This window comes from Streptomyces spongiae (assembly GCF_009377185.1).
GTDB lineage: Bacteria > Actinomycetota > Actinomycetes > Streptomycetales > Streptomycetaceae > Streptomyces > Streptomyces spongiae.
Genome location: NZ_VJZC01000016.1, coordinates 1 through 50,200 on the forward strand (window position 1 = coordinate 1; position 50,200 = coordinate 50,200).

Below are 50,200 nucleotides of genomic sequence, written 5' to 3' on the forward strand. Positions count from 1 at the left end.
CCCGTCCTCCACCCCCGACGGCGACCGTCCGCCGTTCCGTCGAGCCGCTCCGCCCTCCGCCCGGGGAGCTCGACCGCTGCCGCCGACCACAGGAGTCTCTGTCGGCACGGGCAGTCCGGCCCCGGCTCGGCTCGGCAGGGGCAGAGGTCCGGTACCCGCCGCGGCGGGCAGGAGCAGCGCCGCGCGCTCGCTCCTCAAGGCGAGTAGCCCGACGAGCCCGTCGGCAGGTCCGTCGGCAGCCTCGCGCGCTCCCGTGGGACTGCCACCCGCCCACGCCACGCTGATCTGCGTCGCTCTGCCAGGCATGGCGATCTCCACGGAGCAGGGGCAGCTGACCGGCCAAGGACTGGAGGGCTTCTACCGGTCCGGTCGACGCATGCTCTCCCGGTGCCAGGTGCGGGTGGCCGGACGGGAACCGCTCGCCGTGCAGGCGCGGATGGTCGCTGCCGACGAAGCCCGGTTCATGGCGACGCTGTGCGTGTCCGCGGACGCCGGACCGGACCCGGACGTCGTGGTCGAACGCACCCGGTACGCGGACGGCAAGGAGCGGATCACCCTGCACAACGTGGTCTCGCGCCCGCTGCGCCTGCTCGTGGAGGTGGCCCTGGCCACCGACCTGGCGGAACTGGGCGCGGTGGCCTCCGGCAGGGCGGGACCCGAACTGCCCGCCAGCGTTCATGACTCCGGTCTGCGCTGGTCCTGTGCCGATGGGCAGTCGACCGTCACCGCGCAGCCTCCGCCCGCGGACGCGCTGGCCTCCGCCGGACTGTTGCGCTGGGAGATAGAGCTCCCGCCCGGCGGTACCCGCAGTGTGGAGCTGCGCGTACGTCCTGACGGTGCCGGACCCGTCAGAGCGGTGGGGCGCGGTGCGACGAGCCCCATCGCGCAGGCCACGGCCGCGGGTGACGACCCGCGGGTCCAGTCACTCCTGCACACGTGCGTCGAGGACCTCCAGGCCCTGCTGCTGCGCGACCCCGGGAACCCCGCCGACACACACCTCGCGGCAGGAGCGCCCTGGCGCTGCGGCATGGCGCCGGCCGACGCCCTCGCCGCCGCCCGGATGACGCTGCCCCTGGGCACCCGTCTCGCCGCAGGCACGCTCCGCACCCTGGCCCGCACCCAACTCCGGGGCACGGGATCCCGGTCCGGCATGATCCCCGGACCACGACGGGACGCCGGCCCCCACCTGCCGCCGGGCTGTACGGGCACCGAGGCCACTCTGCTGTTCCCGGCTCTCCTCGCCGAGGCGCGACGCTGGGGGCTCCCGGAGCAGGAGACGGAGGAGCTGCTGCCCGCCGCCGAACGCTGCCTGAGCTGGCTCTGTTCCACCGTGGGTGACGGCCCTTACCTGCCCGACCCGCTCCGAGGCGGGCCGCTCCTCTGCGAGACACAGGCGCACGCCCATCGGGCGGCGATGCTGGGCGCCGACCTCCTCGACGCGTACGGCAGACCCGGCGGTGAGGGATTACGGGAGTGGGCCCAGGAGCTGCAGAGCGCGTTCCGGGCGGACTTCTGGATCGAGGACCGGGGCGGTGGCAGACCGGCGGCCGCCCGCACCAGCGACGGGCGCGCTCTGCCCCACCTCGGCTCCGGTGCCGCCCACCTCCTCGACACCGGTCTCCTCGGCTCCGGAGCGGCAGCCCCGGGCCTGCTCGACAAGGTGCAGACCGAGCAGCTCGCGCGCCTGCTGGGCGGTCCGGCCATGGACTCCGGGTGGGGGCTGCGGAGCCTGGGCGCGAAGGAGCCGGCGTACAACCCCTTCGGCCATCGGGGCGGAGCCGTACGGGTCCAGGAGACGGCGATCGCGGTCGCGGGACTGGCGGCCGCGGGCTACGAGAAGGAGGCGGGTTCGCTGCTGCGGGGCGTGCTCGCGGCCGCGGAGGAGTTCGGCCGGCGGCTGCCCGAGATGTACGCGGGGGAGCAGCGTACGGCCGGGAGCGCACCCCTGCCCCACCCCGCGGCCTGTAGACCGGCCGCGACGGCCGCGGCCTCCGGAGTGCTGCTGCTCACCGCCCTCGCCGGAATCCGCCCCGACGCACCGGCCGGGACCGTCACACTACGGCCGATGCGCAGCGCGCCCCTGGGCGAGATCAACCTGACAGGACTGCGGGTCGCGGGCGCGCCCTTCTCCGTACGTGTCAGCAGGCTCGGCCTCGCCATGGTCGAGGAGGCGGCCGACGGACTTCAGCTGGGAGTGTGACCTCGGACGACATGTGATCGAACGGCCTGACGGCGGCGACTCACAGGGGCCGTACCGGACAGAAGTGGATCAGCCGAGGAGGTGGTCGACGAAGGGCGTGTTTATCGTCAGGGAGACGACTATGATCGCGGCATGCCCTACGACCCGTCAGCCTTTCCGCCCTTTGCCGTCACCGTGGACCTGGTCGTGCTGACCGTGCGCCGCCATGCCCTCTGTGCGCTGGCGGTACGGCGGGGCGAGCAGCCGTTCCAGGGGCGGTGGGCACTGCCCGGCGGGTTCGTGCGGCCCGACGAGGACCTGGCCCAGGCCGCCGCGCGCGAGTTGGCGGAGGAGACCGGGCTGCGCGCCCACGATCCTGCCGCCCCGGCACAGGACAACGGCGCGCACCTGGAACAGCTCGCGACGTACGGCGACCCCAAGCGTGACCCGAGGATGAGGGTCGTCAGCGTCGCCCACCTGGCACTCGCCCCCGACCTGCCCGCACCCAGGGCGGGTGGCGACGCCAACATCGCGCGTTGGGCGCCCGTGGAGGAGCTGCTGCAGCAGGGCGGCTACAGCCGCGACGGCGAGCCGGTGGCGCCACTGGCCTTCGATCACGCGCAGATCCTCGCGGACGGCGTGGAGCGGGCGCGCTCCAAGATCGAGTACTCCTCGCTGGCCACCGCCTTCTGTCCACCCGAGTTCACCGTCGGTGAGCTGCGTCGCGTCTACGAGGCGGTGTGGGGGGTGGCCCTCGACCCGCGCAACTTCCACCGCAAGGTGACCGGCACACCCGGCTTCCTGGTGCCCACCGGCGGGACGACCACGCGCCAGGGAGGCCGACCGGCCCAGCTCTTCCGCGCGGGAGGGGCCACGCTCCTCAACCCGCCGATGCTGCGCCCCGAGGTCTGACACCATAGAAAACCGGACATAACGCGCTATCTTGCTGTGGGTGATCCAGGCCATCGGACTGACCAGCACCCCTCGCAAGGAGCTTCCGCCCGCCGTCGACAACGTCTCCTTCGAGGCTCTCTCCGGCTACGTCACCGTGCTGCTCGGCGCACCGGGCGCGGGCAAGACGGCAGCGGTGCGGCTCATGCTCGCACTGCAACAGGGCCGCGGAATCACCTACTTCAGAGGTCGCCCCCTCCACCGCATCGCCCATCCGTCGCGCGAGGTGGGTGTCCTCCTCGGGGACGTGCCCGGCCACCCGGCCCGGACGGTCCGCGGTCACCTCCGCATGCTGTGTGCCGCGGCAGGCGTGCCGGTGCAGCGTGCCGACGACGTCCTCGACGTCGTGGGCCTCTCCAGTCTTCGCGACGAACGGCTGGGGACGCTCTCACGCGGCATGGACCGCCGTCTGGGGCTGGCCTGCGCGTTGCTGGCCGACCCGCACACCCTCGTGCTCGACGATCCGGCCCGGGGGCTGTCCGTCCGTGAGAGCCGCTGGCTGCACGGGATTCTGCGCGCTCACGCTCTCCAGGGCGGCACGGTGCTGTTCACGACACGTGACCCCAAGGAAGCGGCACAGACAGCCGACCGGGTCGTCACGCTGGAGGAGGGGCGGCTCGTCGCCGACCAGGAGGCGGCCGCCTTCGCCCGTACCCGGCTCCGCCCCCGTGTCGTCGTCCGCAGCCCGTACGCCGCCCGCCTGGGCGCCCTGCTCACCAAGGAGGCCCGGACCGCGCGGCGTTCCGTCGAGGTGGTGCGCGAGGACGGCAACCGGCTCTCCGTGTACGGCAGTAGCTGCGCCGATGTCGGGGAGACCGCGTTCCGGCACGGCATCCTCGTACACCAACTCGCCGACGAGATCGGGGACATGGGCCCGCTGTCCGCCGCGGACGGCGTGCCATCGCCTCCCCCCGGCGACGCCGGCTCGACCGAAGAGAACGAGCGCGTCGAGGGCGTGCCGTCGCACAAGGTGAGGTCGTCGGAGCCCGCGGGTCTCCCGGCGCTCCCTCCTCCCGTCAGCGTCCGCCCGGCCCCGAGCCCTCTGCGCCCGCTCCGCTACGAACTGCGCCGGGCCGCCGGAGTCGGCACCGGCTTCTTCACCGTGGCCGCCGTACTGGCCACCTCCGCCGTCGTCTCCGTGGTCCTCGCGTGCGTCGGTCACACCCCCCAGCCACGCCTGCTGGCGGCCTGGCCGCGGGAACTGCCACTGCCGCCCGCCGCGCTGGGTGCGGGCTTCCTCGGCGCGATCGCCTTCGGCGACGAGTTCCGCCATCCCGCCCTCGCCGCGGATCGCGGCACGGTCCCCCGCCGACTGGGGCTGCTCACCGCGAAACTCCTTGTCGCCGCGGCCACCGCGCTGATGCTGGCCTTCCTCACGGTGGGCTGCGATCTCGAAGTGCTCTACCTCGTCCACGGGCAGGAGCTCGTCGACGTTCCCGCCGACTGGCTTCCGCTGAGCGCCAGTTGGATCGGCCTCGTCGTGGGGTGCTCCTGGGCGGGAGTGCTGGCCGCCGGCATCTTCCGGTCCACGACCGCGGGGCTCGCCGCGGTGCTCGCCGTGCCGGTCCTCGTCGTGCCCCTCGTGCACAAGGTTCTGGAGAGGGCGACCGTGCGGACGGCGGCCGGGTTCTCGGCGCGGCTGCACGAGCTGCCCCTGATGCAGTGGCCCTTCGGGGGAGAGCGCTATCTGACCGTCGCGGCGCGCATGATCGCTCAACCCGTGGGTGGCGCACTGCTGTTGTCCCTGACCGCGCTGCTCGGCACCTATCTGCTCACGACCCTGCGAAGCAGGGTCCGATGAGGGAGGCAGGTGTCTTCTGACTTCCGGGAGACGGGTGCCTTCTGACTACCGTCCGCATCCGCTCGTTCCCACCTTGCGCGCAACTCCTCGAAGATCGCCCGTTTCTTTCCGATAAGGCGTCAATTGCGACGGGGTGAGCGATCACCCTTTCGTGTGTTTTTCACCAAAGACCTCAAGGGAGTTGAGGCCGGCGCCGACAAAGGATGCGTGAGTACCCTTGCGCACACCATGATGACCGCCGCCCGCTCCGCAGACTCCGGCCTGGCCGGCCCGGGCGGACTCGACCGCTACCCCTACGCCGAGGCCCCCGGAGCCGAGCGCGTCGGCACCCCTGCCTGGGAGAGCGCCGATCCCGAACTGGGGCGTGTGGGCCGACGCACCGCGGGCAGCCGCGGCCGCGGCCTGCACGGCCAACTCGTCCAGCAACTGGGTCAGATGATCGTTTCCGGTGACCTCGGTGCGGACCGGCCGCTCGTGCCCGAGGAGATCGGGCAGCGGTTCGAGGTCTCCCGCACCGTCGTCCGTGAGTCGCTCCGCGTCCTGGAGGCGAAGGGGCTGGTCAGTGCCCGCCCCAACGTCGGTACGCGGGTGCGTCCCGTCTGCGACTGGAACCTGCTCGATCCGGACATCATCGAGTGGCGGGCCTTCGGGCCGCAGCGCGACGACCAGCGGCGCGAGCTGAGCGAGCTGCGCTGGACGATCGAACCGCTCGCCGCCCGCCTGGCCGCCGGGCACGGACGCGACGAGGTCCAGCAGCGGCTCGGCGACATGGTCGAGATCATGGGGCACGCCATGGGCCAGGGCGACTCGCTGACCTTCGCTCGCGCGGACGCCGAGTTCCACTCGATGCTCATCCAGGTCGCGGGCAACCGCATGCTCGAGCACCTTTCCGGCATCGTCTCCGCTGCCCTCCAGGTCTCCGGAGGTCCGGTCATCGGCTGCGACCGTCCCAACGAGACGTCGCTGGGGCATCACGCCCGGATCGTCGAGGCCCTCGCCACCGGTGACGGCGCGGCGGCGGAGGCGGCGATGCGTCAACTGCTCACCATTCACCCCGAGGTGGAGCGCGTCGTACCCTCCCCGCGCGAGCACTGATCGCCCGCCGGGAGCGGCAGTGGCGCGGGAGCATGTCCCGTCCGGGCGCCGCCCGGCCGACCGTCCCGTGTCTCGATCGGACCCCGTCGGCTCCTCAGGGAACCGACGGGCTCGGCGGCGCAGGGGTGAAATGCTGCCGGGTGGAGCCGGTCACAGCCACTCCTGACCGCATCTGACCACATTTGGATTTATCTGAGTGCTTACGGGGTGTGACTCGGGCCACGCGGATTGGGCGTAACGCTCTTCGGGACAGCGCGATGACCTAAGAGGTGACAGTCGAGGAGGGAATACGGACGCCACTCATGGCGCTGTGCATCTTCCCGGCCCCCCGCCCGCGCCGTCGGCCCATCCCCAGTCGGCGGTCGTCGGTTCCTGTCCACAGTGGACGGGGCCGGAAGCCGTTTTCCAACGTTCCGAGAGGTTGTTCGTGTCGGCCAGCACATCCCGTACGCTCCCGCCGGAGATCGCCGAGTCCGTCTCTGTCATGGCGCTCATTGAGCGGGGAAAGGCTGAGGGGCAGATCGCCGGCGACGACGTGCGTCGAGCCTTCGAAGCTGACCAGATTCCGGCCACTCAGTGGAAGAACGTACTGCGCAGCCTCAACCAGATCCTTGAGGAAGAGGGTGTGACGCTGATGGTCAGTGCCGCAGAGCCCAAGCGCACCCGAAAGAGCGTCGCAGCGAAGAGTCCGGCCAAGCGCACCGCCACCAAGACCGTGGCAGCGAAGACGGTGACCGCGAAGAAGGCCACTGCCCCAGCAGCTCCGGCGGCGCCTGCCGTCGACGATCCCACCGAGGGCGCCGCGCCCGAGAAGAGGGCCGCCGCCAAGAAGGCGACTGCCAAGAAGACCGTCGCCAAGAAGACCGCCGTCAAGAAGACGGTGGCCAAGAAGGCGACCTCCAAGAAGGACGACGCCGAGCTTCTCGAGGACGAGGCGCTCGAGGAGACCCCGGCGCCCGGCAAGGGCGGCGAGGAGCCCGAGGGCGGCGAGAGCGCCGGTTTCGTGCTCTCCGACGAGGACGAGGACGACGCGCCGGCGCAGCAGGTCGCCGCGGCCGGTGCCACCGCCGACCCGGTCAAGGACTACCTCAAGCAGATCGGCAAGGTCCCCCTGCTCAACGCCGAGCAGGAGGTCGAACTCGCCAAGCGCATCGAGGCCGGCCTGTTCGCCGAGGACAAGCTGGCCAACGCCGACAAGCTCGCCCCCAAGCTCAAGCGCGAGCTGGAGATCATTGCCGAGGACGGCCGCCGCGCCAAGAACCACCTCCTGGAGGCCAACCTCCGCCTGGTGGTCTCACTGGCCAAGCGCTACACCGGCCGCGGCATGCTCTTCCTGGACCTCATCCAGGAGGGCAACCTCGGTCTGATCCGCGCGGTCGAGAAGTTCGACTACACCAAGGGCTACAAGTTCTCCACGTACGCCACCTGGTGGATCCGCCAGGCGATCACCCGAGCGATGGCCGACCAGGCCCGCACCATCCGTATCCCGGTGCACATGGTCGAGGTCATCAACAAGCTCGCGCGTGTGCAGCGTCAGATGCTCCAGGACCTGGGCCGTGAGCCCACCCCGGAGGAGCTGGCCAAGGAGCTCGACATGACCCCGGAGAAGGTCATCGAGGTCCAGAAGTACGGCCGTGAGCCGATCTCGCTGCACACACCGCTGGGTGAGGACGGCGACAGCGAGTTCGGTGACCTCATCGAGGACTCCGAGGCCGTCGTCCCGGCCGACGCGGTCAGCTTCACACTCTTGCAGGAGCAGCTGCACTCCGTTCTCGACACCCTGTCCGAGCGCGAGGCGGGCGTCGTGTCCATGCGCTTCGGTCTCACCGACGGTCAGCCGAAGACCCTCGACGAGATCGGCAAGGTCTACGGCGTGACGCGCGAGCGCATCCGCCAGATCGAGTCCAAGACGATGTCGAAGCTGCGTCACCCGTCGCGTTCGCAGGTGCTGCGCGACTACCTGGACTAGTCCTCACTCGTACGCACGCGAAGGCCCGGTCTCCACTGTGGAGACCGGGCCTTCGACCTGTGCGCGCATGCGGGCTGCCGCCCGGTGGATCACCCTGGGTGTGCAGTGAATGTCCCAGAGTGAGGAGCTCGCATGCGACGATCAGTTGCCCGAGTATCGGCCCTCGCTGCCGCAGTGGGTGCGATACCACTGGCATCACCCGCAACCCCGGCGGCAGCCGACGTCGTCATCGGCGGCTATCCGGTCGAGATCTCCGAGAGCCCCTGGACGGTGGCGCTGTCCAGCCGTGACCGGTTCGGAGGTGCGCGGGCCGGGCAGTTCTGCGGCGGCGTGGCGGTCGGCCGCTCGACGGTGCTGACAGCGGCCCACTGTCTGAGCGGGGCGGTGCTGGGGACGCCGCCGGAAAAGGTTCGAGACCTGAAGGTGATCGAGGGGCGCGGTGACCTCTTCTCGGCCGAGGGCAAGGAGATCCCCGTACGCACCGCTTGGGTCAACCCGAACTATGACAGCGACACGAACGCCGGTGACTTCGCCGTCCTCACCCTCGCCTCGCCGCTCCCCGAGCGCGCGGTCATCCGGATGGCGGCAGCGGGGGATTCGGGATACCGGCCCGACACAGGAGCCGTGGTCTACGGCTGGGGTGACACCACGGGCGCCGGCGACTACGCCCGCACTCTGCGCGCCGCACGCGTGAAGGTGCTCTCCGACGCGGTCTGCGAGGCGGCGTACGCAGGCAGCAAGGACGGGACGTACAAGGCCGGCTCCATGGTGTGTGCCGGGGAGCTCGCGGGCGGGCGCGACGCCTGCCAGGGGGACAGTGGCGGCCCGCTGGTCGCCCAGGGAAAGGTGATCGGTCTGGTGTCCTGGGGGACCGGGTGTGGTCAGCGGGGGAACCCCGGGGTCTACACCCGGGTCTCGGAGATCATCCGGACGCTGGGCTGGGGGCGCTGAACGTGATGCCCCTGCGGAGTGAGTTCCCTTACGTACGTGTGGCGGACGGGGTCCGCTACGTACAAGTGCCGGACGGAGTGCGCGAGTGCGAGTGCCCGGCGTGAGTGCTCGCCGTACGAGTACGGGCGGCCACCCCCTGTATGCGGGGGTGCCGCCCATGTTACCGGCCTGTGCCGGCGCTGGCTCGTCGTTTGGTGCGAGGTGTCAGCGTTCCTCGTCGCCGGCGCTTGCCGGAGCGGACGTCAGCCGCTCCGTCTCGTCCTGTATCTCTGCGGCGATCTTCTTGAGCTCCGGCTCGAACTTGCGACCGTGGTGAGCGCAGAAGAGCAGTTCGCCACCGCTCAGCAGAACGACGCGCAGGTAGGCCTGTGCGCCGCAACGGTCGCATCGGTCAGCGGCCGTCAGCGGGCTCGCGGGGGTCAGAACAGTAGTCACGTCGCCTCTTCTCTAGCTCGACGAGCTGTCGTACCAGGGTCAACATCCAACCAGGCCGAAAACGTTCCCGCTCGCGGCTTTTCCTCGAAAAAATCTTTCCAGGCCGGCTGTCTGCTGCCGGTTGGCGGCGAATGAGCCGTAGTGCGTGTCTTCGTGTCGTACGGATTTCGCGCTGTCTGTCGGTTGTCTTGTCCTCCCGGCTGGGTTGCCGGTTGTTCATGAGGACGTGCCCGGAGCCTAAATGGTTCATGCCTCGAAGGGAACGTGATATGTACTTCACTCCATCGAGGGATCGAACGCTCGTGCGAGCCTGGACTAGTCTGAGTTCAGACGAGGGTGGCGTTACATCGGCTCTACCAGGCCTCGGTACCCTCTGAACGGCGACCGAAGCCGAGTCCTTACCCCAGAGGACCCCACCTGAAATTAAGCGAGGAGCGAACCGCGTGACCGCCGATACGTCCGTGCCGTCCACAGCGCTGCTGACCGGAGCAGACCGGGATGGCTCCAACTACACCGCGCGGCACCTGCTCGTCCTCGAGGGGCTCGAGGCCGTGCGCAAGCGCCCCGGTATGTACATCGGGTCCACCGACAGCCGGGGACTGATGCACTGCCTGTGGGAGATCATCGACAACTCGGTGGACGAGGCCCTCGGGGGGTACTGCGACCACATCGAGGTGATCCTCCACGACGACGCCTCCGTGGAGGTGCGGGACAACGGCCGCGGCATTCCCGTGGACGTGGAGCCCAAGACCGGACTCTCCGGAGTCGAGGTCGTCATGACCAAGCTGCACGCCGGCGGCAAGTTCGGCGGCGGTTCGTACGCGGCCTCGGGTGGTCTGCACGGTGTGGGCGCCTCCGTGGTGAACGCGCTCTCGGCGCGACTGGACATCGAGGTCGACCGCGCCGGTCACACCCACGCCATCAGCTTCCGGCGCGGTGTACCCGGCAGCTTCGCGGCCATGGGCCCGGACGCCAAGTTCGAGGCGAAGAGCGGCCTGCGCAAGGCCAAGAAGATCCCCAAGACCCGCACCGGCACCCGCGTGCGGTACTGGGCCGACCGCCAGATCTTCCTCAAGGACGCCAAGCTCGCCCTGGACACGCTGCACCAGCGCGCCCGTCAGACCGCCTTCCTGGTACCCGGCCTGACCATCGTCGTCCGCGACGAGTACGGCCTGGGCGAGGACGGCAGCAAGGGCGAGGAGTCCTTCCGCTTCGACGGCGGCATCAGCGAGTTCTGCGAGTACCTGGCCACCGACAAGCCGGTCTGCGACGTCCTCCGTCTGTCCGGGCAGGGCACCTTCCGGGAGACGGTCCCGGTCCTGGACGACCACGGCCAGATGACGCCCACCCAGGTCACCCGCGAACTCGGCGTCGACATCGCCCTGCGCTGGGGCACCGGCTACGACACCACGCTCAAGTCGTTCGTGAACATCATCGCCACCCCCAAGGGCGGCACCCACGTCGCGGGTTTCGAACAGGCCATCGCCGCCACTCTCAACGAGGTGCTGCGGTCCAAGAAGATGCTGCGTGTCGCCGAGAACGACATCGTCAAGGACGACGCCCTCGAGGGCCTCACCGCCGTCGTCACCGTGCGTCTCGCCGAGCCCCAGTTCGAGGGGCAGACCAAGGAGGTCCTCGGCACCTCGGCGGCCCGTCGCATCGTGGCGAACGTGGTGACCAAGGAACTCAAGGAATTCCTGACCTCCACCAAGCGTGACGCCGCCGCACAGGCGCGCGCCGTCCTGGAGAAGGCCGTCGCCGCCGCCCGTACCCGCATCGCGGCGCGCCAGCACAAGGACGCGCAGCGCCGGAAGACCGCTCTCGAGTCCTCCACGCTGCCCGCCAAGCTCGCCGACTGCCGCAGCGACGACGTGGAGCGCAGCGAACTCTTCATCGTCGAGGGTGACTCCGCGCTGGGCACCGCCAAGCTCGCCCGGAACTCCGAGTTCCAGGCGCTGCTGCCGATCCGCGGCAAGATCCTCAACGTCCAGAAGTCGTCCGTGACGGACATGCTCAAGAACGCCGAGTGCGGCGCGATCATCCAGGTCATAGGAGCCGGATCCGGCCGGACCTTCGACATCGACACCGCCCGCTACGGCAAGATCATCATGATGACCGACGCCGACGTGGACGGCTCCCACATCCGGACTCTGCTCCTGACGCTGTTCCACCGCTACATGCGGCCCATGGTCGAGTCGGGCCGGGTGTTCGCCGCGGTCCCGCCGCTGCACCGCGTCGAGCTGATCCAGCCCAAGAAGGGCCAGGACAAGTACGTGTACACGTACTCGGACCGCGAACTGCGCGACAAGCTCATGGAGTTCCAGAGCAAGGGCATCCGCTACAAGGACTCGATCCAGCGCTACAAGGGCCTCGGCGAGATGGACGCCGACCAGCTGGCCGAGACCACGATGGACCCGCGTCACCGCACCCTGCGCCGGATCAACCTCTCCGACCTGGAGGCCGCCGAGCAGGTCTTCGATCTCCTGATGGGCAACGACGTCGCCCCGCGCAAGGAGTTCATCTCCAGTTCGGCGGCGACGCTGGACCGGTCGCGCATCGACGCGTAGCGCTGCGCTTGGCCTGGGCGGGGAACGCCTCGACGGGATGAGTCACCTGATGGGGTGAAAGGTGGGGGGAAGAAGAGTCGGGGATCCTGCCGTTCTGTCCATGCTTGGGCATGCAGTCAAGGAATGGCCTGCCCGGCGGAAGCGGGGGCGGGCCCGAGAGCTCGGTCGAATGGGACCCCTGGTACGACGCGCTGGCCTCAGGCTGGGGCGAGTTGGACGGTACGGGGGCTCCCGCCTTCGTCGCACCGTCCGTCGACCGGGGTGACGGCGTCCGGAGCGGGGGCGCCGTCGACATCTATCGGGAAGTGCAGCGCAGCGCGGCCTTTCAGGAGGTGCGCGGCCGGTACCGGAGGTTCGTGGTCCCGGGCGTCGCGGTGTTCTTCACCTGGTACGTGAGCTACGTCGTGACCGCGACGACCGCGCCCGAGCTGATGGCGAGGCCGGTGGCGGGCGCGGTGAACGTGGCGATGCTGGCGGGGCTCGGACAGTTCCTGACCACGTTCCTGTTCACGTGGGCGTATGTGCGGCATGCGAGGCTGCGCCGGGACCGGGCGGCGCTCGACCTGCGGTGGGACACGCAGGAGCTGACGCGGGGCGTCAGAGGGGCAGAGCGGTGACCGGCAACCATCAGACGCTGGCGTTGCTGCTCTTCAGCGCGTTCGTCGCGGTCACGCTGGGGATCACGACGTGGGTGAGCCGCAACCGGCGTGGTTCCGCGGAGGAGTTCTATGCCGGCGGGCGGCTGTTCTCCCCGATGGAGAATGGTTTTGCCATCGCGGGCGACTACATGTCGGCGGCGTCGTTCCTCGGGATCTCGGGGCTCATCGCGCTCTTCGGGTACGACGGGCTGCTGTACTCGGTGGGTTTCCTGGTGGCCTGGCTTGTGGTGCTGTTCCTGGTGGCCGAACTGGTGCGCAACTGCGGGCGGTTCACGCTCGCCGATGTGGTCGCGTCCCGGATGAGCGAGCGGCCGGTGCGGATCGCGGTGGGAACCTCCTCGGTGACCGTGTCCGTTCTGTACCTGGTGGCGCAGATGGTGGGGGCGGGCACCCTGGTCGCGCTGTTGCTGGGCGGGACGGGTGAGGCAGCCAGGGCCTGGACGGTGATCGGGGTCGGCGCGCTCATGGTCGTCTACGTGTCCCTGGGAGGGATGCGGGCCACCACGTGGATCCAGATCGTCAAGGCGGTCCTGCTGATGGCTGGGGCGATCACGCTGACCGTGCTCGTACTGATGCGGTTCCACGGTGACTTCAACCACTTGCTGCGCACGGCGGCGGAGCGCAGCGGGCACGGAAACGCGTTTCTCGCGCCCGGACTGAAGTACGGCGGGGACTGGAGCGCACGCCTGGACTTCATCAGCCTGGGGCTCGCCCTGGTGCTGGGCACGGCCGGGCTGCCGCACATCCTGTCGCGCTTCTACACCGTGCCCACCGCACGGGCCGCGCGTCGCTCGGTGGTGTGGTCGATCGGGCTGATCGGCGGTTTCTACCTGATGACGATCGTGCTGGGCTTCGGTGCGGCGGCGATCGTCGGCCCGGATGCCGTACGGCGATCGAACGCGGCCGGGAACACGGCGGTTCCGTTGCTGGCGCTCGATCTGGGGGGTGGACCGGGTTCCACGGGCGGAGCGGTCCTGTTCGCGGTCGTCGCCGCCGTCGCCTTCGCCACCATCCTCGCGGTCGTCGCCGGGATCACGCTCGCCTCGTCGGCCTCCGTGGCGCACGATCTGTACGCGTCGCTGCGGCGTCGGCGTGGGAAGCCACGCAGCGAGGTGGCCGTCGCGCGTGCCGCGGCGGTCGGGACCGGTGCGGTCGCGATCGGAGTGGGGTTGCTCGCCCGGGACCTGAACGTCGCCTTCCTCGTGGGTCTCGCCTTCGCGGTCGCCGCCTCGGCCAATCTCCCCGTGCTGCTCTACTCGCTGTTCTGGCGCCGGTTCACCACGCGTGGTGCGGTGTGGGCGGTGTACGGGGGACTGGTACCCGCCGTTGCGCTCGTGCTGCTCTCACCGGTGGTGTCGGGGAGCCCTGAATCGCTCTTCCCCGGCGTCGACTTCCAGTACTTCCCGCTGGAGAACCCGGGCCTCGTCTCCATCCCGCTGGGCTTCCTCGCTGGGTGGCTCGGCACGGTCGTCTCGGCCGGGGAGCCGGACGAGGCCAGGCACGCGGAGACCGAGGTGCGGTCGCTGACGGGGGCCGGGGCGGTCTGAGCCCCGGGGCAGCACGGGCCCGGGACGCTCCAGGCGACTCAGGCGCGGGTCGCCCACACGTAACGGTGCTCCGGGCGGCCCGCGTCGCCGTACTTGAGGGTCAGCGTGGCCCGTCCCGTACGCTCCAGGAGCTTCAGATAGCGCTGGGCGGTCTGGCGGCTCAGACCGGTCTGTTCGGCGATCTCCTGGGCCGACAGCGGGCCCTCGGCGGACATCAGGGCGCGGCGTACGAGTTCCGTGGTCGTGGCGGAGTGGCCCTTGGGAAGGTCGGGTTCGCCGCTCGCCGAGAGGGCGCCGAAGATCCGGTCCACCTCGGCCTGCTCGGCCTCACCGCCACCGTCGAGGGTGCGACGGAGTTCCGCGTACGCCTCCAACTTGGAGCGAAGGCCGGCGAACGCGAACGGCTTGACCAGGTACTGCAGGGCCCCCTGCCGCATCGCCGCCTGGACGGTCGAGACGTCGCGGGCCGCCGTCACCATGATCACGTCCGCCTGGAGGCCGCGCCGCCGCATCTCCTGGACCACCTCGAGGCCCGTCCGGTCCGGCAGGTAGTGGTCCATGAGGACGAGGTCCAGACGAGGCAGCGTCTCCAGCTGGTGCAGCGCCTCCGCCGCGCTGTGCGCCTGCCCCGCGACATGGAAGCCGGGCACCTTGTCCACGTAGGCGGCGTTGACCTTCGCGACCCGGATGTCGTCGTCCACGACCAGGACCTCGAACATCACGACTCCTCCTTGGTGGCCGCGGCGGCCTGGGACTCCTGCGGGACGTCCCGCTCACTGGTGCGGCCCGACGCTAGCGGGTCGCCCGACTCGGGCTCCCCGCCGGGCGGCTGGAGTGGGTGCGGGGGCGTCGGTGCGGGCTCACGGTCCGGGGACGCCTGACCTGTCGGTCCGGGATCCGTCAGTCCCGGCTCCGTCAGTGCCTCCGGCAGGACGATGACGAACTCCGCGCCCCCGCCGTTCGCCTCCGTGACGCGGGCGCTGCCGCCCTGCCGTTCGGCGAGCCGGCGCACCAGGGAGAGACCGATGCCGCGTTTGCCGTGGGCGGGCGGCTTCTTGGTGGACCATCCGTCCGCGAAGACCAGCTCCCGCTGTTCCGCCGGAACGCCCGGCCCGGTGTCGCGCACCCTGAGGACCGCCGTGCGCCCTTCGGAACGCAGCTCGACCTCCACGCGCGCGTTGAAGGTGCCGGCGACGGCGTCGAGGGCGTTGTCGACCAGGTTCCCGACGACGGTGACCAGTCCCCTGGGGTCGATCAGCCGGTCCGGCAGCAGGCTCCGGTTCGAGAGCGACAGGGCCACGCCACGCTCGGCCGCGACGGTGGCCTTGCCGACGAGCACCGCGGCGAGCAGCGGATCGTGGATCTTCTCCGTGACCTGCTCGGAGGTCGCCCTGTGGTCGCCGACCACCTCGCCGACGAACTCCACGGCGTCGTCGTACATCTCCAGTTCGAGCAAACCCAGGAGGGTGTGCATGCGGTTGGCGTGCTCGTGGTCCTGCGCGCGCAGGGCGTCGATCAGGCCGCGTGTGGAGTCGAGTTCACGGCCGAGCTGCTCCAGCTCGGTGCGGTCGCGCAGGGTGGCGACGGCGCCCCCGTCGTCGGTGGGCATCCGGTTGGCGACCAGTACGCGCTGGCCCTGGACGGTGAGCAGGTCGGTGCCGGTCACACGGCCGGACAGGACGTCGGTCGTACGGCCCTCACCGAGCGCCTCGTCGAGGGAGTGACCGACGGCCTCCTCGCCGATGCCCAGCAGGCGCTGCGCCTCGTCGTTCAGCAGGCGGACGCGGCCGCCGCGGTCCAGGGCGACCACGCCCTCCCTGATGCCGTGCAGCATCGCCTCGCGCTCCGCCAGCAGCGACGAGATGTCCGAGAAGGCCAGGTCCCGGGTCTGCCGCTGGACCCTCCGGGAGATCAGGTACGCGACCAGCGACCCGATGGCGAGGGCGGCTCCGGCGTAGGCGAAGAGCCCCGGGATGGCGTGGATCAGACGAGCCCGCACGCTGTCGTACTCGATACCGACCGAGACGGCGCCGATGATCTTCCCCTCGGCGTCGCGCAGGGGCACCTTTCCGCGGGCCGAGCGGCCCAGCGTGCCGTTGTCGATCTGCATGACCTCGTGACCGGCCAGGGCCTGTCGCGGATCCGTCGAGACCCTGCCGCCGATCTGCTTCGGGTCCGTGTGGGACCAGCGGATGCCGTCCATGTTCATCACGACGACGTACTCGGCTCCGCTGGCCTTGCGGATCCGCTCGGCCTCCGCCTGTACGGGGCCGTCGACGGACGGCCTGGTCGACAGCAGGTCCTCGGCGAGCTGCGGCTGCGCCGCCGTGGTCTGTGCGATGGCGAGGGCGCGGCGCATCGCCTGGTCGTCCAGCTGCTGGCTGAGCGGTGCGAGGAACAGCCCGGTCACGAGCACGGCGACGCCGGCGGCGATCGCCACCTGCATCAGCAGTATCTGTGAGAACACCCGCCGCGGCAGACCGAGACGCAGGCGACGTGCGGGTGGAGTGGGGCTCATACCCACGAAGGTACGTGGAGGTGCGATCCCCGCCGAAGGGGTGTGGCGTGGATCTCTCTTCAGCTCGCCAGCGGCGTGGCCGACAGCTCCTGTACGGACACCACGTCCATCCGGGCGGGGGAGCCCAGGGGAGAACCGCAGCTCTCCGAGCGGGGCGGCAGTGAGGCGCTCTGGGCTACGGTCACCTGCCAGCGGCGGCCGTCGGTGTGGGCGACGGTAACCCGCCAGCGCGGGACCGTGCCCTCCGTGGCGACGACGGTGAGGGTCCCCGCCGTGTCCTCGCCCGTCGCCGTGCGCACGGCCAGCTCGGCTGCCTGTCCGGGCCGCTCCCAGGCGGAGCTGCCGCGGCACCCCTCGGTGACGACGCGGCCTTCCCGCACGCCCTGGAGGACCTCCTTGACGTGGTGGGCCTCGGCGCGGCCGTACGCGTATCCGGACGGCAGGACCAGCAGCGTGGGTGAGAAGCGGTGACCGCCCAGGTGGGTGACCTCCCAGACGCCCTCCACTCCGGAGGCGGTCAGTTCGGCGGCGAGTGGCCGGCCGAGGAGGGCACAGCAGCGGTCGCGCTTGCCGTTGGTGCAGACGAGTGCCAGCGGATCGCCTGTGTGGGGGCGCCCCCGCAGGACGGTGTCGAAGGTGTGGGGGGCTCCCATACCGAGTGCGGTGAAATCGAGGTCGAGCAACTGCTCCGGATCGGTGGTCGTGGTGCTGTGCAGCCACACGTTTCCGGGAACGGTGTGGGCCGCGTACACACGACGCTCGCGGACCTCGTGGCAGTCCGCATGGCGGCCGGGGCGGCGGATGAGCGCCACGCGCACGCCGCTGCCTTCCGCGGCGGCTTCGAGGGCGCGGCCGACGGCCGGGTCCAGATGGCTCGAAGTGAGCGCCTTGGCACCCCAGGGGCCCGGCTGCTCCAGCAGCAGCCAGGTCCTCGCGGTGGCGGAGGTCCCCGCGAGGGGCTCGCCGGAGTGCCGCGACGCGGTCGTGCACGTACTCACAGAGGTGAGCCTAACCTGACTTGAGCCCCGGCGACTTCCGGACGGCCCAAGGGGGCGTGAAAAGGGCGCATGGGAGGTGCGCAGAGGGCGTGCAACTCCCACTCGGGAGCGGTCGGCCGAGGGCACACCGGACGCGCCCGGGCTCATTCCGGCAGTGGCTGGGGCGGTCGGGCCCCGACGTACTGCCCACTCGGACGCATACGGAGCGGGCGTTCCCCGTACTCCTCCAGGGCGTGGGCGATCCAGCCCGCGGTTCGGGCGACGGCGAAGACCGTCTCACCCGCGGAGGCGGGCATGCCGGAGGTGACCGAGAGGACGGCGAGGGCCAGGTCGACGTTGGCGTGCAGGGGTGTGTGGCGGGCCGCGGTGGCCTCGATGTCGCGGGCCGCCGCCAGCGCGGGAGCCGCCGTGGGCACGTCCTCCAGGAGCTGGAACAACGTACGGGCGCGTGGGTCCTCGCCCGGGTAGAGGCGGTGGCCGAGGCCGGGCACACGGCGTCCGGCGCGCAGTTCGTCGGCGATCGCGGGGACCGCGGTGCCCCGGTCCAGGACGTCGAGCAGCAGCCGGTGGGCGAATTCGCTGGCCGCGCCGTGCAGGGGGCCTTCGAGGACACCGAGGCCGGCGGACACGGCGGCGTACGCGTGCGCGCGGGCCGACGCGGCGACGCGGACCGCGAGCGTCGACGCCGCCAGGTCGTGGTCCACGAGCAGCCCGAGTGCCGTGTCCAACACGCGCAGTGACGCCTCGTCGGGCCTGCGGCCGGTGAGTCGCGCCCAGAGGCGATGGGCCAGCGGGCCCGAGTCGCGGTGGGTGTGCAGGACCGGCGGAAGGGCGGCGACAAGGGTCGGGATGAGGGTGCGCGCAGTACCGAGAACGGCCTCCTCGGAGAGGTCGAACCGCAGGGGGTCCACGGCCGCCGCGGCGACCGTCACGACCCTCAGCCGGTCGACGGGCTCACTGTGCTCCGGCAGCGCGGCGACGGCCCGGCGTGCGGCGGCGACGGGCTCCTCCGGGGCGGTGAAGACGACACCCGGCCGCAGCTCGCCGGTCCACAGCCACTCGGCGACCTCTTCGTAGGAGTGGTGGGTGGCGAGCTCGGTCGCGTCGACGCCGCGGAAGTAGTAGCGATCCGTGTCGATGAGGGTGAGGCGGGTGCGGACGGACAGGTCGCCGACGCCACCGAGGGCGGAACTTCCTCCGGTGTCACGCCTGTTGCGCCGGGCGAGGGCCGTCACCTCTCTGGCGTCGAAGGTGCTGCCGCGCCCGCCGGTGTCCCGTCGGCTGCTGAGTTGGCCGCGGCTCACGTACGCGTACACGGTCTCGGGCTTCACGCCGAGCAGCTCGGCGGTCTCCTTGGTGCTGAGCCGATGGCCTTCTTGATCCCTCATGGATGTCACCGTACCCACAGAGCCAAGTATTGATTCAATCAATATTGACAGAGGTTGAGTCAATCATAGACATTCGAATCAAGTTCAAGGAGGAAGCATGCCGATCAACAGGGCCACGTCCACCTCCGTCGACGTGCCGCGGGGACTCGCGGGCGTAGTCGTCACCGACACCGCACTGGGTGACGTCAGAGGGCTGGAAGGCTTCTACCACTACCGCCAGTACTCGGCCGTCGAGCTCGCGCAGACCCGCGGCTTCGAGGACGTCTGGCACCTGATGGTCCACGGCGACCTGCCGGACACCTCGCAGAGCGCCGCGTTCGCCGAGCGGGTCGGACCCCTGCGCCGGCTGCCCGGCGACGTCCTCGCCGCGCTGCCCGCGGTGGCCACGGCGAGTGCCCGCTCGGGCCCCCTGTCCGGCCTGCGCACGGCGCTGTCGCTGCTCGGCGCGTCGAAGGGCTTCCGGCCGGTGTACGACATCGACGCGGACCAGCGGCGCGCGGACGCCCTGGCGGCGTCGGCGGCCGTACCGACCCTGCTCACGGCACTGCACCGACTGGGGCAGGGGCTCGAACCGGTGGAGCCGCGCGAGGATCTGCCGTATGCCGCGAACTACCTCTACATGCTGACCGGTTCGGAACCCGATCCGGCACGGGCGAGGGCGGTCGAGCAATATCTGATCTCCACCATTGATCACGGATTCAATGCGTCAACGTTCACGGCACGAGTGATCGCGTCGACGGGTGCGGACGTGGCGGCGTGCCTGGTGGGAGCCGTCGGGGCGCTCTCGGGTCCGCTCCACGGCGGGGCTCCGAGCCGGGCGCTGGACACGCTCGACGCCATCGGCACCCGGGACCGCATCGATCCCTGGATCCGCGAACGCGTCCTGTCCGGTGACCGCATCATGGGCTTCGGCCACCCCGTCTACCGCACGGAGGACCCCCGCTCACGCATGCTCCGAGGTATCGCCCAGCAGTTCGGCGGCCCTCGGGTCGGCTTCGCGGTCGAGGTCGAACGCCAGGTGGAGGCGATCCTCGCCGAGCTGAAACCGGGGCGCGCACTCCACACCAACGTCGAGTTCTACGCGGGCGTGGTCATGGAGCTGTGCGGCCTGCCCCGAGAGATGTTCACCCCCACGTTCGCCGCGGCGCGAGTGGTCGGCTGGAGCGCCAACATCCTTGAACAGGCGCAGGACACGAAGATCATTCGCCCCGCTGCCCGGTATGTCGGGCCGGTGCCCCCGGTGGCGGTGCCTGTGGCGGTCTGAGATGCGCGTGAGGCCCGGCGTCGTTCTGGCGCCGGGCCTGAGGAGCGTCGGGCGAGCAGACGTGGCAGGTGGTGCGCTGCTCGGTCGGTGCGCCCCGGTATCGCTCATCGATGGCGTGCGGCCGGGGAGTTCTCAAGGAACGAGTCATGGGTGGACTCGCTGCCCGCGGGGTGGGCTCAAGCGTCGGGGATGTCCGCCTTCGCGCGGACGAGCGTCTCGCGGCTGACGATGACGATGCGCTCGTAGTCGGCACGAGCGGCGTCGGCCGGAAGCTCACGCTCCAGGGTTTCGGTGGCGTCGGTTCCGATGACGGCGAAGTTGCCGTCGCTCAGCTCGAACACATCGGGGCAGGTCGCTCCAGAGGTACTGCCACGGGCACTCGGAGGCACACCGATCCGGCGCACGATCTTCAAGGTGGTACCGGTCCTTAACGATGGGAAGGGTTGGTGGCGGCAACAATAGTGGGGCCACTGCGCCGTATGTGGCCCGACTGCCTAAAGATCACTCGCGCGTGTGGGGGCGGTTTCGCGTGGCCTCGGGTCAGTCCACCGGGGGGTTGCCCACCACCCACCACTCCTCCGTGTCCGCCTCGTCCATGTCCCTGAGCAGACCGTCGACCATGCGCCCGATCCTGGCCTCGTCGGACGAGGCCTTGAGGGACGCGCGCTGGTGCTTCGACGCCTCCCAGTACTCGCACATGAGCGGGCTCCGGAACAGCTCACGCAGGCGCCCGTACAACTCCTGCTGGTCGAGGGATCCCACCCGGTAGAGGTGGAAGACGCTGGTGTACCAGGCGTTCGCGTACAGGAACTGACGCCGTTTCGCGGCGGGAACGCTCTGGTCGTAAGTGTCGATCACGGCGGCGAGGGAGGGGTCGTCTATCGCCTTCGCCAGCAGCTCCCAGTGCATGCGCTGCTGGTGTGCCAGGGCCCGGCGCCGTTGGGCGAGTTCCGCCAGCTCCAGTTGCCTGATCTGGAGCCGGGTCAGTTCCAGTCGTCGTTGGTGTGCGGCGAACACCAGGGTGGTCGCGGCCGCACACAGCCCCGCCGCGGCGGAACTCAGTTTTCGCAGCCGTGTCTTGCGAGCGGCCATGTCAACCCCCCGATTCGGGCTCCCCCCGCCGGTCGCCGAGGTGAGTCGATGGGCGCGGGACCGGTGAGTGGTGGGCGGTGCGCTTGCCGTCTCCCAGTGTCACCGAGCGGCTCTGATCGGCTGGGAGGCGGAGAGGAGGCGCACGGAGGGAAGTGCGGGTCGCGTACACCGGCGCCATGCCCAACGTGTGCCCCGCGAGCGCCGCGAACAATCGTTCACCTCGCGAGGATTCGGCCCGCTCGTATCCTGGGTCGACACTCACATGACCGGTCGTGAGTCGACCGGCGCCGACGAGAACCGGTGCACGAGCCGTTCTCGGGAACAGACCGGTGGTGAGCGGGCGTACGCAGTGGTGAGAGAAAGGGCGCGTGTTGAGCCAGGCCAGCAATTCGGGCACATCGTCGAGTTCGGGTCTGGGGCAGAGCCCGGCGCCGGGTCGGTCACAGCACCCCGTGCCGGATCGGCCGCAGGACCCAGCCCCGGACCCGTCGCAGATTCCGGTCCTCGTCCTCGCCGGGTTCCTGGGCTCGGGCAAGACCACGTTGCTCAACCATCTGCTCCACCGCAGCGGGGGCAGCCGTATCGGGGCCATCGTCAACGACTTCGGGGCCATCGAGATCGACGCGATGGCCGTGGCCGGGGCGCTCGGCGACTCCACCGTCTCCCTCGGCAACGGCTGCCTGTGCTGTGCCGTCGACGTCAGTGAGCTCGATCTGTACCTCGAGCGGCTCGCCCGTCCCTCCGCCCGGATCGACGTCATCGTCATCGAGGCCAGCGGGCTGGCGGAACCGCAGGAACTCGTGCGCATGGTGCTCGCCAGTGAGAACCCGCGGGTCGTGTACGGAGGGCTCGTCGAGGTCGTCGACGCCGCCGAGTTCGGCGCGACCCGCGAGAAGCACCCCGAGATCGACCGGCACCTCGCGCTCGCCGACCTCGTCGTCGTCAACAAGCTCGACCGGACCGCGGAGGTCGACCGCGAGCGGGTTCTGGAACTCGTTCGTTCCCTCAGCGACGGTGCCGCCGTGGTGCCCGCCACGTACGGCCGTATCGACCCGGAGTTCCTCTTCGACTGCAGGCCGAGCGAGGAGCGGGTCGGGCAACTGTCCTTCGACGATCTCTTCCGGCTGGAGGAGGCGGACGGAGAGGCGGACGGAAGCGAAGAAGGCCAGGGCGACGGTGAGCACGAGCGCGGTGATCACCACGGACACCTGCACACCGCTTACGAGGCCCTCGCCTTCACCTCCGACGTGCCTCTCGAGCCACGCCGGCTGATGGAGTTCCTCGACAGCCGGCCCGAGGGGCTCTACCGCATCAAGGGATACGTCGACTTCGGGTCCCACGACCGACGGAACCGCTATTCCGTGCACGCCGTAGGGCGGTTCCTCCGGTTCTACCCCGAGCCCTGGACGCCCGGCGACCCCCGCCTCACCCAGCTCGTCCTCATCGGGTCCGGCATCGACACCACGGCCCTCGGCAAGGAGCTGGAGGCGTGCAAGGACGACGCCCCACACGCCGACGAGCACAGCATGTGGGGCGTCCTCCGCTACGTACAGGACCCCGAACAGCAGGTTGACGAGGTCGACGGAGGCGACGGGGCCTAGACGACCGGACCCGCGACGACCGACACCGTCTTCTGCAGCGACACACCGGAACCGTCGCGGCGCGGGTCGGGTTCGGGCAGCTCGACCGGGGTGCCGTTCTTCTGGGCGGCCCGAGCCGGGGTCGCGCCCGCCCAGGCCAGGGACAGACAGTCCTCGCCCTTCAGGAACCGCTGGCAGCGCACACCGCCCGTGGCGCGGCCCTTGCGCGGGTACTGGTCGAAGGGGGTGAGCTTGGCGGTCGTCTGGACCGAGTCGTCCAGGGTGCCCCGGGAGCCCGCCACGGTGAAGACGATCGCGTCCGACCCCGGGTCCACCGCCGTGAACGAGATGACCTTCGCGCCCTCGGTGAGCTTGATGCCGGCCATGCCGCCCGCCGGACGGCCCTGCGGGCGGACGATCGAGGCCTGGAAGCGCAGCAGCTGGGCGTCGTCCGTGATGAAGATCAGGTCCTCCTCGCCCGTGCGCAGCTCGACGGCGCCGACGATCCGGTCTCCCTCCCTGAGCGTGATGACCTCCAACTCCTCCTTGTTGGACGGGTAGTCCGGGACCACACGCTTGACGACGCCCTGCTCGGTGCCGAGAGCCAGACCCGGCGAGGACTCGTCGAGCGTCGTCAGACAGACCAGCGTCTCGTCGTCCTCCAGGGAGAGGAACTCCGACAGCGGCGCGCCGCCCGAGAGGTTCGGTGCCGATGCCGTCTCCGGCAGCTGGGGCAGGTCGATGACGTTCAGCCGCAGCAGGCGGCCCGACGACGTCACAGCGCCCACCTCGCCCCGGGCCGTCGCCGGGACGGCGGAGACGATCACGTCGTGCTTGGTGCGCGGCCCGTCCTCCTGCTGGGCGAAGGGCTCGCCGTTCGCCGTACGCGCCAGTAGGCCCGTCGAGGAGAGCAGGACGCGGCACGGCGCATCCTCCACCTGGAGCGGGACCACTGCGGCAGGGGCCCCGGAGGCCTCCAGGAGCACCGTGCGACGGGGGGTGCCGAACTTCTTGGCCACCGCGGCCAGTTCACCCGACACCAGCTTGCGCAGCTCCGCGTCCGACTCCAGGATGCGGGTCAGCTCCGCGATCTCCGCGTTCAGCCTGTCCCGCTCCGACTCCAGCTCGATGCGGTCGAACCTGGTCAGGCGGCGCAGGGGCGTGTCCAGGATGTACTGCGTCTGGACGTCGCTCAGCGAGAAGCGCTCCATGAGACGCTGCTTCGCCTCCGCGGAGTTGTCGCTGGAGCGGATCAGGCGGATCACCTCGTCGATGTCCACCAGCGCCGTGAGCAGGCCCTCGACCAGGTGCAGGCGGTCGCGCTTCTTGCCGCGGCGGAACTCGGAGCGACGCCGTACGACGGTGAAGCGGTGGTCGAGGTAGACCTCCAGGAGCTCCTTCAAGCCCAGCGTGAGCGGCTGGCCGTCGACCAGCGCCACGTTGTTGATGCCGAAGCTCTCCTCCATCGGCGTCAGCTTGTAGAGCTGCTCCAGGACAGCCTCCGGCACGAAGCCGTTCTTGATCTCGATGACTAGGCGCAGCCCGTGCTGGCGGTCGGTGAGGTCCTTGACGTCGGCGATGCCCTGCAGCTTCTTCGAGCCGACGAGGTCCTTGATCTTGGCGATCACCTTCTCCGGACCGACGGTGAAAGGCAGCTCGGTGACGACCAGGCCCTTGCGCCGTGGCGTCACGTTCTCCACGGACACCGTGGCGCGGATCCTGAACGTGCCGCGACCGGTCTCGTACGCGTCCCTGATCCCCGCGAGGCCGGTGATCCTGCCGCCCGTCGGGAGGTCGGGGCCCGGCACGTGCTTCATCAACGTGTCGAGGTCGGCGTTCGGGTGACGGATCAGGTGGCGGGCCGCCGCGATGACCTCGCTCAGGTTGTGCGGCGGCATGTTCGTGGCCATGCCGACGGCGATGCCCGACGCGCCGTTCACCAGCAGGTTCGGGAACGCGGCGGGCAGCGCCACCGGCTCCTGCTCCTGGCCGTCGTAGTTGGGCGCGAAGTCCACCGTGTTCTCTTCGATGGACTCGGTCATCAGACTGGTCGCGTCGGCCATCCGGCACTCGGTGTACCGCATGGCGGCCGGCGGGTCGTCGTTGCCCAGCGAGCCGAAGTTGCCGTGGCCGTCGACCAGCGGCACGCGCATGGAGAAGGGCTGGGCCAGGCGCACCAGGGCGTCGTAGATCGACGCGTCGCCGTGCGGGTGCAACTTACCCATGACCTCGCCGACGACGCGGGCGCACTTCACGTAGCCACGGTCGGGGCGCAGGCCCATCTCGTTCATCTGGTAGACGATCCGGCGGTGCACCGGCTTGAGGCCGTCGCGGGCGTCCGGCAGGGCTCGGGAGTAGATGACCGAGTACGCGTACTCCAGGAAGGAGCCCTGCATCTCGTCGACGACGTCGATGTCGAGGATCTTCTCCTCGTACGGGTCGTCGGGCGGAGTCTTCGTGCTGCGGCGGGCCATCGCTGCTGCGGCTCCTTCACAGTCTTGCCGGGGCATGAAACGGGATCTGACGCGGTCCATTGTGGCCCGACCCACTGACAACCCCGACCACGCCCCTTCCCCAAGGGCTCTGCTCCGCCCACTCGACATGGCGCCGGGCAGGCCCGAACGCGCCTGTCAGCACAGTGGAGGGATGGGTTCCGACGTGTACGCCGCAGGGGCGGAGACGGGTTCGCCCGCGTACTCGGGCGAGGAGATCGGTCGAGGAGAAGAGGACGGCCCCGGGCGTCGCGTCAACATCGCGCCGTCGCCGCTCCCCCTGGCCCACAGCAGCGATGGCGCCGCCTGCCCCTTTTCCGGGAGTCACGCTCTGGGCGTACGGGAACCGGGAACTTCGCCAGCCGTCCGCACGCTTGCATACAGTGGCAGGACCGGCAGGACATACGCGGTTTTCCATGACAGCTTCGACGACAGATTCCGCGATTGAAGGGACGTACATGCCCATGGGTCACACGGCCACAGCCGAGGCAGGCTCCGGGGGCCTGACAGCGACCGAGCACCGCCTGGCCAACGGTCTGCGGGTGGTGCTCTCCGAGGACCACCTGACCCCGGTCGCGGCGGTGTGCCTCTGGTACGACGTCGGCTCCCGTCACGAGGTCAAGGGCCGCACCGGCCTCGCCCACCTCTTCGAACACCTCATGTTCCAGGGCTCGGGCCAGGTGAAGGGCAACGGCCACTTCGAGAAGATCCAGGGAGCGGGCGGCTCGCTCAACGGCACGACGAGCTTCGAGCGCACCAACTACTTCGAGACCATGCCCGCCCACGAGCTGGAGCTCGCCCTCTGGCTGGAGGCGGACCGCATGGGCTCGCTGCTGGTGGCACTGGACGACGAGTCCATGGAGAACCAGCGGGACGTCGTCAAGAACGAGCGCCGCCAGCGCTACGACAACGTCCCCTACGGCACCGCCTTCGAGAAGCTGACCGCCCTCGCCTACCCGGACGGCCACCCCTACCACCACACCCCCATCGGTTCGATGGCCGACCTGGACGCAGCCACGCTGGAGGACGCGCGCGCGTTCTTCCGCACCTACTACGCGCCCAACAACGCCGTGCTCTCCGTGGTCGGCGACATCGACCCGGAGCAGACGCTCGCCTGGATCGAGAAGTACTTCGGGTCGATCCCCGGGCACGACGGCAAGCCCGCCCCGCGCGACGGCTCCCTGCCTCAGACCATCGGCGAGCAGCTGCGCGAGGTCGTGGAGGAAGAGGTCCCCGCGCGCGCGTTGATGGCCGCCTACCGGCTCCCCGAGGACGGCACGCGCGAGGCCGACGCGGCCGACCTGGCGCTGACGGTCCTCGGCGGCGGCGAGTCGTCCCGCCTGTACAACCGGCTCGTGCGACGCGACCGCACGGCCGTCGCCGCCGGGTTCGGCCTGCTGCGGCTCGCCGGGGCGCCCTCCCTGGGCTGGCTCGACGTGAAGACCTCCGGTGACGTCGAGGTCCCGGTCATCGAGGCCGCCGTCGACGAGGAGCTCGCCCGGTTCGCCGCCCAGGGCCCCACGGCCGAGGAAATGGAGCGCGCCCAGGCCCAGTTGGAGCGCGAGTGGCTGGACCGGCTCGGCACGGTCGCGGGCCGCGCCGACGAACTGTGCCGGTTCGCCGTCCTGTTCGGCGACCCGCAGCTCGCGCTGACCGCCGTCCAGCGCGTGCTCGAAGTGACGGCGGAGGAGGTCCAGGCGGTCGCCCAGGCCCGGCTGCGGCCCGACAACCGCGCGGTGCTCGTGTACGAGCCGATCACGGCCGAGGGCGGGGACGCCGAGACAGCCGAGGAGACCGCCGAAGCCGCGGTGAGCGACGAGAACGAGGAGTCGGCCAAGTGACCGAGCTCGCGACCATGGACTTCCATCCGCAGCCCCAGTCCGGCGACGCCAGGCCCTGGGCCTTCCCGGCGCCGGAGCGTGGCACCCTCGACAACGGTCTGACGGTGCTGCGCTGCCACCGCCCCGGCCAGCAGGTCGTCGCCGTCGAGGTGCTCCTCGAAGCGCCCCTGGAGGCCGAGCCGACGGGCCTCGACGGTGTCGCCACGATCATGGCCCGTGCCTTCTCCGAGGGCACCGACAAGCACTCCGCCGAGGAGTTCGCCGCCGAGCTGGAGCGCTGCGGCGCCACCCTCGACGCACACGCCGACCACCCCGGCGTACGGCTCAGCCTCGAAGTCCCCGTCTCACGGCTCCCCAAGGCGCTCGGTCTGCTCGCCGACGCCCTGAGGGCCCCCGCGTTCGAGGACAGCGAGGTCGAGCGGCTGGTGCGCAACCGGCTCGACGAGATCCCGCACGAGACCGCCAACCCGGGCCGCCGTGCCGCGAAGGAGCTCTCCAAGGAGCTGTTCCCGGCGACCTCGCGCATGTCGCGCCCGCGCCAGGGCACCGAGGAGACGGTCGAGGGCATCGACTCGGCGGCCGTGCGCGCCTTCTACGAGAGGCACGTCCGCCCCGCCACGGCCACCGCGGTCGTCGTCGGCGACCTCACCGGCGTCGACGTGGACGAGCTGCTCGGCGACACCCTGGGCGCCTGGACCGGCTCCTCGGCCCAGCCGCGCCCGGTGCCCGCGGTGACCGCCGACGACACCGGCCGTGTCGTCATCGTGGACCGTCCCGGCGCCGTCCAGACGCAGTTGCTCATCGGCCGCGTCGGTGCCGACCGGCACGACCGCGTGTGGCCGGCCCAGGTGCTCGGCACGTACTGCCTCGGTGGCACCCTCACCTCCCGCCTGGACCGCGTCCTGCGCGAGGAGAAGGGCTACACCTACGGTGTGCGCGCGTTCGGCCAGGTGCTGCGTTCCGCGCCCGACGGCTCGGGCGCCGCGATGCTCGCCATCAGTGGCTCCGTCGACACGCCCAACACCGGTCCGGCGCTCGACGACCTGTGGACCGTGCTGCGCACCCTCGCCGCCGAGGGACTGACGGACGCCGAGCGTGATGTCGCCGTGCAGAACCTCGTCGGGGTCGCCCCCCTCAAGTACGAGACGGCCGCCGCCGTCGCGAGCACCCTCGCCGACCAGGTCGAGCAGCACCTGCCGGACGACTACCAGGCGACGCTGTACCGGCAGCTCGCCGCGACCGGGACCGTGGAGGCCACCGCGGCCGTTGTGAACGCCTTCCCGGTGGACCGTCTGGTGACCGTCCTCGTCGGTGACGCCGCGCAGATCGAGGAGCCCGTCAGGGCCCTCGGAATCGGCGAAGTCTCCGTCGTACGCGCCGAGTAGGCGCTCACTCGGCCCGGAGCACGGGCCGACACGGTCCCGCCACATCCGGGGGCTCCGGTGAAGAAAGAGTCACCGGAGCCCCCGGATGTCCGTATTGCGGGAGAGGTTGCGTGTCTGCCCTGTGGCATGCGCTACAAATCCCGTGATCCGTTTGTGATTTCAAAGAGGGCCCGCTTAGCGTCGGTCCGGCTGTTCGTCAGCAGTACGCCGCACCCGCGGCACCGGACAGTCATCGCCGAGTCCCCGTACGGCGCGAGCCAGGGGAGCCGGGGACCCACCGCAGTCCCTGGGGTGAATCGGACGCCCTTCACCTGGTGAAGGGGGCCCGTAGGAGACCTTCCTTGCTCCGAACCCGTCAGCTAACCCGGTAGGCGAGAGGGAAGGAAAGGACCAGCCACTTCATGGCGTACACCTGCGCCGCCGGGAAGCACCGTCGTCCCAGCCGGATGAAACGCGCGACCACGAAGGCCGTCGGCGCCGCCGCGCTCACCACCACAGGCGTCATCGGCGCCCTGTCCGCCCCGGCGTTCGCCGCGGAGACCTCCGTCGAGCAGACCGGCTTCACCCAGGCCGTCGAGATCGGCGACACGGTGGCCGAGCAGATCGACGCCCAGGCCGCCGCCCAGCAGCAGGCCGCCGAGGAGGCCGCCGCGCAGAAGAGGGCCGAGGCCCTCGCGAAGCAGCGCGCGGAGGAGGCGGCCAAGAAGGAGCGCGAGGCCAAGGAGCGCGCCGCCCGCGAGGCCGAGCGCAAGCGCCTCAACACCTTCGTCGCCCCGGTCAGCGGCTCGTACGTCTCGACCGGCTACAAGTCCGGCGGTGCCGTCTGGTCCTCCGGCAGCCACACCGGCATCGACTTCCACGCCTCCTCCGGCACGGCCGTCCACGCGGTCGGCTCCGGCACCGTCGTCGAGGCGGGCTGGGGCGGTGCCTACGGCAACAACATCGTCATCAAGATGAACGACGGCACGTTCACGCAGTACGGCCACCTGTCGTCCATCGGCGTCTCCGTCGGACAGACGGTCACCCCCGGCCAGCAGATCGGCCTCTCCGGGGCGACCGGCAACGTCACGGGTCCGCACCTGCACTTCGAGGCCCGCACGACGGCCGAGTACGGCTCGGACATCGACCCCGTCGGCTACCTGCGCTCGCACGGCGTGAACGTCTGACACCCCGCGCCCCACGAGGCCCCGGCTCACCGAGCCGGGGCTTTCGTCGTTGTGACGTACCTCGTCCGTTGTGACGTACCTCCTGTCCAAAAAATATCCCTGGATTTGGACCCGCCATCGGAAATTCCGGCCGACTGCAATAGAGTCGCTGGAACACACGTCAATCAATGACGTTTCACGGGGATTAAGGCGGAGGTCGGGTCATGCGTATTCCGGCGCACTCGGTATGCACGGCGATCCGTGATGACATCGTCGCGGGTGTCTACGAGCGCGGCGGCCGGCTCACCGAGGAACTCCTCGCCCGCCGCTACGGCGTCAGCCGCGTCCCCGTGCGTGAGGCGCTGCGCACCCTGGAGGCCGAGGGCTTCGTCGTCACCCGCCGGCACGCGGGCGCGTGCGTCGCGGAGCCCACCGAGCAGGAGGCCGCCGACCTGCTGGAGATGCGCATGCTGCTGGAGCCGCTGGGCGCCGCGCGTGCCGCCCAGCGCCGCACCGAGGCGCACCTGAAGGTGCTGCGCGGCCTGGTCAGGCTGGGCCAGGAGCGGGCCAGGCGGGGCAACAGCGACGACCTGCGCTCCCTGGGCGGCTGGTTCCACGAGACGCTCGCCCAGGCCTCCGGCAGCCCCGCGCTGACCTCGACTCTCGCCCAGCTGCGCCACAAGATCGCCTGGATGTACGCGGTGGAGGCGCCCGCCAACCCCGTCGAGTCGTGGGCCGAACACGGCGGCATCGTGGACGCCGTCACGCGCGGCGACAGTGAGCGGGCCCGGACGATCACCGCCCTGCACACCGAACGCGCGAGTGCCGCGCACCGGCTGCGATTTCCCGGTTCAGGCCGGCCGCTTCCCGGTCGCACCGACCGCGTGGAGCGTGTGAGAACTTCGCAACATCCCGTAAACATGACGAGCCTGCGGCATTAACACGAGAGCCGTATACAAAGAGGGTGGAATTCGCGGGGGATTATTTCTGCTGCCCGCGAAGAGGAAATGCGAAGGGCTCGCCCGATAATTCGGACGAGCCCTTCCATGTGTGCGCGGGTGACCTTTCGGGCCTTTTACCGCGTCACTCAGACGGTCTCGGGAAGTTCCTCGAGTCCCTCGGCGACCAGCTTCGCCAGGCGGTCGAGCGCGATGTCCGCGCCCTCGGCCTCGGAGGCGAGCACGATCTCCTCGCCGCCCTGGGCGCCCAGGCCCAGCACCGCCAGCATGGAGGCCGCGTTGACGGGGGTGCCGTCGGCCTTGGCGATCGTCACGGGGATACCGGAGGCCGTGGCGGCCCGGACGAAGATGGAGGCGGGGCGGGCGTGGAGGCCCTCGGCCCAGCCGACGTTGACGCGGCGCTCAGCCATGTGATGCTGCCCTTCAGGTGTCTCAGATGTATCGCTGTCTCAACTGGTCTAGACCGGATTGTCTAGACCAGTCTCCCACATCGTGATGTGGCACCGGATCGGGCCCACGGCCTGACCGCGCTCCGGCTTTTGTGTTCCCCCAGACTGCCCCGCGTCGTGTTCGAACGCGAGACCGCCCCACGACGTTGTCGTACGTGAGTCTTACTCTGGGGCCCATGCAGACCTCGTCGGACCGGCATGAGTACCCCGCCCACTGGGAGGCCGACGTGGTGCTGCGCGACGGCGGCACCGCGCGCATCAGGCCCATCACCGTTGATGACGCCGAGCGCCTGGTCAGCTTCTACGAGCAGGTCTCCGACGAGTCGAAGTACTACCGCTTCTTCGCGCCGTACCCTCGCCTGTCCGCCAAGGACGTCCACCGCTTCACGCACCACGACTTTGTGGACCGGGTGGGACTCGCGGCCACGGTCGGCGGCGAGTTCATCGCCACCGTACGCTACGACCGCATCGATGCCGAGGGGATGCCCGCCTCCTCCCCGGCCGACGAGGCCGAGGTCGCCTTCCTGGTGCAGGACGCCCACCAGGGGCGGGGCGTCGCCTCCGCCCTCCTCGAACACGTCGCGGCCGTCGCCCGGGAGCGGGACATCCGCCGCTTCGCCGCCGAGGTGCTCCCCGCCAACACCAAGATGATCAAGGTGTTCACCGACGCCGGGTACCAGCAGAAGCGCAGCTTCGAGGACGGCGTCGTCCGCCTGGAGTTCGACCTGGAGCCCACCGACCGCTCCCTCGCCGTCCAGCGCGCACGGGAGCAGCGCGCCGAGGCCCGGTCCGTGCGGCGGCTGCTCACCCCCGGCTCGGTGGCCGTCATCGGAGCGGGACGCACCCCCGGCGGCGTCGGCCGCAACGTGCTCACCAACCTCCGGGACGCGGGCTTCACCGGGAGCCTCTACGCCGTGAACAGGGCCCTACAGGAGAAGGATCTCGACCAGGTCCCCGTGTACCGCTCCATCAGCGAGATCTCCGAGCCCGTCGACCTCGTGGTCGTCGCCGTCCCCGCCGAGCACGTCCCGGACGTCGTCGCCGAGTGCGGAGAGCACGGCGTGCAGGGCCTCGTGGTCGTCTCCGCCGGGTACGCCGAGAGCGGTCCCGCGGGGCGCGAGCGCCAGCGCGAACTGGTGCGCCAGGCCAGGACGTACGGCATGCGCATCATCGGGCCCAACGCCTTCGGGATCATCAACACCTCGCCGGACATCAGGCTCAACGCCTCCCTCGCCCCCGAGATGCCGCGCCCCGGACGGATCGGCCTCTTCGCCCAGTCCGGCGCCATCGGGATCGCCCTGCTGTCTCGCTTGCACCGGCGCGGGGGAGGGGTCACCGGAGTCACCGGCGTGTCCACCTTCGTGTCGTCGGGCAACCGCGCGGACGTCTCCGGCAACGACGTGCTCCAGTACTGGTTCGACGACCCGGACACCGACGTCGCCCTCATGTACCTGGAATCCATCGGCAACCCGCGCAAGTTCACACGCCTCGCGCGCCGCACGGCCGCGGCCAAGCCGCTGGTCGTGGTCCAGGGCGCCCGCCACGGCGGGGCGGCACCCCAGGGACACGCCGTACGGGCCACGCGGCTGCCCCACACCACCGTGTCCGACCTGCTGCGACAGGCCGGCGTGATCCGCGTGGACACGATCACCGAGCTCGTCGACACGGGCCTGCTGCTGGCCCGCCAGCCCCTGCCCACCGGCCCCCGCGTGGCGATCCTTGGGAACTCGGAGTCGCTGGGACTCCTGACGTACGACGCGTGCCTCGCCGAGGGACTCAGCCCCCTGCCCCCGCTGGACCTCACGACCGGGGCCTCGGCGGAGGACTTCCACGCGGCCCTGGCGCGGGCACTGGCGGACGACACCTGCGATGCCGTGGTCGTGACGGCCATACCGGCGGTGGGCGAGACGTCCGCCGCCGACGAGGCCCTCGCCGAGGCGCTCCGCTCGGCGGCGGCCGCGGCCCCGGCCAAGCCGGTCCTCGTGGTCCACGTGGAGCTGGGCGGACTCGCGGACGCCCTCTCCCGGGCCACCAGCACGGCACCCCACGCCGTACCGCTCCCCGACGAGCGGCCGGCCCCCGCGCGCGTGGAGGACGTCCGGCCGCCGGAAGACACCCACCTCATCCCCGCCTACCCCGCCGCCGAGCGCGCCGTCCGGGCCCTCGCCGAAGCCGTGAGGTACGCCCAGTGGCGCCGCGAGGCCGCGGACCCCGGAAAGGTGCCCGAGTACGAGGACATCGACGAGAAGGGCGCCGCCGACCAGATCGACACGCTCCTCGCGCGCGGGGAGGGCCTCACGCTCGGCACCGACCAGACGTGCGAGCTCCTCGCCCGGTACGGCATCCCGGTGCGCGAGGCCCGGCCCGCGCCCACCCCCGACGAGGCCGCCGCGGCGGCGCGCGCCCTCGGCTACCCCGTGGCCCTCAAGGCCACCGCCCCGCACCTGCGCCACCGCGCCGACCTGGGCGGCGTACGGCTGGACCTGACGGACGAGGAACAACTGCGCCGGGCGTACGCCGAGTTGACCGGCCTCTTCGGCAGGCCCGAGGAGCTGCGGCCCGTCGTGCAGGGCATGGCCCCACGCGGTGTCGACACGGTCGTCCGGGCCGTCATCGACCCGGCGGCCGGAGCGGTGGTCTCCTTCGGGCTCGCCGGGGCCGCCTCGCAACTGCTCGGCGACACCGCGCACCGGCTGATTCCGGTCACCGACCGGGACGCGGCCTCACTGGTCCGGTCGATCCGGACGGCACCGCTCCTCTTCGGCTGGCGCGGCTCCGCACCGGCCGACGTCGGCGCCCTCGAAGAGCTGCTCCTGCGCGTGTCCCGGTTGGTGGACGACCACCCGGAGGTCGTCGCGGTCTCCCTGGAGCCGGTCGTCGTCGCCCCGCGCGGCCTGAGCGTCCTCGGCGCCACCGTCCGGCTCGCGCGCCCGCCCGCCCGCGACGACCTCGGTCCCCGGACGCTTCCGGTGTACTGATCCGTCCCCGGCAGTCACGGCAGAGCGGTCCCTCGCAGTCAGTGCGCCCCCGTAGGATGGACGTCATGGCCAAGACCAGTACGACGACCCAGGGGCTGCGTGCGGCGATCGAGCGCAGCGGCTACTACCCGGCCCTCGTGGCCGAGGCGGTGGAGGCCGCTGTCGGCGGCGACGCCGTCCGGTCGTACCTGGTCCATCAGGAGACGACGTTCGACGCCAACGAGGTACGGCGGCACGTGACCGTGCTCGTCCTCACCGGCAACCGCTTCATCGTGAGCCACACCGATGAGCAGGCCGCGGACAGCACGTCCCCCACTCCGTACGCCACGACGTCCACCGAGTCCGTGAAGCTCGGCCGGATCTCCTCGGTCGTCGTCAGCCGGGTGGTCGCCAATCCGGAGTCGTACGCGCCGGGCACCCTGCCCCGCGAGGTCGTCCTGACCATCGGCTGGGGTGCCGTCTCCCGCATCGACCTGGAGCCCGCGGCCTGCGGCGACCCCAACTGCGAGGCGGACCACGGCTACACGGGCAACTCGACGGCGGACGACCTCAGCCTGCGCGTCAGCGAGGCCGGGGACGGCCCGGAGACGGTGCGCCAGGCCCTCGCCTTCGCGCAGTCCCTCTCCGAGGCGACCGCGGACGTCGCCCGCTGATGTCCCACGCGTCCCCGCCCGCCGCCCCTGACGGAGGGCGCTCGGTGCCCGCCCCGTCCGCTCCTCACTGGGACCAGCCCCACGCCCTCGCCGTGAGCTCGGCCCCCGTGCCCGAGTACGGCACGGGCTCGCTGGCCGACCTCCTGCCCACCCTCGCGGCCGGCATGGAGGTCCCCGGCACCACCGCCGCCATGACGGAACTGACAGCGGCCGACCGGAACTGCGTCTTCCTGATCGACGGGCTGGGCTGGCAGCAGCTGAAGGAGCACCCGGACGAGGCCCCCTTCATGACCTCGCTGCTCGCGTCGTCGCGGGGCGGCACCGGCCGCGCGATCACCGCGGGCTACCCGGCGACCACCGCGACCTCCCTCGCCTCCGTCGGCACCGGCCTGCCCCCGGGCGCCCACGGGCTGCCGGGCTACACGGTCCGCAACCCGGAGACCGACGAGCTGATGAACCAGCTCCGCTGGATCCCCTGGACCGCACCGCGCCAGTGGCAGCCGTACCCCACGATCTTCCAGCTGGCCGCCGAGGCGGGCGTCCACACCGCCCAGGTCTCCTCCCCGAACTTCCAGACCACGCCGCTCACCCAGGTCGCGCTGAGCGGCGGCACGTTCCACGGCCGGCTCTCCGGCGAGGAGCGCATGGACCTGGCCGCGGAGCAACTGGCCGCCGGAGACCGCTCCCTGGTGTACACGTACTACGCCGAGGTCGACGGCAAGGGTCACCGCTTCGGCATCGACTCCGACGCCTGGCGCGGGCAGTTGATGTACGTCGACCGGCTCGTCCAGCGCCTCGCGGAGCAACTCCCGTCGCGTACCGCCCTGTACGTCACCGCCGACCACGGCATGATCGACATCCCGTTCGACGAGCAGCACCGCATCGACTTCGACGAGGACTGGGAACTGCGCGCAGGGGTGGCCCTGTTGGGCGGCGAGGGACGCGCCCGCCATGTGTACGCGGTGCCCGGTGCCGAGTCGGACGTCCTGACCTGCTGGCGCGAGGTGCTGGGCGAGCAGTTCTGGGTGGCGTCCCGCGACGAGGCCGTCGCGGCGGGCTGGTTCGGCCCCACGGTGGACGAGCGCGTGTACGCGCGCCTCGGTGACGTCGTGGCGGCGGCCCGCGACGACGTCCTGATCATCGCGTCCGAACGGGAACCGAAGGAGTCCGCGATGGTCGGGAACCACGGCTCGATGACGCCCGTGGAACAACTGGTCCCGCTCCTGGAAGTACGCACCTGAAGCCTCCCGTCCCCGGCCCGGAACCCGCGCCCGGTGCCCCTCCTTGCCCCGAAACCCTCTGAAAGGTCAGCAACTCCCCATGCCCGAGCTGGTGTTCTTCTCCGGAACGATGGACTGCGGGAAGTCGACGCTGGCCCTCCAGATCGAGCACAACCGATCGGCACGCGGTCTCCAGGGCATGATCTTCACCAGGGACGACCGCGCCGGCGAGGGCAAGCTGTCGTCGAGGCTCGGACTGGTCACGGACGCGGTGGAGGTCGCGGACGGCCAGGACCTGTACGTCCACCTCGTCGACCACCTCTCCCAGGGCCGCCGCGCGGACTACGTGATCGCGGACGAGGCCCAGTTCCTGGCGCCCGAGCAGATCGACCAGCTGGCACGCGTGGTGGACGACCTGGACCTCGACGTCTACGCCTTCGGCATCACCACGGACTTCCGCTCCAAGCTCTTCCCCGGCTCCCAGCGTCTCGTGGAACTCGCCGACCGGGTGGAGGTCCTCCAGGTCGAGGCCCTCTGCTGGTGCGGCGCCCGCGCCACCCACAACGCCCGCACCCTGGGCGGCCACATGGTCGTCGAGGGCGCCCAGGTCGTCGTGGGTGACGTCAACCAGCCGGACATCGGCTACGAGGTCCTCTGCCGCCGCCACCACCGCCGCCGTATGACGGCGGCGACGGCTCGCGCGAGCGCGTTGTCGCCGGACGTGCTGCCGGTCGAGACGGTCTGACCTCCGGCGAATCGATCCTCCTGCCCGGGCGTCCCCCTTGAACCCAGGCTCAGCGGTCCGTGTGGACCTCAGCGGTCCGTATGGACCAGCGAGAACACCGCGCCCTCCGGGTCCACGACCGTGGCCACACGGCCGTGGGGTGTGTCCCGGGCGGGCTTCAGGAGGTGACCCCCGAGGTCGGTGACGCGGGTGACCGCCTTGTCGGTGTCGGCGACCTCGAAGGAGGTCAGCCAGTGGGGTCCCCGGTCGCGGGGGAGTGCCCTGCCGACGCCGTGGACACCGGCGACCGGCCGGCCCTTGACACGGAGGGTCACGTAGTCGACGTCGGGGGAGGCGAGCGGTTCCTGCTCGTAGCCGAAGACGCTCTCGTAGAACTTGGCGACGCCGACCGTGTCGCGGGTGAAGAGTTCGTTCCAGGCGGGCGTCCCGGGGACGCCCGTGATGGTGGTGCCGAGGTGGGCCGCGGCCTGCCAGATCCCGAAGACGGCGCCCGAGGGGTCCGTGGCGACGGCCAGGCGGCCCGCGTCGGCGGCGTCCAGGGGGCCCACGCCGACCGTGCCGCCGCAGTGCCGCACCATCTCGGCGGTCAGGTCCACGTCGGTCGAGGCGAGGTAGGGCGTCCACGCGATGGGCAGATGACGGTCGGGCGGCAGCTGACCGATGCCCGCCACCTCGTGTCCGTCCAGCAGAGCCCTTACGTACGGGCCCAGTTGCTGCGGGCCCGGCCGGAACTCCCAGCCGAACAGCGACCCGTAGAACTCCTGGGTGGCGGCCAACCCGTGCACCATCAGACTCACCCAGCATGGTGTGCCGGGCGGGTACGCCTCCCCGTTCAGACCCGCCGAACCCCGTGCCTCGGTCATCGTCACTCTCTCCTCGGCCCCTGGCGGCAGCCGTGTCACCGCCGCTCACCGTACGCGCAAACCGCGTTCACGCGCGTGCACGTCCCGTGTTGATGCTCGCATCACCCGTGGTACCGAACGGCCCAGCCGCGCCGCCGTGATGTGGCGAACCGGGAGGAAGACTGCCCGAATTACCGCTTCCCGTCCGTTGACGCTTCCTTGACGCGTGGTGTCCCGCGGATGTACAGCATGTGCCCGATCCCGTACGCCTCGTGATCGGGCCCGTCCGGCGGAGCACAGTAGCCGGACCTGGGCGACGCGGCCACCCCGTGCGCGAGGATGGGGTCCATGAACGCCATCATTTCCCCAGTCGAACTCGCGAGTGCGCTCACGGGCCCGACCCCGCCGGTCCTTCTCGACGTCCGCTGGCAACTGGGCGGTCCGAACCTGCGACCCGAGTACGAGAAGGCGCACATCCCGGGCGCCGTCTTCGTCGACCTGGACTCCGAACTCGCAGGTCCCGCGGGTGCCCGCGGTCGGCATCCGCTGCCGGACACGGAGGTCTTCGGTGCCGCGATGCGGGCCGCCGGGGTCTCGGCGGACCGGGACGTCGTGGTGTACGACGGCGGGCTCGGCTGGGCCGCCGCGCGCGCGTGGTGGCTGCTGCGCTTCACGGGGCACCCGTCGGTACGGGTCCTGGACGGCGGTCTGGCGGCCTGGGACGGCCCGCTGACGTCGGAGATCCCGAAGCCGCTTCACGGGGCCTTCACACCGGCTCCGGGCGCCCTGCCGCTGCTGGACGCCGAGGGTGCCGCCGCGCTCGCCCGCACTGGGCTGCTCCTCGACGCGCGGGCGGCCGAGCGGTACCGCGGGGACGTCGAGCCCATCGATCCGGTCGCCGGACACATCCCGGGTGCCGTCTCGGCACCCACCACGCAGAATGTGACCGAATCCGGTCGCTTCCTGCCCGCCGCCGAACTCGCCGACCGCTTCAAGGCCCTGGGTGCCTCGGACACCCCCGAGGTCGGTGTCTACTGCGGGTCGGGTGTCTCCGGCGCCCACGAGGTCCTCGCGCTGGCGGTCGCCGGCATCCCGGCCGCCCTGTACGTCGGCTCGTGGTCGGAGTGGAGCCACGACGGCGACCGGCCGGTGGCGACGGGCCCGGATCCCCGGTGATGTCCGCAGGCGGGCAGTGACGCCGAGTACGGCGAGGGCCCGCATCTGAACGATGCGGGCCCCACGGACGTACCTGTCACCAGTCGACTAGTCCTGCTTCTTCCGCCGCGTACCGAACACGATCTCGTCCCAGCTCGGCACCGCCGCGCGTCTGCCCGGACGGACGCCGTCCGCTTCGGCCTGGCGGTCGGTGGCGCCGACCAGACGGTCGCGATGGCTGGCCACCGCTCGCGGCATCAGCACGTCCGCGTACGCGGAACCGGCCGAGGCCGCGGGAGCCGGAGGCTCCTCCGCCTCGGGCTCCGAAACGGGCTCGTCCTGCGTCTCCGCCGGGGGCAGCTCGGGCACCACCAGGTCGCCCCGGTAGCTGGGGACGGCCTCCAGGATGCTGGTGAGCGAGTCGCGCTCGTCCGCCGTGCTCTCCTCGGCGGGCTCGGACGCCTGGGCGGGCAGGACGGGACGTTCCGTCGGGCGGTCCAGGGGGCGGTCCCGCGGCAGCCGGGCGATGCGCGGCACGAACGGGAAGCTCGGCTCGGCCGTCCCGAGGTCGTCGGACTCACCGATCAGCGAGCGCGCCTCGTCGTCGACGGCCTGGACGAGCCGCCGGGGCGGGTCGTACGTCCAGATCGCCGAGTGCGGCTCACCCGCGACCCGGTAGACCAGCAGCACCTCCCAGGTGCCGTCGTCACGGCGCCAGGAGTCCCACTGGGTGGTGTCCTTCTCGGCGCCGCGCAGGAGCAGCCGCTCCTGGACGGCCTCGCCGAGCTGGGGACCGGCCGCGTTCTCACCGGGGCGCCGGACCGGAGTCTTCCTGGCCCGCTCGGCCATGAAGGCGCGCTCGGCGAGCACGGGGCCCTCGAAGCGGCGTACGCGGTCGACGGGGATGCCGGCGAGCTGCGCGACTTCCTCGGCCGACGCACCAGCACGTATACGGGCCTGGATGTCACGGGGGCGGAGATGGCTCTCCACCTCGATCTCGATCTGGCCGAGGCGGGGCCGGTCGCCGCGCACCGCGGCGCGGAGGCGTTCGTCGATCGGGAGTGTGTACTCCGTTGCGTCGGCAGCCTTCAGCACCAGCCGTGTGCCGTCATTTGAGACGGCCACGACACGCAGTTCGGGCATGGGGACCTCCCGGGTGGTGCCTGCCGACGTCACGTGCGTCGCTGCTTCCGCTAGTCGAGTGTGGCCTGCCCGGGTGCAGCCTGCCACAACCTTGCCGAGTTGCCCGGCGTGTCGGGCGTTGGCCCTGAGTCGCCGTTATGGCACGGTTATCTTTTCGCAACGCTAAGTGACGAACTTCATCACCCTGTGCAACGATCCCCCTCCCGGCGGTCCTCGAAGGCCCCGGACACCCTGGCGGGAGTCCGGACCCAGGGCTCGCAACAGTACTCCATTCGGGCCACTTGCGTGGATCGGCACGCCGCCCAACTTCTCACAGGGGGTCCGAGTTGGCCGACCGAAGCCGCCGTTTTCGTGACCATGGGGCATGGTGAACCATGTGAAACCGGCGGAAACGGGACGAATTGCTTCGCTTGCGCGTCCCGTTCTCGCACGGCCGGGCGGGCGGAGGGCGACTACGAGCCCAACACCCTCCGCAGGTAGTCGTTCTGGAAGCGGCGATCGGGATCCAGCCGATCACGGAGCGCGGTGAACTCGCCGAAGCGGGGGTAGACGCCGGAGAGGTAGTCGGCGTCGCGCGTGTGCACCTTGCCCCAGTGCGGGCGCCCCTCGTGCGCCGTGAAGATCCGCTCGGCCGCGGTGAAGTACCCCTGGTAGGGCGTGCCCTTGAACATGTGGACGGCGACGTACGCGCTGTCGCGGCCCGACGCGGTGGAGAGTGTGATGTCGTCGGCCGGTGCCGTGCGGACCTCCACGGGGAAGCTGACGCGCAGAGGGGAGCGGTCGACCATCGCCTTCAGTTCACGCAGCGTGTCCCTCAACGCCTCGCGCGGCACGGCGTACTCCATCTCCACGAAGCGCACCCGGCGCGGAGACGTGAAGACCTTGTAGGGAATGTCGGTGTACGTACGCGCGGACAGGGCCCGGCTGGAGATCTGGGCGATCGTGGGGATCGTGGCGGGGGCCGCCCGGCCGACCCACTGGGCCACCTGGAACACGCCGTTGGAGAGGAACTCGTCCTCGAACCAGCCGCTGAGCTGAGGGATGGGCTTCTCGGGGCCCGCGCTGCGGTTGTTGCGCTTGGTGTTGGTGTTGCCGGTGTGCGGGAACCAGTAGAACTCGAAGTGCTCGTTCTCGGCCCAGAGTTCGTCGAACTCGGCGAGGACCTTGTCGAAGGTCATCGGCTCCTCGCGGGCCGTGAGCAGGAAGACGGGCTCCACGGCGAAGGTGATCGCGGTGACGATGCCCAGGGCGCCGATGCCTATTCGGGCGGCCGCGAAGACCTCGGGATTCTCCTTCTCGGAGCAGGTGAGGACCGTGCCGTCGGCGGTCACCAGCTCAAGTCCCCTGATCTGCGCGGCGATGGAGCTCGACTCGCGGCCGGTGCCGTGCGTGCCGGTGCTGGTCGCTCCGGAGACCGTCTGCTCCATGATGTCGCCCATGTTCGTGAGCGACAGCCCCTCGCGCGCGAGAGCCATGTTGAGACGCTTGAGCGGGGTGCCGGCCTCAACGGTGACCGTCATGGCATCGCGGTCGATCTTGCGTATGCCGGTCAACAGTTGAGGGCGGATCAACACACCGTCGGTCGCGGCGGCCGCCGTGAAGGAGTGCCCGGTGCCGACCGCCTTCACCCTCAGGCCGTCCTCCGCGGCCTTCCGTACGGCCGCGGACAGTTCCTCCACAGAAGCGGGGGTGACCTCGCGTACCGGCCGGGCGGTGACGTTCCCGGCCCAGTTACGCCACACTCCGCTCCTCGTGCTCGTCGTCCCGCTCGCTGCGCTGCTCATGGGCTCCTCCCCGCTGTGCCACCGGCCTGCGCAGCCGGCGGTACCCGAGGAAACCGACCGCGACCGCGACGGCCCCGGACACCGCCGGGACCCCGTACCCGGCGTCCGCGCCGGCGGCGTCGATCACCCAGCCGGACACGGAGGAACCGAGCGCGACCCCGACGGCGAGCCCGGTGCTCACCCAGGTCATGCCCTCGGTCAGTTGCGCGCGTGGTACGTGCTCTTCGATCAGGGACATCGTCGTGATCATCGTGGGTGCGATGGACAGGCCCGCGACGAAGAGCGCCACGGCCAGAAACGGCAAGTTTCCGACCAGTAGGAGGGGGATCATACTCACGGCCATGCCGCACACGCCCAGCAGCCACCGGCGTTCCGGGGCTCCCGCGAAGCGCAGCAGCCCGAAGACGATCCCCGCGACGCAGGATCCCGCCGCGTACACGGCGAGGACGACGCTCGCGGCGGCCTTCTCGCCCCGCTCGTCGGCGAAGGCCACGGTGACCACGTCGACGGCTCCGAAGATCGCTCCGGTCGCCACGAAGGTGCCCACCAGGACCCGCAGTCCGGGCGAGCGCAGCGCCGACCGCCTGCCGCCGCCGTGGTGTTCGCGCGGGTGCGGCACGGGCTCGGTGGCCCACTGGGCCGTCAGCAGGAAGACGCCGGCCGCCAGGAAGCAGGCGGCGAGCAGCGGCCCGGCCTCCGGGAACCAGGCCGTGGACAGCCCGATGGAGATGATCGGCCCGAAGATGAAGCAGATCTCGTCCACCACGGACTCGAAGGAGTACGCGGTGTGCAGGTGCGGGGTGCCCCGGTAGAGGGCCGCCCAGCGCGCGCGGGTCATCGCGCCGACGCTGGGGGTGCAGCCCACACCCGCCGAGCAGAGGAACAGCACCCAGTCCGGCCACCCGTAGTGCGCGGCGAACAGCAGCCCGGCCGCCGCGGCCACGGTGAAGAGCGTCGCCGGGCGCAGCACCCGCCGTTGCCCGTACTGGTCCACCAGGCGCGAGACCTGCGGGCCGGCCACAGCGGCGGACAGGGCGATGGTCGCCGACAGCGCCCCCGCGAGCCCGTACCGGCCGGTGATCTGGGAGACCATCGTGACCACGCCGATGCCCATCATCGACAGCGGCATCCGGCCGAGGAGACCCGCGGCGGTGAAACCCTTGGTGCCTGGGGAGGCGAACAGGGCGCGGTAGGGGCTCGGCACGGGGGTCTCCGGGAATCTGCCATGGGGCCGGGCGTCGGAATCTGACGGTCCGGTAAGGCGCGAACGCAGCTGAAGCAGCTTACTTGTAAGGCAAGCCTCATGCACCCGGATTCACGCCCCGGCTCTGGGCCCGGGATCTCGGCTGTCACTGCTGGGTGGCAGGATCGTAGACATGCCCGACGCACGCGACGCCACCCCCTACGACGCCCTGTTGCTCCTCTCGTTCGGAGGACCCGAGGGCCCGGACGACGTGGTCCCCTTCCTGGAGAACGTGACACGGGGGCGCGGTATCCCCAAGGAGCGCCTCAAGGAGGTGGGGCAGCACTACTTCCTGTTCGGCGGGGTCAGCCCCATCAACGACCAGAACAGAGCGCTGCTGGACGCCCTCCGCAAGGACTTCGCCGAGCACGGCCTGGACCTGCCGGTCTACTGGGGCAACCGCAACTGGGGGCCGTACCTGACGGACACCCTGCGCGAGATGGTCGCCGACGGCCGCCGCCGCGTCCTGGTCCTCGCCACCAGCGCGTACGCCTCGTACTCGGGCTGCCGTCAGTACCGCGAGAACCTCGCGGACGCGCTCGCCGCCCTGGAGGCCGAGGGCCTCGAGCTGCCGAAGGTCGACAAGCTGCGGCACTACTTCAACCACCCCGGCTTCCTGGAGCCCATGATCGACGGCCTCCTGGAGTCCCTCGCCGATCTCCCCGAGGACGTACGGGACGGAGCGCACATCGCCTTCTCGACGCACTCGATCCCGACCGCGTCCGCGGACACCTCCGGGCCGGTCGAGGACCACGGGGACGGCGGCGCGTACGTCGAGGAGCACTTGGACACCGCCCGGCTGATCGCCGACGCCGTGCGCGAGCGGACCGGCGTCGACCACCCCTGGCAGCTGGTCTACCAGTCGCGTTCCGGGGCGCCGCACATCCCGTGGCTGGAGCCCGACATCTGCGACCACCTGGAGGAGCTGCACGGCGCCGGGGTACCGGCCGTCGTGATGGCGCCCATCGGGTTCGTCTCGGACCACATGGAGGTCCTGTACGACCTCGACACGGAGGCCAAGGCCAGGGCCGAGGAGCTGGGCCTGCCCGTGCGCCGCTCGGCCACCGTGGGCGCGGACCCGCGGTTCGCCGCGGCGATCCGGGACCTCGTCCTGGAACGCGCCGCGACCGAGCGCGGCGAGGACGTGACTCCGTGTGCCCTCGGGGCACTCGGCCCGGGCCACCACCTCTGCCCCGTGGGCTGCTGCCCGGCCCGCGCCCCCCGCCCCGCCGCCGCGGGCGCCGACAGCCCCTACGTGTGAGGAGCACCGTGACCGACCAGTCCGAGCAGCGGGACCCCCTCCGGGCCGAGCTCCTGGAGATCGCGCTCGACGCGGCCACCCGCGCGGGCGCCTTCCTGCGCGACGGCAGGCCCGAGGACCTCGGTGTGGCCGCCACCAAGAGCAGCGCCACCGACGTCGTCACCGAGATGGACATCGCCTCCGAGAAGCTGATCACGGGTCTGCTGGCCGAGCGCAGGCCGGACGACGGCGTGGTCGGCGAGGAGGGCGCCAGCTTCGAGGGCAGCAGCGGCGTCCAGTGGGTGATCGACCCGCTCGACGGCACCGTCAACTACCTGTACGGCCTGCCCAGCTGGGCGGTGTCCATCGCGGCCCGCCTGCACGGCGAGACGGTCGTCGGCGTGGTCCTCGCCCCGCTGCGGGGCGAGACCTACCGGGCCGTCCTGGGGGAGGGGGCGTACGTGAACGACCGACCCGCGCGCGTGCGGCCCGCCGCCGCCCTGGAAGCGGCCCTCCTGGGCACGGGCTTCGGGTATCGGGCCGACCGCCGGGCCAGGCAGGCCGAGGTGCTCCGCGAGCTGCTTCCCCATGTGCGTGACATCCGGCGCGGGGGCTCGGCCGCGATCGACCTGTGCGACGTGGCCGTGGGCCGCATGGACGGGTTCTACGAGCGCGGACTGAACCCCTGGGATTACGCGGCGGGCGACCTCATCGCCCGGGAGGCGGGCGCCCTGACCGGTGGCCGTCCCGGAGAGCTCCTCTCGCCCGACCTGACCGTCGTGGCCCCACCCGGTCTCTTCGAGCCCCTCCAGGCCCGACTGGAGGCGCTGGGAGCCTGGCACGACTGAGTGACGCGTGCGCCCGTACGAAGCCCGCTAAAAAACCGAGCGGGGCCCCGGCACTGGATCGATGCCGGAGCCCCGCTCGGACGAGCTGATCAGACGCGTGACGCGCCGACCTCCACACCGTGTTCGGCGGCGAGGCGGTGCAGGTCGTCGAGCTCGCCCTGCTCGACCTCCACGAGGAAGTCGTCGCCCGTCTCGCGAGCCCGCGTCAGGTCGGACTCGGTTGCCCTTATGCGCTGCAGAAGTCCTGTGGTGAATGCGTCCATGCTGCGCCCCCTCGTCCTGGGTCGTGGGTCGGTGGCACGGGGGTGTGCCGTTCGGAAGGGGCGATCACGTCTCCTGTGGATGCCCAGCGCTGCCCGTGCTGGGCGGCGACGGTGCCGGACACCCACGACCACTCTGCGGAAAGCGGATCGCGATGTACCGCATGGTTGTGCGGCACAAGCAGAGCGTGATCGCGGGGTGTAAAGCCGTCCTCCCCCCGCGCCGTTCCGGGGAAACCTCAACCGGACGAGAATTTCTCGCTTCCCCGGACTCCCGGTCCCTCCCGCGTGGCCCTCCCGTGACTTACTGCCGACTTATGGCCGAAAAGGGCAGGATGGAGGTCACACACCCACGAAGACCCTGCCCGCGTGCGTCGAGAACGCGCTACGCGGGTGGACAGAGGAAGGACAAGCGACGTGCGCGTACTCGTCGTCGAGGACGAGCAACTGCTCGCCGATGCGGTGGCCACCGGACTGCGCCGGGAGGCCATGGCCGTCGACGTCGTGTACGACGGTGCGGCCGCCCTGGAGCGCATCGGCGTCAACGACTACGACGTGGTCGTCCTCGACCGCGACCTGCCCCTCGTGCACGGCGACGACGTCTGCCGCAAGATCGTCGAGCTCGGCATGCCCACGCGCGTGCTGATGCTCACCGCGTCCGGCGACGTCAGCGACCGTGTCGAGGGCCTGGAGATAGGCGCCGACGACTATCTCCCCAAGCCGTTCGCCTTCAGCGAGCTCACCGCACGCGTGCGTGCCCTGGGACGCCGGACGAGCGTGCCGCTGCCGCCCGTCCTGGAGCGCGCCGGCATCAAGCTCGACCCCAACCGCCGCGAGGTCTTCCGTGACGGCAAGGAGATCCAGCTCGCGCCCAAGGAGTTCGCCGTCCTGGAGGTGCTGATGCGCAGCGAGGGCGCCGTCGTCTCCGCCGAGCAGCTCCTGGAGAAGGCCTGGGACGAGAACACGGACCCCTTCACCAACGTCGTGCGCGTCACCGTGATGACCCTGCGCCGCAAGCTCGGCGAGCCCCCGGTCATCGTCACCGTGCCCGGCTCCGGTTACCGGATCTGATCCCGATGGCCGCGACACCCGCTCCGCCCAAGGCGCCCCCGAAGCCCACCTGGGACCCGAGAAAGCCGGAGCCGCCGTTCCCCTGGCTGCGCCCGACCATCCGGATAAGGCTCACGCTGCTGTACGGCGGCATGTTCCTGATCGCCGGCATCCTGCTGCTGTCGATCATCTACCTGCTGGCGGCCCAGGCCATCCACGAGGGCAGTGGCCAGTCGTTCCAGATCTCCGGCACCGGCGTCACCATCCGCAGCGACACCTGCCCGGAACTGAACAACGCGACCACTGACGACCAGCGCAACGCGGCGCTCAAGGCGTGCAACGACACCCTGAAGCAGCACGCCCTGGACGGCCTGCTCAGCCGCTCCCTGCTGGCCCTGCTGGGCCTCGCCGTGATCGCGTTCGCGTTCGGCTACGCGATGGCGGGCCGGGTGCTCACGCCGCTCGGCCGGATCACCCGCACCGCGCGCGCGGTCGCGGGTTCGGACCTGTCCCGGCGGATCGAGCTGGACGGACCGGACGACGAGCTGAAGGAGCTGGCGGACACCCTCGACGACATGCTGGAGCGCCTGGAGCGGGCCTTCACGGCCCAGCAACGCTTCGTCGGGAACGCCTCGCACGAGCTGAGAACCCCGCTCGCGATCAACCGCACGCTCCTTGAGGTGCACCTGTCCGATCCGGGCGCTCCCGTGGAACTGCAACAACTCGGCAAGACGCTGCTGGCCACCAACGAACGCAGCGAGCAGCTCGTCGAGGGCCTGCTGCTGCTCGCCCGCAGCGACAACCAGATCGTCGAGCGCAAGCCGGTGGACCTGGCGGAGGTCGCCTCGCAGGCCATTGACCAGGTGCACGCCGAGGCGGAGGCCAAGGGCGTGGAGATCCGCGGCGAGCGTGCCCCCGCGGTCGTCCAGGGCAACGGCGTCCTGCTGGAGCGGATCGCCCTGAACCTCGTCCAGAACGCCGTTCGGTACAACGTCCCGGAGGACGGCTGGGTGGAGGTGACCACGGAGTTCCAGCACGGCCAGGCGGTCCTGGTGGTCACGAACACCGGGCCGGTGGTCCCCGCGTACGAGATCGACAACCTCTTCGAGCCCTTCCGGCGGCTGCGTACCGAGCGCACGGGGAGCGACAAGGGTGTCGGCCTAGGCCTGTCGATCGTCCGGTCCGTGGCCCGCGCACACGGCGGCCACATCGCCGCCCGGCCGCGTGAGGGGGGTGGCCTCGTGATGCGGGTCACATTGCCGACGTGAAGGCGTGCGGACCCAGGGATCGGAGGGGGTGCGGCATCCGGCCGACCTGAGATGCGGAAGACCGTCACGATCTGACATCATGCCGCCGACACACGCCGATGTTCGCTTTGCGCGGAATTTTCCTTGAGTGCAGTAGTGAAGATCATGTGTGATCGATCACAGGGGCGAATTTCCAGCCATATACTCTCCGTGATCATGGGAGCTGTCGGAAAGCCGGGAAAATCCGGGTTTTCGGTAGTCTTGATCACGGGAAGTACACGGTGAGACGCCTTTGAAGTGCGGCCTTCGGACCGTGTACGGTCCCGTTCGCCATCCAAGCCGATCACTCTTGAGGGGTCTGGTTGGGTGTCGATTGAGTAACAGACCTTGATGTGAGGCAAAATCTCCGCCTCGGGTCGGGCACAAGTCCGGCCTCTCACGCGTTACGTGCGCTGGAGACACCTAGACACCCAGAGGGGGAGAGCGACATGGCAACGGATTACGACACCCCACGCAAGACCGACGACGACGTCGACTCGGACAGCCTGGAAGAACTCAAGGCCAGGCGGAACGACAAGTCGACCTCGGCGGTGGACGTCGACGAGTTCGAGGCCGCCGAAGGCCTGGAACTGCCCGGCGCCGACCTCTCGAACGAGGAGCTGGCCGTCCGGGTGCTGCCGAAGCAGCAGGACGAGTTCACCTGCATGAGTTGCTTCCTGGTGCACCACCGCAGCCAGCTGGCCCGCGAGAAGAACGGCCAGCCGATCTGCCGCGACTGCGACTGAGGCGGGGTCGGCCGTGACTGGCTCGACCCCACCTTGGAAGCGCCGCTTCCGGAAGGGAGCGGACGAAGGGCCGCACGACGGCTCTCACGGCGCGCGTGACGACGGGCGGGGCTCCTCCGAACTCGGAGAGGCCTCGCTCGAGCGTGCGTCCGGCACGGCGTCGGGGGGCGCCCAGGAAGCGAACACCACGGACGCGCAGCCGGGCCTTCCGGTCCCGGCGGACTCTCCGGCGTCGGTCGCCAGGCGCCGCGCGGCGGTCGTGACGGGCGCGCTCTCGCAAGGCATCAAGGCGGGCGCCCGCAAGGGCGGCAGCCGGGCCAGAGCTGCCCTGGCGCAGCTCGCCGACCGCATCATCGACACGGCTCCGCGGATTCCCGTACGGGACCTCGCGACCCTTCGCAGGCAGTTCCCGGGCCTGGGACCGGAGGAGATCGCGGACAGGCTCGTCGCCGGCGCGGCCAACGCCTCGTCGACGGTGGGGGCCGGTATCGGGGCCGCCGCGATGCTGCCGGTGCCACCCGCGATGCCCACGGAACTGGCCGCCGAGGTCACCGCCGTCGCCGCGATCGAGCTGAAGCTGATCGCCGAACTGCACGAGGTGTACGGGCTACGGCCGCCGGGGAACCTGAAGCAGCGCAGTACCGCCTACCTGAGTTCCTGGTCCGGGGAGCGCGGGATCGACGTGGCCAAGCCTGCGACGATCAACGCCGCGCTGGGCAGTCAGATGAAGCGGGAGCTGCGCCAGCAGATCATGAAGCGCACGGTGCGTAATCTGCCCAACCTGATGCCGTTCATGGTGGGGGCGGCCGTCGGGGCGTTCATGAACCGCCGCGACACCAAGCAGCTCGCCGACCGCATCCGCAAGGACCTTCGCAGACTCCAGGTCCCGTGGGACGCGCTGCCCGAACTGCCACCGCTGGAGAAGCCGGTGGATCCGCTGCGGATGGGAGAGATCCGCAAGGAGCTCGGCCCCTGACGGCGGTGCCGCTCGGCAGCCGGACCGTCACGACGGGCGGCAGCCGGACCGTCACGACGGGCGGCAGCCGGACCGTCACGACGGGCGGCAGTCGGACCGTCACGACGGGCGGGAACGCCTCTGCGCCCGTACAGAGCCCCGCACGGGCGCCGTGGCACAAGAAGGCCGGACGTACGGCCCTCGGCGCCCTACGCCGTGGTGCGAGCCGTTTCCAGGGCCGCTGACAGGCGTTCGGGTTCCCTTGTGGAGAGGTACAGGTAGGGCGTGGGGTCGGCCGGGTCGGTGACCGGGATGCGCAGAGCCCTGGGGATGTAGGCGCGCAGGAGCATGAAGGCGCGTGTGTCGGCCTTGTACGTGCGCCAGGCGCGAGCCTCCTCCGGGTCCAGGATCTCGGCGTCGCCGAGTGCGCTCACCGGGATCTTCGCCTCGCCCGCGATGAGGGCGCCGCCGACCACACGGATGCGGACCGAGCCGTAGGAACTGGCCAGGACCGCTGAGGCCGCGGTGCCCCCGACCAGCCCGCCCAGCAGCGGAAGCGTGCCGAAGGGAAGCAGGACAAGGGCCATGGCCACGCCGACCAGCGCGCAGATCAGCCACCAGGAGCGGGGCGCGGTGAGGCGTTCTTCGTACGGCGACGCGGAGGGCTGCATGGCGACAAGCTTGGCACGGTGCCTGACTTGTACAGGAATCGGGGCAGCCTGCCGCGAAGGGCCGTCGGCGTACTTCGCGCGAGGTGCTGCCGGGCAGGGCGGCGGTGGGGGACGGG

At 70.7% G+C, this 50,200-nt stretch carries 43 protein-coding genes and 1 riboswitch; of the genes, 26 read left to right on the plus strand and 17 right to left on the minus strand.

What is annotated here, in order from left to right:
- The coding region (locus FNH08_RS51580) for a hypothetical protein (RefSeq protein WP_407704333.1) at positions 1-306 on the minus strand (306 nt) is incomplete at its 3' end.
- On the opposite strand from FNH08_RS51580, the gene FNH08_RS04480 reads away from it, so the two are divergent.
- The 6 genes from FNH08_RS04480 (at position 305) to FNH08_RS04505 (ending at position 8,946) form a co-directional block, all read left to right on the plus strand.
- Positions 305-2,200 (plus strand): glycogen debranching N-terminal domain-containing protein, encoded by a 1,896-nt coding sequence (locus FNH08_RS04480; RefSeq protein WP_152769923.1) that lies wholly within the window; start codon positions 305-307, stop codon positions 2,198-2,200. The genes FNH08_RS51580 and FNH08_RS04480 overlap by 2 nt on opposite strands.
- Positions 2,201-2,332: 132 nt before the next feature.
- Complete coding sequence (locus tag FNH08_RS04485) at positions 2,333-3,091, plus strand: NUDIX hydrolase (RefSeq protein ID WP_152769924.1); 759 nt, start codon at positions 2,333-2,335, stop codon at positions 3,089-3,091.
- 40 nt (positions 3,092-3,131) lie between these two features.
- Positions 3,132-4,931 (plus strand): ABC transporter ATP-binding protein, encoded by a 1,800-nt coding sequence (locus FNH08_RS04490; RefSeq protein WP_322723676.1) that lies wholly within the window; start codon positions 3,132-3,134, stop codon positions 4,929-4,931.
- A gap of 207 nt (positions 4,932-5,138) precedes the next feature.
- Positions 5,139-6,026, plus strand: coding sequence for a FadR/GntR family transcriptional regulator (locus FNH08_RS04495; RefSeq protein ID WP_322723678.1), 888 nt, complete (start codon positions 5,139-5,141; stop codon positions 6,024-6,026).
- Between the two features lie 427 nt (positions 6,027-6,453).
- Positions 6,454-7,995 (plus strand): RNA polymerase sigma factor, encoded by a 1,542-nt coding sequence (locus FNH08_RS04500; protein ID WP_322723679.1) that lies wholly within the window; start codon positions 6,454-6,456, stop codon positions 7,993-7,995.
- Positions 7,996-8,127: 132 nt separating this feature from the next.
- Positions 8,128-8,946 (plus strand): S1 family peptidase, encoded by an 819-nt coding sequence (locus tag FNH08_RS04505; protein WP_152769926.1) that lies wholly within the window; start codon positions 8,128-8,130, stop codon positions 8,944-8,946.
- Positions 8,947-9,150: 204 nt separating this feature from the next.
- On the opposite strand, the gene FNH08_RS04510 is transcribed toward FNH08_RS04505, so the two are convergent.
- Entirely contained in the window at positions 9,151-9,381 is a 231-nt protein-coding gene (locus FNH08_RS04510) for a DUF7455 domain-containing protein (RefSeq protein WP_134040552.1), read from the minus strand.
- Positions 9,382-9,824: 443 nt separating this feature from the next.
- On the opposite strand from FNH08_RS04510, the gene FNH08_RS04515 reads away from it, so the two are divergent.
- The 3 genes from FNH08_RS04515 (at position 9,825) to FNH08_RS04525 (ending at position 14,154) form a co-directional block, all read left to right on the plus strand.
- Complete coding sequence (locus FNH08_RS04515; RefSeq protein ID WP_322723681.1) at positions 9,825-11,948, plus strand: DNA gyrase/topoisomerase IV subunit B; 2,124 nt, start codon at positions 9,825-9,827, stop codon at positions 11,946-11,948.
- A 110-nt stretch (positions 11,949-12,058) separates the two neighbouring features.
- Positions 12,059-12,565 (plus strand): DUF485 domain-containing protein, encoded by a 507-nt coding sequence (locus tag FNH08_RS04520; RefSeq protein ID WP_152769927.1) that lies wholly within the window; start codon positions 12,059-12,061, stop codon positions 12,563-12,565.
- The gene (locus FNH08_RS04525) at positions 12,562-14,154 is read left to right on the plus strand and encodes a solute symporter family protein (RefSeq protein ID WP_322723682.1); all 1,593 of its coding nucleotides are present in this window, start codon (positions 12,562-12,564) and stop codon (positions 14,152-14,154) included. Before FNH08_RS04520 ends, FNH08_RS04525 begins: the two co-directional genes overlap by 4 nt.
- 38 nt (positions 14,155-14,192) lie before the next feature.
- Here the strand turns inward: FNH08_RS04525 and FNH08_RS04530 are convergent, their stop codons facing one another.
- The 4 genes from FNH08_RS04530 to FNH08_RS04545 all read right to left on the minus strand — a co-directional run bounded on the left by FNH08_RS04530 (position 14,193) and on the right by FNH08_RS04545 (position 19,058).
- A complete protein-coding gene (locus FNH08_RS04530; protein ID WP_152769928.1) occupies positions 14,193-14,873 on the minus strand; it encodes a response regulator in 681 nt (226 codons plus the stop codon).
- Positions 14,873-16,672, minus strand: a complete 1,800-nt coding sequence (locus FNH08_RS04535) for an ATP-binding protein (protein WP_152769929.1) — start codon at positions 16,670-16,672, stop codon at positions 14,873-14,875. Before FNH08_RS04535 ends, FNH08_RS04530 begins: the two co-directional genes overlap by 1 nt.
- A 59-nt stretch (positions 16,673-16,731) precedes the next feature.
- Positions 16,732-17,670, minus strand: a complete 939-nt coding sequence (locus FNH08_RS04540; RefSeq protein ID WP_322723683.1) for a sucrase ferredoxin — start codon at positions 17,668-17,670, stop codon at positions 16,732-16,734.
- Positions 17,671-17,813: 143 nt separating this feature from the next.
- Positions 17,814-19,058 (minus strand): citrate synthase, encoded by a 1,245-nt coding sequence (locus tag FNH08_RS04545; RefSeq protein WP_152769931.1) that lies wholly within the window; start codon positions 19,056-19,058, stop codon positions 17,814-17,816.
- Positions 19,059-19,155: 97 nt separating this feature from the next.
- On the opposite strand from FNH08_RS04545, the gene FNH08_RS04550 reads away from it, so the two are divergent.
- Positions 19,156-20,322, plus strand: coding sequence for a citrate synthase/methylcitrate synthase (locus FNH08_RS04550; protein WP_152769932.1), 1,167 nt, complete (start codon positions 19,156-19,158; stop codon positions 20,320-20,322).
- A 176-nt stretch (positions 20,323-20,498) separates the two neighbouring features.
- On the opposite strand, the gene FNH08_RS04555 is transcribed toward FNH08_RS04550, so the two are convergent.
- Both FNH08_RS04555 and FNH08_RS04560 read right to left on the minus strand, forming a co-directional pair.
- Positions 20,499-20,735 (minus strand): hypothetical protein, encoded by a 237-nt coding sequence (locus tag FNH08_RS04555; protein WP_152769933.1) that lies wholly within the window; start codon positions 20,733-20,735, stop codon positions 20,499-20,501.
- Positions 20,736-20,862: 127 nt separating this feature from the next.
- The gene (locus tag FNH08_RS04560; RefSeq protein ID WP_152769934.1) at positions 20,863-21,414 is read right to left on the minus strand and encodes a DUF6082 family protein; all 552 of its coding nucleotides are present in this window, start codon (positions 21,412-21,414) and stop codon (positions 20,863-20,865) included.
- A 452-nt stretch (positions 21,415-21,866) separates the two neighbouring features.
- Between FNH08_RS04560 and FNH08_RS04565 the strand changes: the two genes are divergently transcribed.
- Positions 21,867-23,015 carry a CobW family GTP-binding protein gene (locus FNH08_RS04565; protein ID WP_322723686.1) on the plus strand — a complete coding sequence of 383 codons (1,149 nt, stop codon included), beginning with the start codon at positions 21,867-21,869 and terminating at the stop codon, positions 23,013-23,015.
- Here FNH08_RS04565 and FNH08_RS04570 read toward each other — a convergent pair.
- Complete coding sequence (locus FNH08_RS04570; protein ID WP_152769935.1) at positions 23,012-25,468, minus strand: DNA gyrase/topoisomerase IV subunit A; 2,457 nt, start codon at positions 25,466-25,468, stop codon at positions 23,012-23,014. The genes FNH08_RS04565 and FNH08_RS04570 overlap by 4 nt on opposite strands.
- Positions 25,469-25,944: 476 nt before the next feature.
- Between FNH08_RS04570 and FNH08_RS04575 the strand changes: the two genes are divergently transcribed.
- The 4 genes from FNH08_RS04575 (at position 25,945) to FNH08_RS04590 (ending at position 30,798) form a co-directional block, all read left to right on the plus strand.
- On the plus strand, positions 25,945-27,327 hold the full coding sequence (locus FNH08_RS04575; protein WP_194238365.1) for a M16 family metallopeptidase: 1,383 nt from the start codon (positions 25,945-25,947) through the stop codon (positions 27,325-27,327).
- Entirely contained in the window at positions 27,324-28,712 is a 1,389-nt protein-coding gene (locus FNH08_RS04580) for a M16 family metallopeptidase (RefSeq protein ID WP_322723687.1), read from the plus strand. The genes FNH08_RS04575 and FNH08_RS04580 overlap by 4 nt, the downstream gene beginning before the upstream one ends.
- 223 nt (positions 28,713-28,935) lie before the next feature.
- Positions 28,936-29,101: riboswitch (cyclic di-AMP (ydaO/yuaA leader) on the plus strand.
- 12 nt (positions 29,102-29,113) lie between these two features.
- Positions 29,114-29,878 carry a M23 family metallopeptidase gene (locus FNH08_RS04585; RefSeq protein ID WP_152769937.1) on the plus strand — a complete coding sequence of 255 codons (765 nt, stop codon included), beginning with the start codon at positions 29,114-29,116 and terminating at the stop codon, positions 29,876-29,878.
- Positions 29,879-30,081: 203 nt separating this feature from the next.
- On the plus strand, positions 30,082-30,798 hold the full coding sequence (locus tag FNH08_RS04590) for a GntR family transcriptional regulator (RefSeq protein ID WP_152769938.1): 717 nt from the start codon (positions 30,082-30,084) through the stop codon (positions 30,796-30,798).
- A 146-nt stretch (positions 30,799-30,944) separates the two neighbouring features.
- Here FNH08_RS04590 and FNH08_RS04595 read toward each other — a convergent pair whose 3' ends face one another.
- Complete coding sequence (locus tag FNH08_RS04595) at positions 30,945-31,226, minus strand: HPr family phosphocarrier protein (RefSeq protein WP_152769939.1); 282 nt, start codon at positions 31,224-31,226, stop codon at positions 30,945-30,947.
- A gap of 215 nt (positions 31,227-31,441) precedes the next feature.
- Here FNH08_RS04595 and FNH08_RS04605 point away from each other — a divergent pair, with 215 nt between their 5' ends.
- The 4 genes from FNH08_RS04605 to FNH08_RS04620 all read left to right on the plus strand — a co-directional run bounded on the left by FNH08_RS04605 (position 31,442) and on the right by FNH08_RS04620 (position 36,861).
- Positions 31,442-34,243, plus strand: a complete 2,802-nt coding sequence (locus FNH08_RS04605) for a bifunctional acetate--CoA ligase family protein/GNAT family N-acetyltransferase (protein ID WP_152769940.1) — start codon at positions 31,442-31,444, stop codon at positions 34,241-34,243.
- Between the two features lie 65 nt (positions 34,244-34,308).
- A complete protein-coding gene (locus FNH08_RS04610; protein WP_194238366.1) occupies positions 34,309-34,896 on the plus strand; it encodes a DUF5998 family protein in 588 nt (195 codons plus the stop codon).
- The gene (locus tag FNH08_RS04615; protein WP_152769941.1) at positions 34,896-36,137 is read left to right on the plus strand and encodes an alkaline phosphatase family protein; all 1,242 of its coding nucleotides are present in this window, start codon (positions 34,896-34,898) and stop codon (positions 36,135-36,137) included. The genes FNH08_RS04610 and FNH08_RS04615 overlap by 1 nt, the downstream gene beginning before the upstream one ends.
- Before the next feature lie 79 nt (positions 36,138-36,216).
- The gene (locus FNH08_RS04620; RefSeq protein ID WP_152769942.1) at positions 36,217-36,861 is read left to right on the plus strand and encodes a thymidine kinase; all 645 of its coding nucleotides are present in this window, start codon (positions 36,217-36,219) and stop codon (positions 36,859-36,861) included.
- Positions 36,862-36,929: 68 nt separating this feature from the next.
- On the opposite strand, the gene FNH08_RS04625 is transcribed toward FNH08_RS04620, so the two are convergent.
- Together FNH08_RS04625 and FNH08_RS50580 are read right to left on the minus strand one after the other, a co-directional pair.
- Positions 36,930-37,724 (minus strand): VOC family protein, encoded by a 795-nt coding sequence (locus FNH08_RS04625; protein ID WP_152769943.1) that lies wholly within the window; start codon positions 37,722-37,724, stop codon positions 36,930-36,932.
- Between the two features lie 170 nt (positions 37,725-37,894).
- Positions 37,895-38,053 carry a hypothetical protein gene (locus FNH08_RS50580; RefSeq protein ID WP_194238367.1) on the minus strand — a complete coding sequence of 53 codons (159 nt, stop codon included), beginning with the start codon at positions 38,051-38,053 and terminating at the stop codon, positions 37,895-37,897.
- Here FNH08_RS50580 and FNH08_RS04630 point away from each other — a divergent pair.
- Positions 38,052-38,879, plus strand: coding sequence for a sulfurtransferase (locus FNH08_RS04630; protein WP_152769944.1), 828 nt, complete (start codon positions 38,052-38,054; stop codon positions 38,877-38,879). The genes FNH08_RS50580 and FNH08_RS04630 overlap by 2 nt on opposite strands.
- Positions 38,880-38,966: 87 nt before the next feature.
- Here FNH08_RS04630 and sepH read toward each other — a convergent pair whose 3' ends face one another.
- From sepH to FNH08_RS04645, 3 genes are all read right to left on the minus strand, one after another.
- A complete protein-coding gene (gene sepH / locus FNH08_RS04635) occupies positions 38,967-40,001 on the minus strand; it encodes a septation protein SepH (RefSeq protein WP_152769945.1) in 1,035 nt (344 codons plus the stop codon).
- Positions 40,002-40,453: 452 nt separating this feature from the next.
- Positions 40,454-41,785, minus strand: coding sequence for a D-arabinono-1,4-lactone oxidase (locus FNH08_RS04640; protein ID WP_152769946.1), 1,332 nt, complete (start codon positions 41,783-41,785; stop codon positions 40,454-40,456).
- On the minus strand, positions 41,733-42,989 hold the full coding sequence (locus tag FNH08_RS04645) for an MFS transporter (RefSeq protein ID WP_322723690.1): 1,257 nt from the start codon (positions 42,987-42,989) through the stop codon (positions 41,733-41,735). The genes FNH08_RS04640 and FNH08_RS04645 overlap by 53 nt, the downstream gene beginning before the upstream one ends.
- A gap of 172 nt (positions 42,990-43,161) precedes the next feature.
- Between FNH08_RS04645 and FNH08_RS04650 the strand changes: the two genes are divergently transcribed.
- Positions 43,162-44,289: a ferrochelatase gene (locus FNH08_RS04650; protein ID WP_152769947.1), complete on the plus strand. Its 1,128-nt coding sequence runs from the start codon at positions 43,162-43,164 to the stop codon at positions 44,287-44,289.
- 8 nt (positions 44,290-44,297) lie between these two features.
- Positions 44,298-45,116, plus strand: coding sequence for an inositol monophosphatase family protein (locus FNH08_RS04655; protein WP_322723692.1), 819 nt, complete (start codon positions 44,298-44,300; stop codon positions 45,114-45,116).
- A gap of 89 nt (positions 45,117-45,205) precedes the next feature.
- On the opposite strand, the gene FNH08_RS50585 is transcribed toward FNH08_RS04655, so the two are convergent.
- A complete protein-coding gene (locus tag FNH08_RS50585) occupies positions 45,206-45,379 on the minus strand; it encodes a hypothetical protein (RefSeq protein ID WP_194238368.1) in 174 nt (57 codons plus the stop codon).
- A gap of 414 nt (positions 45,380-45,793) precedes the next feature.
- On the opposite strand from FNH08_RS50585, the gene FNH08_RS04660 reads away from it, so the two are divergent.
- The 4 genes from FNH08_RS04660 to FNH08_RS04675 all read left to right on the plus strand — a co-directional run bounded on the left by FNH08_RS04660 (position 45,794) and on the right by FNH08_RS04675 (position 49,434).
- On the plus strand, positions 45,794-46,447 hold the full coding sequence (locus FNH08_RS04660; RefSeq protein WP_181662400.1) for a response regulator transcription factor: 654 nt from the start codon (positions 45,794-45,796) through the stop codon (positions 46,445-46,447).
- A 5-nt stretch (positions 46,448-46,452) separates the two neighbouring features.
- Positions 46,453-47,694: a sensor histidine kinase gene (locus FNH08_RS04665; RefSeq protein WP_152769948.1), complete on the plus strand. Its 1,242-nt coding sequence runs from the start codon at positions 46,453-46,455 to the stop codon at positions 47,692-47,694.
- A gap of 467 nt (positions 47,695-48,161) precedes the next feature.
- Positions 48,162-48,458, plus strand: a complete 297-nt coding sequence (locus FNH08_RS04670; protein WP_005481602.1) for a DUF4193 domain-containing protein — start codon at positions 48,162-48,164, stop codon at positions 48,456-48,458.
- Positions 48,459-48,471: 13 nt separating this feature from the next.
- Positions 48,472-49,434, plus strand: coding sequence for a hypothetical protein (locus tag FNH08_RS04675; protein WP_322723695.1), 963 nt, complete (start codon positions 48,472-48,474; stop codon positions 49,432-49,434).
- Between the two features lie 188 nt (positions 49,435-49,622).
- Here FNH08_RS04675 and FNH08_RS04680 read toward each other — a convergent pair whose 3' ends face one another.
- Positions 49,623-50,084 (minus strand): DUF3093 domain-containing protein, encoded by a 462-nt coding sequence (locus FNH08_RS04680; protein ID WP_152769949.1) that lies wholly within the window; start codon positions 50,082-50,084, stop codon positions 49,623-49,625.
- Positions 50,085-50,200: the final 116 nt, after the last annotated feature.

Bases quoted from the DNA above. Each gene is read 5' to 3' on its own strand.
- FNH08_RS04480 (WP_152769923.1), top strand. From the start codon at position 305: ATGGCGATCTCCACGGAGCAGGGGCAGCTGACCGGCCAAGGACTGGAG.
- FNH08_RS04485 (WP_152769924.1), top strand. From the start codon at position 2,333: ATGCCCTACGACCCGTCAGCCTTTCCGCCCTTTGCCGTCACCGTGGAC.
- FNH08_RS04505 (WP_152769926.1), top strand. From the start codon at position 8,128: ATGCGACGATCAGTTGCCCGAGTATCGGCCCTCGCTGCCGCAGTGGGT.
- FNH08_RS04520 (WP_152769927.1), top strand. From the start codon at position 12,059: ATGCAGTCAAGGAATGGCCTGCCCGGCGGAAGCGGGGGCGGGCCCGAG.
- FNH08_RS04530 (WP_152769928.1), bottom strand. From the start codon at position 14,873: ATGTTCGAGGTCCTGGTCGTGGACGACGACATCCGGGTCGCGAAGGTC.
- FNH08_RS04535 (WP_152769929.1), bottom strand. From the start codon at position 16,672: ATGAGCCCCACTCCACCCGCACGTCGCCTGCGTCTCGGTCTGCCGCGG.
- FNH08_RS04545 (WP_152769931.1), bottom strand. From the start codon at position 19,058: ATGAGGGATCAAGAAGGCCATCGGCTCAGCACCAAGGAGACCGCCGAG.
- FNH08_RS04550 (WP_152769932.1), top strand. From the start codon at position 19,156: ATGCCGATCAACAGGGCCACGTCCACCTCCGTCGACGTGCCGCGGGGA.
- FNH08_RS04560 (WP_152769934.1), bottom strand. From the start codon at position 21,414: ATGGCCGCTCGCAAGACACGGCTGCGAAAACTGAGTTCCGCCGCGGCG.
- FNH08_RS04570 (WP_152769935.1), bottom strand. From the start codon at position 25,468: ATGGCCCGCCGCAGCACGAAGACTCCGCCCGACGACCCGTACGAGGAG.
- FNH08_RS04575 (WP_194238365.1), top strand. From the start codon at position 25,945: ATGCCCATGGGTCACACGGCCACAGCCGAGGCAGGCTCCGGGGGCCTG.
- FNH08_RS04585 (WP_152769937.1), top strand. From the start codon at position 29,114: ATGGCGTACACCTGCGCCGCCGGGAAGCACCGTCGTCCCAGCCGGATG.
- FNH08_RS04590 (WP_152769938.1), top strand. From the start codon at position 30,082: ATGCGTATTCCGGCGCACTCGGTATGCACGGCGATCCGTGATGACATC.
- FNH08_RS04595 (WP_152769939.1), bottom strand. From the start codon at position 31,226: ATGGCTGAGCGCCGCGTCAACGTCGGCTGGGCCGAGGGCCTCCACGCC.
- FNH08_RS04605 (WP_152769940.1), top strand. From the start codon at position 31,442: ATGCAGACCTCGTCGGACCGGCATGAGTACCCCGCCCACTGGGAGGCC.
- FNH08_RS04610 (WP_194238366.1), top strand. From the start codon at position 34,309: ATGGCCAAGACCAGTACGACGACCCAGGGGCTGCGTGCGGCGATCGAG.
- FNH08_RS04615 (WP_152769941.1), top strand. From the start codon at position 34,896: ATGTCCCACGCGTCCCCGCCCGCCGCCCCTGACGGAGGGCGCTCGGTG.
- FNH08_RS04620 (WP_152769942.1), top strand. From the start codon at position 36,217: ATGCCCGAGCTGGTGTTCTTCTCCGGAACGATGGACTGCGGGAAGTCG.
- FNH08_RS04625 (WP_152769943.1), bottom strand. From the start codon at position 37,724: ATGACCGAGGCACGGGGTTCGGCGGGTCTGAACGGGGAGGCGTACCCG.
- FNH08_RS04630 (WP_152769944.1), top strand. From the start codon at position 38,052: ATGAACGCCATCATTTCCCCAGTCGAACTCGCGAGTGCGCTCACGGGC.
- FNH08_RS50580 (WP_194238367.1), bottom strand. From the start codon at position 38,053: ATGGACCCCATCCTCGCGCACGGGGTGGCCGCGTCGCCCAGGTCCGGC.
- sepH (WP_152769945.1), bottom strand. From the start codon at position 40,001: ATGCCCGAACTGCGTGTCGTGGCCGTCTCAAATGACGGCACACGGCTG.
- FNH08_RS04640 (WP_152769946.1), bottom strand. From the start codon at position 41,785: ATGAGCAGCGCAGCGAGCGGGACGACGAGCACGAGGAGCGGAGTGTGG.
- FNH08_RS04650 (WP_152769947.1), top strand. From the start codon at position 43,162: ATGCCCGACGCACGCGACGCCACCCCCTACGACGCCCTGTTGCTCCTC.
- FNH08_RS50585 (WP_194238368.1), bottom strand. From the start codon at position 45,379: ATGGACGCATTCACCACAGGACTTCTGCAGCGCATAAGGGCAACCGAG.
- FNH08_RS04665 (WP_152769948.1), top strand. From the start codon at position 46,453: ATGGCCGCGACACCCGCTCCGCCCAAGGCGCCCCCGAAGCCCACCTGG.
- FNH08_RS04670 (WP_005481602.1), top strand. From the start codon at position 48,162: ATGGCAACGGATTACGACACCCCACGCAAGACCGACGACGACGTCGAC.
- FNH08_RS04680 (WP_152769949.1), bottom strand. From the start codon at position 50,084: ATGCAGCCCTCCGCGTCGCCGTACGAAGAACGCCTCACCGCGCCCCGC.